Source organism: Shewanella corallii, assembly GCF_023349125.1.
Classification (GTDB): Bacteria; Pseudomonadota; Gammaproteobacteria; order Enterobacterales; family Shewanellaceae; genus Shewanella; species Shewanella corallii.
Genome location: NZ_JAKIKT010000005.1, coordinates 173,015 through 230,685 on the forward strand (window position 1 = coordinate 173,015; position 57,671 = coordinate 230,685).

Sequence of the window (57,671 nt, forward strand, 5' to 3'; positions counted from 1 at the left end):
GGAAGGGAAAATAATATGGCAATCGATAGACGTGTATTTTTGAAGGGTGCTGTTGCCACGTCAGTAGCATCCATGATGCCAATTAACTGGGTATATGCCGCCAACCGTCCTGAAGGTGTTGCGCCATTGGATGTCTCTGCACTGACCTGGAAAAGTGCAGCTGATCTGCCCAGTTACTTTAATATTCTGAACACCAACCCGGTGAATGCTCAGCCTCCAGAGCACATGCTGGATCCGGTGACTACGCCAGCTGATGTGGCTTTTATCCGCTGGAACGGTCAGCTACCTGACTTTGAAAATATCGATCCCAAGAAGTGGACCTTCACCGTAGATGGTGAGTCCTGTAAGACGCCAAAGACTTACTCCATTGATGATCTGAAGAAAAAGTTCAAGACCCATACTCTCAAGCTGACCATTGAGTGTGGTGGTAACAGCCGCAGCGAATTCTTCCCTAACGCCAAAGGTAACCAGTGGACCAATGCTGCCGTATTCTGTGCTGAATGGACTGGTGTACTGGTGCGTGACGTACTGAAAGACTGTGGTGTGAAAGATGATGCTGTGTATACAGGTCACCATGGCGCCGACCTGCACCTGAGTGGTAAAGGTGAGGCGATTTCCCGTGGCGTACCTATCGAAGCAGCACTGAATGATGATGCGCTGATCGCCTGGGCGATGAATGGCGAAGACATTCCATATATGCACGGTTATCCGCTGCGTATCGTGTTTGGTGGTCGTCCGGGTTCTGTATCCCACAAGTCTGCCACAGGTATCAGCATCCGTAACAAGGTCCACGATGGTAAGAAGATGGAATCTCCAGCTTACCGCGTGCCTGAATATCCGGTCGCTCCGGGCGAGAAGGTACCAAACGAAGACTTTAAGATTATCGAAGAAATGATCGTTAAGTCGCTGATCACCTACCCGGAAACCGGTACCGAGCTGAAAGAGGGCAAGACCCTGACTGTCCGTGGTCATGCCTGGGCTGGTATGCGTGATGTGACCGAGATGGAAGTGAGCTATGACTATGGTGCCACCTGGCGCAAAGCCAAGCTGACCAAGCCGGTAAACAAAACCGCATGGCAGCAGTGGGAGATTGACCTGGATCTGCCAATGGCCGGTTACTATGAAATCTGGGCCCGTGCCACCGATGATCAGGGTGTGACTCAGCCTGTGGTTCAGCCTCAGTGGAACCCTAAAGGTTATCTGTTCAATGGCTGTCACCGCATTGCCGTGAGGGTAGTGTGATGGACAAGGCTGCAAAATGGATATTTGCCGGCCTTGCACTGACGCTGTCAGGCATGGCTGCCGCCAAAGAGTATCCGGTCGACCCCAAATCAGGTTTGATTATGGCGCCGGGTTGGGAGCAGGTGAACTACCAGTGTAATGCCTGTCACACCAGCAGCATCATTCCCCAAAACCCTGGCAACCGTAAGGTATGGCGTGAAACTATCCAGTGGATGGTAGACACTCAGGGCCTGTGGGATCTGTCTGATACCTGGGACCCGGTACTGGATTACCTTTCAACCTATTATGGTGAGAACGAGGTGGATATGAGTAAGTTCCGCCGTATGCCACTGCCTGCTGATCAGCAGCCACCTCTGCCGCAGAGCTAAGGACGGATTGATATGATGAAATTGAAACTGTCTTTGGCTGTACTGGCAGCATTGGCGACCAGTAACCTGGCCACTGCGATGGAACACGATGATTTCAACAAGGCACTGAATAAACTCAATGCTGAAATCCCTGCCGCCGTCATGGAGCATAAGGCGGACATCGCCAAGGGCCAAACCATAGCCCAAAGCCGCTGCGTAGCCTGTCATGGTGAAGGCATGTTGAAGGTAATGAAACTCTATCCATCACTGGATGGCCAAAAAGGCGCTTATCTGGTGAAGCAGTTGGTGGAGTTCAAGACAGGAAAACGGGTAAACCCTATTATGCAGGCTCAGGCAATGGGCTTGACTGATGCGGATATCAAAGACGTTTCTCTGTATTACAGTCAGCAGGCACTTAAGCCATTGAACTGATAATGAAAGCCCGCGATAACGCGGGCTTTTTTTATGGCTTGTAATTTTCTCCTGACGATAGGCTTAACCTAAATAATTCTTTATAAAACATATTGATAGTGTGTTTCTGAGTTTTTATTCCAGACAAAAAGTAAGGGAAATGCCTAACTTTATGATCCAGAAAGACAAATTTTTTTCTAACGAAATTTGACGCCTGATATTTAGCGGTCTAGCTTTGATTTGACCGGTATGCAGTAGAACTGGCTGGAAATTGAGGGTAAGCCAGTGAAATACCACAAAGAAAGGATGCTTTGTTACTCCTGTGTGGCCTGTTGTCACAAGGGGGAAGATCAGGGAGAGATTTTCCATGAAAACCGCTATCCGTTATTTGATAATGTCTGCCATGCTGCTTGGCGCAGTGTCCACCCTGTTAAATGGCTATATTCTGGGCTGCTGGTCCCTGATTTCGCTGGGTATTATCAGTGAAGTCATGTTCAGGCTGGGATTGGTCGAGCCTGAGGCATAAGTTGGCATAATCGGACACGCCTGATACTCTGTCTTTAACCTTGGAAAGGACGGAGGAGAACATGGAATTGTTCGCACACTATCTGATGCTGACCATTTTGCTGATTGGCGCATTACTTTTCTATATGTCCGGCTCAGTTTATGGAACGTGGGGGCTGGTGGCTTTGGGAGTGGTACTGGAGCTTACGTTCTGGATTAAGCTGCTGAGAAAGCCTGGTCAGTTGCCATCCAAGTGATTCTATGGGTAACTGCATCACTAACCACCTTCGGGTGGTTTTTTGTTGCCTGTACGCTGAGTATTAAACTGTTTCATCTATATGCTTGGTGGCGAAGGACTGACTGCGCCGACAACAGGGAGCTCTGCGCTCATACCCCTGCCAGTTGCAGGTTTTAACACGCCTGTCTTTACCACTGCGTTTTTCCACACGGTATGCGCCGCCCGCATACACAGTATCTATTACAGCGCCGTTTGCCATACCTGAACCAAGTTTGTTCCGGGGGCTTTTTAATATCCTCGTACATCCGGCAGCCTGCAAGAACCAGTGGTTTTTAGAGGGGGAAAACTTATTCCCATCAGTTCTAGAAAAATCAAAAATCCCATTAAATCAGCGTGGAAGATCACAGCTTTGTATTCTGCTTTTCAGTGGTTCTGTTTACGGGTCGCCTATGGCTTGGTTGATGGAGCACACAAGAGTGCTTCACGTTTTTCTCTCCACTTTTCACCCCGCTGGTGACTGCTATGAATTCGACGCTGAAAATACCTAGTTGGTTGACCAATCTGTCCCTCAATAAACTCCTGTTGTTACCTGTATTGATAACCTTGTTGCTGTTTGCCTGTGTGGCTGGCGTGATCACCATGGAGCTGAACAAGGTAGAGCAAAACAATGGACTGGTAGACAACACGGCTGCCCGCTCAGAGTTTGCCTCTGAACTGGATCATGATTGGGGAGGTATCCGTATACTGACCCGGGATATTCTTCGGGCCCAGGTGAAGGATATGCCAGTCATGCTGTCCCGGTTGAATAAACTTGCAGATAAGCTTGAGCAGCAGGCGACAGAGAATCTGATTGATAACCCTAATATGACGGAAGCCAGCCGGGGTGAGCTCAGAAAGGTGATTGAGTTGATGCATGACTATGTGGAGACCATGTCTGCCACTGTCAGCTATATCGAGAAATTCGGTCATCGCTGGAGTAATGAAACCCCCTCGCTTTGGTATCCATTGATGCAGATGGAGTCTGAAGTGGCCGCGTATGCTGCGGTTAACACTGACTTAGACCTTAATCTCTGGCACAGGGAAGCTGCTGAGCTCACCTCCCAATTTGACTGGTACTACTCCAATCTGACCCAGATCTACTTTATGCGTGATGCATCAACTTATGCTGAACTTGAGCGCAGATATCGTAATGCCGGTGAGCTCCTGCAAAGGTATATCAGGGTTCCCGCGGTAAAGAGCTTCCACGACAAGGTTTATCTGGAATATGGACAAACCAATGCTGAGTTTCTTCACTTCCACCGCGAGCTTACTCGGTTAGCTAATGAAAGGCAGGAATTGGCGAGCACGATAAGAGGGCATCTGGTCTCTGTTATTGAACGTCATGCAGATGTTCGGGCAGGTTATAACGGGGCGACCGGGGAAAGTATCTCCCAGGTGATTAAGATCCAGTTCGGCGCCTGGTTATTCGCAGCGCTGCTGGCTATTATCTTCTGTATCTATATCGCCCGCCACTTTGTACATATCTTTGGCGTACTGGGACAGACGCTGGAAGCCATGGCTAATCGCGATTTTAGTCAGGGGACAGGGATTGAGGGACGCAATGCGCTGGCGAGGCTTGCTGCCAATGCCGATACCAGCATGGCTGCAATGAAAGCGGTAATGCAGAAGATACTGGACCAAAGCACAGAGGTCTCTTCATCAGCCACCGAGCTGGCGGCTGTGATGGTACAAAGCAGCGCCAACGCAGAAGAGCAAAATTGCCAGGTGGAGCAGATTGCGACGGCGGTGACCCAGATGTCCATCTCTTCTGAGGTGGTGGCTAAGTCTGCCAGAAGCACTGAGTCGCGGGCTAATGCTGCTCTGGATGCCTGTGGTGAGGGGCGTGCTATCGTTGAGCATAATAACCAAAGAGCTGACAGCCTCACTGCCCAGTTGAACGATACCGCTGCGGTAGTTGAGTTGCTTAAAGAGCGTTGCCACAGCATTGCGGAAGTGGTGACGGTTATCAGCAATATCTCGGACCAAACCAATCTGCTGGCGCTGAATGCAGCCATCGAGGCAGCAAGGGCAGGAAACATGGGGCGTGGTTTTGCTGTGGTTGCCGATGAGGTCAGGGCGCTGGCTGCCAAAACTCAATCTTCTACTGAGCATATCAAGCAAATTATCACTGAATTACAGCTGCAATCTGATGATGCACAGACCAAAGTAGTTGGCTGCTTACATCAGGTGGATGAGGTGAGGGATACCTCTCGCCAGGCGGTGGAAAAGCTGGTCAACATTCAGGGCTCTGTGACTGATATCAACCAAAGTGCCACCGAAATGTCTGTGGCCGCTGAGCAGCAGTCCAGGGCATCAGAGGAGATCAGTCAGTCCCTGAATGGCATCCGCGAGGCGATTAATCAAAATGTGTGTGGTATTGAGGAGTCCAGTCAGGCTTCCAACTTCCTGTCTGAACTGGCGGAGCAGCAAAGCGCCATGCTGAAGGAGTTCAGGCTGAACTGATAATATTCCGGCAATAAAAAATCTAGCCCCTGAGACGTCATGAGGCTGGATTTTTACTATCTCAGGCTCGCTTGAAAAGCTTATTTAGCCTGCAACTGAGCCAGAATATTCTGCTCCAAAAAACGCGCAAAATCATGACCGTGTCCCTGAAGCATTTTGGGGAACATGGAGATTGGCGTCATACCCGGGAAGGTGTTGATTTCGTTGAGCAGGATCTCATCATCCTGAGTCAGGAAGAAATCGATACGGGACAGGTGGCGCAGTTTCATTCCTTTGAAGGCTTTGATGGCATAGCTGCGGATCTGCTCTGCAACTTCAGGGGCCAGATCCGGCGCCTGCACATGAGTCACCGCCTGGCTCTTGCTGTCGTATTTCTCTTCAAAGCTGTAGAAGGTATTGCCGGCGCAGACGATCTCACCGGGCAGGGTGGCGATCACTTCACCTTCGTACTCATAAGCCGCGACTTCCAGCTCTCTGGCCACAATGGTTTTTTCCACGATGACATAAGGGCTGTAAGTGAAAGCCTCATTGAGCACAGCAGCAATCTCTTCTGCCTTGTCCACCTTGTAACAGCCCACAGAAGAGCCCTGAGAGGCTGCCTTGATAAACACTGAACCCCACTCTTCGAGGGCGACCTTGGTCTGCGCCTCGGCCAGTTCGCCTGGCTCATCCAGAAACAGGTATGGGGTGTTGGGAATGCCCAGCGCCGAGAACCACATTTTGGCCGTCACCTTGTTAAAACAGTTGACGCTGGCCTCACCGCCGCAACCAAAGTAGGGCAGTTTAATCATATCGAACCAGGATTGAATATCGCCTGTTTCGCCGGGATAACCGTGAATACAGGGCACCACATAGTCCACCGGCCAGGGGGCTTTACTGGCATCGTCAAATACCACTTGTTTGTCGGCGGTCAGACGGGCGAAGTTGCCATCTTCAAGGCGATAACGGCCATCTTCCAGCAGTTCCAGCCACAGCACATCAAAGTTGCTCAGGGATTCCAGGTTGGTTTTCACATAGCCTGCTGACATCAAAGAGATAGCGTGTTCACTACCACCGCCACCGCACAGCAAAAGCAAATTGTATTGGGTCATTCGTTCTCCAGCGTGCCCGTACCCTTTAATTGCCGCCAGTTTATGGGGCTTACGGGACACGGGCAAGTCATGCCTGATGATATTGTCGCCATGCGACTTTGTTTATTGATCTTTTTGCGTCTGTCTCTGCCGATATCCGCTTATGCCTGCCATAAACGCTGGGCCAGACCTGACGCCCTGGTCGTTCTTTGCATACTGGCATCTTCAAATACCCGCTGGCTGCCCAGACAGGTGAAGTATTGTTTGGCCCGGGTAATGGCTGTGTAGACAAGTTCTTTGGTCAAAAGTTGCCTTTGTGCCGGGCTGGGGCTTGGCGGCAACACCAAAGACACAGAGGCAAACTCACTGCCCTGAGACTTGTGTACTGTCATGGCAAAACAGGTTTCATGACCCGGCAGGCGAGCGGGCAGTACCTTGAGGACACTGCCATCGGCCTGAATAAAGTGAGCCATTAAGCGCTTGCTTTCATGGCAGGGCAGAATAATACCAATATCCCCGTTAAACAGCCCCAGGTTGTAATCGTTACTTTGAATAATTACAGGCCTGCCGGGGAAGAACTCCTGAGACGGATTGATTAATCCCGCCTGTTTGAGGGCGGCACTGACATGGGCATTGATCCCTTCCACACCATATTCACCGGCGCGGGTGGCACACAAAATCCGGTAGTTGTTGTATCTGTCGATAATGGACATGGGGTCGAAGTCGGGTCTGTGCATCACTTCCAGATAGTCGCGATACTGTTCACAGGCCAGCTTCAGCAGCTGAGTCAGCCCCTGTTTCTGTGCGCCGTGTTCAATCCAGTGAAGTTCGCTGTATCCTGCCTGCCAGGCTTTCATTATGCCTTGTTTATCGCACTGGTTTACCGCTTTGGCCAGCACGCCAATGCCGGCATCACCCTGGAATCTGTGGCTTCTACGCAGCATACACAGGTTATTGCCAATACCCGGGTGCGCAGTGCCAAAAGGTGTCATGTCATAGCCGGTCAGCAGGCTTAAGTCGCTTGCAAATGGCGCTGTGTAACGCATCTGCCAGCCACCCTCTGAGGTACGCAGCCCGGCACAGATATCGGCCAGTACAGCACCGGCTTCCACCGATGCCAGCTGATCCTGATCCCCCAGCAGAATTAATCTGGCATGCGCTGGCAGGGCATCGAGTAATCTGTCCATCATAGGCAGGTCGACCATTGAGGCCTCATCCACGATCAGCAGATCCAGATGCAGTGGGTTGTCTTTATGGTGACGGAATTGATGGGAGCCGGGGATCACCCCAAGCAGCCGGTGCAGTGTGGCCGCCTCTTCAGGAATGCGGTCAATGGCAGTCAAGTTCAGTTCATCCGCGACTCCGGCCAGCTCTGCCTTGAGTTTTTGTTTTGACGCCTTGATTGATTCAGTCAAACGAGCCGCAGCTTTACCCGTCGGGGCAACCAGCCGGATCACCATCTGGCCACTGAGGCAAAGCAGCATCAAAAGCTTGGTCACCGTGGTGGTTTTACCTGTGCCTGGCCCGCCGGTGATAATCGACAGTTTCTGACTGAAGGCTGTGGCGGTAGCCACCTTCTGCCAGTCAATGTCATCACTGTTGGGAGTGGCTGAGTGCATGGGAAACAGCAGCGAAAGGGCGCCCGTTACTGAATCATCGGCACTAAAGCTGGTTTGTGCCATATCCAGCAGACGCCGGGATACCCGCTGCTCAAAGTCATGATAACGCTTAAGATAGAGGCGATGACCGTCAAGGATAAGCGGACAGTTGTCTCCCGGAGCGCCTACCGCGGCAAAGTCAGCAACTGCCTGGGTCAGGCCATTAACATCCAGCTGGAAAGAGACGCTGGCCTGCCTTTCCAGAAATGGATTGGTCAGCTGGATAGCGTCCAGCGGCAAACAGGCGTGCTGGGCGGACAATTGCTTGCTCAGCAGGGCGCAGATAAGGACAAACAGCTCCGAGTCTTCTTTATGTATCGCCGCCATTTGCAAGGCAAAGTGACGGTCGAGCGGGGTCAACAGGCGGGTTTCCTCCAGCTGTTTTAAAAGTGCAGCCATCGGCATGCCGGAGGTCATCATAGGTCAAACTCCAATTGATCATCCTGCTGAGTCTGGGTCTCGCCCTTCAGCAATTCATCCAGTGCCAGGATCAGGGCTTCATCCGGCTTATCGAAATACACGCCTGTACCGGGATTAGCGGCGGACATACCGCGAAGAAAAAGGTAGAAACAGCCACCAATATGCTTTTGATAGCTGTAATCGGGCAATTTCAATTCCAGGTATCTGTGCAGCGCCAGGGTGTAAAGAATGTACTGCAAATCGTATCTGTGACCGCTGATGGCACCACTCATATTCACCTGTGAATAGGCATCAAAGTCATCACCCAGGTGATTGGATTTATAGTCGGCAATATAGAAGCGTCCCTGATGCTCAAAGGTTAAATCGATAAAGCCTTTGAGCATGCCGCAAAACGCATCGAACTTAAGCTCGCCGCCATAACCGAAGCGGGAAAGCAGTCGTGACAGGGCGATGTCCTGTATCTCTGAATCTTTATCTTGAGTGCCCAGAGGCAGGTAAAACTCCATCTCCACCAGTTTCTGTTCATTCGGCAGTTGAGACAGGGTAAGGCTTTGCTCTTGGGTTAACTGCAGCGGTGAGTGCAACAGATCCAGATACCAGTCGTTAAGCACGGGCTGCCAGACTTCATCTATGCCATATTTGGCCATACAGGTTGGCAGCTTAAGTGGCAAATCGGCTTCGGCGTTGGTGAAATCAATCTCCTCCAATACCAGGTGCATGAAGGAGCCGGCATTGGCGCCACGTTCAAAGGTAAAGCGGCTGGCCTCGGGCTCGGCTTGCTCCTCTTCCACTACCACTTCATCGCTGAGGTCTTCGTCACCTGCGCCCGGCGCTGTGTGTTCGTGGGGCAGGTGCCTTACTAGGCCAGAGTAGCTGCCCACACGCCAGGGCGTCCCCAGCCTTGATGCTGGAGTCAGAGGGGCAAATTGCTGCTCTGAGTCAGTGTCTGTCTGGGTCAGAGGAGTTTGGGGTATCTCATCGTTTATCCATTCGCTACTGATACATTCACTGCTGGTGCCATGACCGCTATCAACACCTGTGAGTCGAAGCACCGCCTGCTCTATCGCCTGAGCATCACAGGACTTGTCGGTAATGCCCAGCAGATAGCCAATGGCCGTGTCCTTCAGGAAGCTGTTTATTCCTGATTTGTTCATACGACAGTGGTTGGCGACAGAAAGATAACAGCGATACACGGGCCGGGTCAGTGCCACATACAGCAGGCGCAGATCTTCCGCCAGGGTTTCCTGTTTAGCTGCTTCCCAGGCGTCGTCTGTAGCATCCAGATCCCAGATCAGTTCTTCGCCTTTGTGGTAAAGCATGGGAGAAGGGCGACGGCTGTTGTCCCGGGCAAGACTGACGAAGGGAATAAAGCAGACCGGGTATTCCAGCCCCTTACTCTTGTGAATGGTGACAATCTGCACCAGATTCTGCTCGCTGGCCAAACGCAGTTGCTGCTCTTCGCCATTGGCCGATTGCGCCATCGCCTGTTCGAACCAATTGATCAGAGCACTCTGTCCATCCAGCTCAGCAGATTGCTGTTGCAGCAGCTCTGCCAGATGTCTGAAATCGGTCAGGCGACGTTCAGCATTCGCTTGTGTGGCAAGTCGCTCAAGCAGCTGATATTTATCGGCCAACATCAGCAGTGCCGGCATAATACCTCGCCGGGCCCAGTGCTCATGCAGCTGCATAAACTGGTCTAGCACTTCACTTCTCAGTGTTTCAGACTGATTAAACTCATGGATACGGTGGCCATCGAAGCCAAGCAGGCGACAGGCCAGGGCAGAGCGAATCGCTCGCTCGTCCCTCGGCGTTGCCAGAGCGCGCAAAATCAGCAGCATCTCTCTGGCTTCATCGGTATTAAGCACACTGTCGCGACTGAGGAATACTGCGCCAATATGGCGTGCCTGCAGGGCGTTTTGCATCACAGCTGCTTCGTTTCTGTCACGAACCAGTACGGCGATATCTTTGGCTTTGAGCGGTCGGTCTTTTTCCGGCTTATCCTTGTTGGCAAGCTGGCATTGACCTTCCTGAGCGGCGTTCAGCAGCCTTGAGATCTCTTCGGCGGCATCTTCTGCCAGTAATTTTCTGGCGTTGGTTTTATTCAGGCCTTTTTCACTGTGCTCGGCCAGCATACGGATTTTCAGTGCCCGGCCATCAGAATTTGGCTCACGCAGCAGCTTGGTACCTCGATCGGCAGCGGCCACAGATTCAAAAGGGATAGCCTCGCTGATAAAGGGATCGTCACTCAGGCTGAATACTGAGTTAACCGCATCGACCATAGCGTGAGCCGAGCGGTAGTTGGTACCCAGGTTATAGTGATGATCTGTTTCTTTTCTGGCACCGATATAGGTGAAGATATCCGCCCCCCGGAAGGCATAAATCGCCTGCTTGGGATCGCCAATCATCAGTAGGGTATTGGATTGATTTTGACCATCAGTGCTTGGTTTAGGTGTGTTGGTATTTGTATCTGTATCTGCCTCTTGTTTACAGGCAGGATAGATGCCCGAAAAGATAGCGTATTGCAGAGGATCCGTATCCTGAAATTCATCAATCAGCGCTACAGGGAAACGTTTGGCGATACTAACTTTAAGCAGAGCTGCCACTTGCTCCATGGCATCCGCATCGACGCCCGAGCTAAAGCCTATCGCCCGTGCCAGGGTAAGCAGCAGATCGTCCGGGCTCATCAGGTTGCGTTCGGCTTTTAGCTCATGAAAGCGGGAGTCCACCAAAGCGCGGGCTTCATAAAGGAATGCCGGCAGCATGTTGGTAATGGCTTCTGCCAGGGACTCAATTTGTGCCAGTACCGGGGCCTCTTCGGCGGTTGGTATCACGCCGCCTTTTTTAAGCTTAAGACCGGATAGTGACAGACTGGTCATCAGTTTGGGATCAGGCAGGCCTGAGTAAAACTTTACCCAGTTGTCCATCTCATCCAGCATTCTGGCAAGCTTGGGGTAGCCATCGGCTTGTTTGCCATAGCTGGTGCCGTTCAGTGGCAGGCTGTGCAGCAGTTTCTCAACCTGCCCCCGCTCTCTGGGCCAGGCCAGTTTCAGCCGGCTGATTTGAGTGGTCAGTTGCTCCTGCAATTTACTGAAGTTCTGGGGCTGCTTGCTGGCTTTCGCCTGACTGGCACCGAGCAAAGGTCGCAGCTGTCTGCCAAGATCATCGGGAGTACTGAATTTGGCGGCGATTGCTGCAGCGAGCGCCTCCGGCAACTGGTAACAGGTGTAACGCCAGAAGTCCCGGACGCTCTGGGCCAGATACTGACTGTCATCCAGCGTGAATTCGGACTCAAACAGGAGTGCCGATTCAAAGGCCATATCCGCCAGAATACGTTGGCAAAAACCGTGAATGGTGAAGATAGCCGCTTCATCCAGCGACTTAAGTGCCAGATCCAGACGTCTGAGGGCGATATGTCGCGCCTCAGGGGCGCAGTCATCAAACAGCTGATTGATAAAGGAATCATCCACCGGCAGGCCGAGGAATCTTTGATAGCACAGCTTAATTCGGCGACGAATTCTGTCTCTGAGTTCCTCTGTGGCGGCATTGGTAAAGGTAACCACCAGGATCTGCTCACAGGTCAGGGGATTAACGCCGCCATGACCCAGCAGCAAACGCAAATAGAGACCTGAAATGGTGTAGGTTTTACCCGTTCCCGCACTGGCTTCAATCAAACGTCTGTCGCACAGGGGCAGGGTCAGTGGGTTTAAAGACTGAACGCTGGTAGCTGTCATCACTGACCTCCTTCAACAAAATTGGCCAGCTCTGAGAGCTTGTCTGTGTGGTGCAGGCTGATAAGGGGCTTAAGGATCGTCATCGCCAGTGGAGCAAAGTCGGTTTGAGCACTGCCCGTAAAATCTTCCGGGAACTGGAACAGTCTGGCGTTGTAGGGATCCGCGCCATCGCCAAAGCCATTGTCATCAACCCAGACACTCTCAAGCGACAGGATTGCCCCTGACATATCTTGCTCTTCCTGCTTATACACTTCCTCAATCAAGGCCCATGAGGTTTTGGCCATAAAGGGCAGGGGCTTGGCCTGTCCTTTGAAAAACAGATCGCACAATTGCTGCAGCAGGCCTTTGGCCTTGTCTGCATCAATGGCGGCGAACGCATGGAAATGGCCCATATCCAGCAGATATGACGCTTTATTATGGCCCTTAGCGTTGAGGCACAGGTGTCTTAAATAAACCCTCAACAGATCTTTGGGTTTAGCCGTTCCCGGGCGGAAATTGATAAGCCCTTTGGGATAAACTTCATCGATGCGACCAATCAGGCTCAGGGTTTGTTCGCCGTTTTGACCAGTGTGCTGCAACTGGATATCGATATCCAGGGGTGAGGGCTCAGGCACGGGCTTTTCATGTTCATACCCTCGCATATAGCGGGTGCGGCCCACTACATAGGAGATATCTCTGCGGTACTGAGACAGCAGCAGATTATCAAAAGGTGCCATAGGCAGATGACCATCGGCTCTAACCCTGTCGATAAGACTGTCGCTGATTTCGCCGGTATCTGACTTGAGTGCATCCTCAATCATCCACAACTGGAGCTGATAGCGCTCAAGGTTATTAAGCTCAAACGGCTCATCATCTTCAGAGGCTTCCAGCTCAAGGCTGAGATCCACTTTCAACGTCCGCTGGCAGAAATACTGGGCCGGGCTGCGATAGAAGCGGATCAGCGCCTGCAGCTCTAGTTCACTGGCTGGCAGCTCGTCCAGGCCTATGCCTTCGGCGTTGTTTAAAGGCTGGCAGACAAAGGCGGTATGGCCTGGCTCTGCTGTGGTGACCACTGGGCACCATTGAGGCGCAAAGCTGCGTGGCAGGTTATCGCCTTTATCGCTGTAAAGGCGCCCATCAAAGGGTTGCAAAGGCAGATGTACCAGCAGTTGCTCAAGCAGGGCATCTGCGGCGTCATTACCCGCTTTGGCCAATTCGCCTGGCCCGGAATTTTCATCGACCTCATTGTCAGGTTGGAAAGCGTCGGTGCGGTAACAGAGCTGGCAATATTCAACCAACTCAGAGACCAGCATAGAGGGGATACGCTCGCTGTTATCCCGCTCACTGTGGCCGATGTAACTGATATACAGCTGACTTCGCGCTGATAACAGGGCTTCCAGGAACAGGTATCTGTCGTCCATACGACGGGAGCGGTCACCTTTACGGGCACCATGGTGGGCCATCAGGTCAAAGCCAACCGGATATTGGACTCTGGGATAGACTCCATCGTTCATTCCAAGCAGGCAGACCAGCTGAAAGGGGATGGAACGCATGGGCATCAGGGTACAGAAGTTGACGCTGCCGGCCAGATATCGCTGACCCACACGACTTTCCGTGAGGGCGGAGTTAAACCACTGATTAATCACGCGCAGTGACACGGGCGCATTAAAGCCGGACTGGGCAACTTCATTGCCAAATTTATCTATGGCAGCACGGATCTCATTCAGATCATCCCGGACCTTGTCCTCCTGAGGCTGGGCCAGGTAAAAGGTATCCAGCAGCTCGACCAATTGCGTGGTGCGTGACAGTGCATCTGCATCCTGGCACAGTGCCTCACGGGCGCTGTCCAGCGCTTCGATAAAGTTAAGCAGCTTACCCAGTGACTGAGCGGCCTGACCTTCAATACCGGGCAGTGGCAGATCGCCATGATAGAGGGCCTCTTCATCCCCCAGCGCATAACCGAGGATCATGCGGCGAATACCAAAGGCCCATGAGTGTTTATCGAAGGCGGGAAGTCCCTGCTGCTCACTGGCTTGCTGATTACGTCCCCAGCGTACGCCGGCATTATTGAGCCACAGCTTAAGCTGCTCAAGCTCATCATCGGCAATATTGAATCTGGCCATCACTGCTGGTACTTCCAGTACAGACAACACCTCAGACAGACCGAAACGACTCTTGTCCAGTCCCAGCAGATTAAGGAAGCTGGAGATTAACGGCGATTCCTGAGCGGCGCCGCGGTCGGCAATGGCGTATGGGATATAGTGATCCCCATGTTTGGCGGAAAACACGGCATCGATATAAGGGGCATAGGCTGCAACATCCGGCAGCATCACCACTATGTCACGGGGATGCAGATCAGGATTGAGCTTAAGCATGTGCAGCAGGTGGTCGTGCAGGGTTTCCACTTCCCGAAGCGGGCTGTGACAGCTGCGCAGGGCAATGGAGTTATCATCCGGGCTCAATATACGGCGTTTATGCAGATTCAGATAAGAGGAGGCGTCCGGTCCCAGAGTTTCCCCAAGGGTTTCCATCTCCAGTATGTCCGACTGCACCCCTCTGAGCAGTGAGCTGTAGTCCGGCTCCTGATAAAACTCATGGAGCTCAAGATTGTCAGGCTCCAGCTCAAGCACCAGATCCAGCATTTCGCGGCCCATCTTGCCATTATTGGCCAGCAGTGGGTTTCCCACCTCGAGGCTGGACTCCCACAGCTCAGGCAGCTGTTTTTTCTCATTGTAGACCAGAGACATTCTGGCTCTGGCTTTGGGATCGACAATATCGCCCCAGTAGTGACGACAGGGACTTAGACTCAGCATAAAGACATCCATTCGCCCGGCCAGTGCATGCAGTACATCCAGGGTTTGTGGCGCCATGGAGCTGATCCCGAATACAAACAGTCTTGGCGGCAGCCCCTTCAGGCTATGGTTGGGATCCTGCAGGGCATCGATCAATGCCTGGTGCAGATTGGCCCTGTGGTAATGACTCTGCCCCAACGCCTGATTGTTATAGTTAACCAGTTCACGCCACAGCTCCGGCTGCCAGTTTTGTTCCGGGCTGAGTTCAATTGGCTGTTCATTGGCTTCCCACCCCAGGATCCAATCAGGTCGATAGACCAGATACTGGTCGAAAATATCGGCGATTCTGGCCGCCAGTTGGAACAACTTAAGCTCATCTGCTTGCTGGTCTGCCGCTTTCCCCTCTGCCCGTTTTCCTTCAGCGGTAGCCAAATAGTGGCGCAGAGGCGCGAAGTTATCCCTGTCGGTCAGGCCGGGCAAAATCGCCATCAGCTTCCAGGTCATGGCTGCTTTGGTAAAGGGGTTCTCTTCGGGGACGCCTTCAAGGAGCCAATAACAGAGCTTCCAGATAAAACTGGAGGGCAGGGGAAACTCCTGCGCGGCTGCAATGCCATTGTGTTTGGCGATCTCCAGTCGAAGCCAGGTAGACATACCCGGGCTTTGTACCAGAATTTGGTCCTGAGTGAGCAGGGAGGCACCGCTGGGAATAGTCAGCAATTGTGCCAGTTTTTCTGACAGCAGTTCCATTTGGTTGGACTGGATATGATGCAGCATGAAAGGCGTGAGTAAAGGGCCAGAAAGCCATTCTATGTGTTTGATTTGTTACGTTCAATAACGGCGGAACGCAAGTGGTGCCTTTGACTTTTATTTGCCCTGTTTCAGCGGCAGTTCTCCCATTAGTGTCGGAGTAGTGCGCTGCAGTGTCACCAGGATCAGCAGTCTCTCTATCTGTTGCAGACAGTGTTTTCTCATCTCCTTCCTCTGCCTGTCGGTCAGGGCGGGATTAAACTCAAGCTGTTCGAACTCATTGGCAAGAGAGGTAATTGACTCTTGCCAGTTGGGATTGAACCGACTGACTTTGTGCGCCACTGTGCGTGGCCCATCCGAGATATTCAGGTTTACACCCAGACGCTTCAGGGCATGCAGCAGCTTGTGGTATTTACGCTGTAGTTTATCCCGTCTTTTGGGCAAACTGAGTAAGCCGGTATACCAGGCAATCAGCATAAGCACGCAAATAATACCGCCCAACATAAACAAGCCAATTCGCTCTGTAGAGGCCTGTCCCAATAGCTCTCTGAACAGTTGTCTCTGCTTGTTGGCGTTGAATCCCAGTACCCACACGCTCCAGTAATAATCCAGACTGGCCAACTGCATTCGAAGTTCGTTCAACAGGGGCCAGTTTTTCAGCCTCAGGCTGGACAGAGGGTTATCCAGCAGGTAACTGTCCTCTGGCTTAAATACAGCGTCAAATCCATCCAGCACGCGCTCAGGGGCGACCATGGCAGTGGGGTCGAAAGTGACCCACCCCTCTGAAGGGATCCACACCTCGACCCAGGCATGAGCCATATACTGGTAAACACTCATGTAACCTGCTGCAGCGTTATATTCGCCCCCCTGATAACCGTTAACCATGCGGGCGGGCAGACCGGATGCCCGCGCCACCACCACCATGGCAGAGGCGTAATGGACGCAAAAACCACTGCGGTTATCAAACAGAAAGTCATCTACCTGGTTGCTGCCGATGCGCGGTGGCTTAAGGGTGTAGTAGAAAGGCTCCTGAGCGAACCTTTCCATCACAGCTTGCATGCGCTGCGCAGGGTCGGGAAAAGCCTCCCTCAGCTGCTGACCGTAGGCTCTGGCTCTGGGGTTAATGTCCGGCGGCAGAGTCAAATTGGTATGTCTTTCCAATGCGGACAACATGGGGTCCCTAATGGCATTGGGATAGGAGGTGACATCATAGCCGAATTGCTGCTCAATACGGCGCAGCGCAAACAGCCGGGAGTTGCTCATATTCACCACGCCACGGCTTTCGCTATAACCCAGATCCAGACTGAACAGCCAATGGGTTCCGCTGGGTTCAGCAATGACCTGATAGCCGTATGAGCCGCCCATGGGTCTGGGTCTTTGGTTGGGAATATTGGGCGCATTGTTCTGCAATGCCTTAACCCTGGGATTCTGACGCCACTCTTTACCATCGTAGGAGTCCATCACCAGAGCGCGCCAATAGAGGCGGTCATTGCTGGGCACAGGTCCCTGAAAGGTCACTCTGAATGCCAACTCGGCACTGCGGGTCAGGTTGCTGATATCCCCGGGGCGAACACTGTCAGAGAGGCCCGTCGTTGCAGAGTCGGTATCCGGCACCATCCACAGAGGAGAAAACCTGGGAAGCACCAGAAACAACAAACCAGCCAAAGGTAAGCTGAGCAGCGTGATACTGGCTGAGCCCAACAAAGGGTCAAGAGGGCGGGTTTTACCCTGATACAGGCTGACCAGGCCGCCAGTGTTGATTATGGTGACAACCGCAAGGAGCAGGGTATTGAGAATGGACTGGTTATCGATAAAGGCCAGTGCCACCAAAAAATAACCAACCAATATGATGGTTTTTACGTCTCTGCGTTGCCGCATTTCGATGTACTTCAGGGCGTAACCAAGAATCAACAGGTTGATCAGGGCGCTCAGGGTGCCAAGTTGGCCCGTGATGAGCAGCAGGGTAGCAGCAGAAGCCATGGCCAGAATGCTTACCAACAACCTTGGTGGCTTGGCGACTTTGCCGAGGAAAATACCGATTCGCCACACAAAGCAGATGGCACAGATAGCCAGGGTCCAGGGGGTTAACTCGTCGTAAAGGGGGGTCAAGACTGCGACGTTGATGATGAGCAGCCAAAATGACGTAATACGGGGGATCAGCGCCTGGGGAGATTTATCTACCGGGGTCCTGTCTTTATTTTTCCAGGGCAGAGAAAAGGGAAGCATCAGGCGTTTTCTCCATACAGGGCGATAGCCTCCTGACAGGCAAGTCTGTGGGATTCATCTGCACCGGGCGCAACCTGCTCGCCGTTCAATTCCAACCCAAACAGGTGTTGGTCACGACTGAAATACTCCACCAGGTAACTGAGCGCACTGAGACGCTTCTCCAGCTCTGTATCAGCTCCTGGCAGCACCAGCCAAATCGCCTCGCCCTGAGGCTGCTCAAACTGTTTGGTCAACATGCCCCGTCCCTGAGCCAGTTGCTTCCAGGCCACCTGTTTCAAAGACTCACCGCGGATGTAATCTCTCAGGCCGCTGAATTCATCCACACCATTAAGCTGATTACCGCCGTTGACGTCATCATTGCCATGAAAGTCCATGTAGCTGCGCTTATCATCAGGTTTTTCAGGTTTGGCGAACACCAATGGCGACATAGCCATATCCAGATGTGACCATGCACGGCACAGTCCCATGGGGTAACAGGAGGAGATTCTCACTCTGCCCGGGTTCATCCGGCCTCTTTGGGTATGGCGCACAGGGACCAGCACCTCCACGGCAGAATCTGTAATCCGGGTGATCTCAGCAATTCGGTTTTTGGGGTAGTTGAGTCCTACCTGCCAGCTGGCATGTGACGACTCCAGTTGAATAGGCATCGCCAGTGTTTCCCCTGCATAAACCTGAGCTGGCCAGTGCCCCTTGATTGTCAGTCCCGCCAGATTGCGATAGCCAAAGATAAGACAGGTGTTAAAGATACTGGCCATCAACATGGCCAGGCCTATGACCAGATTATTCTGATAATTGGTACCGAATAAAAACAGCAGCAGCACCAAGAGCAACCAAAATACGCCGAACCCGGTAGGCAGAATAAAGATGCCTTTGTGGGTCAGAGTGTGTTCCCGGGCCGCAGGCAGGCGCCTGGCCAGCCATCGCTGCCAGAATCCTGAGTGGGCAGTTCGGGTGCTCACTGTCATTGGATCGGGTTAACCTCAGACAGTATACGGTTGCATATGGTTTCCCCCTGAGCCTGACTGCTTGAACGCATTCTGTGTTGGGCTACCGGGGTAAACACCGCCTGAACATCTTCCGGGATCAGATAGTTTCGCCCCTGAATAAGTGCCCAGGCTTTGGCGGCCTGCAGCAGTGCCTTACTGGCCCGGGGAGAAAGGCCATAACCTTCGTTTTGTTGCCTTGATGCTTCCACCAGAGACAGTAAGTACCTGAGCAGCGCATCGGAGACTGAGATGTTGTCCGTCTGCTCCTGCAGCTTAAGCAGGTCTGCCGGTGACATACATTGGGGCAGGGTGTCATTATAGCTGCTCAGTCCCTCTCCCTTGAGCATAGCCAGTTCGGCGTCCAGGGAGGGGTAGCCAATGGAGAGGCGCATCAGGAATCGGTCAAGCTGAGACTCAGGAAGGGGAAAAGTACCGGATTGCTCAGTGGGGTTCTGGGTGGCAATCACGAAAAATGGCGTTGGCAGCCTGTGTGTGGTGCCGTCAACCGTGATTTGATGCTCCGCCATCGCTTCCAGCAGCGCGCTTTGGGTTTTGGGGCTGGCACGGTTAATCTCATCGGCCAGAACCATCTGTTTGAAGATGGGCCCGGGGTGAAACACAAACTGACTTTCATGTTTGTCGAATATGGTGACGCCGAGAATATCGGCAGGCAGGAGGTCACTGGTGAACTGAATACGTTGGTAACTGAAACCCAGACTTTGGGCCATTGCTTGAGAGAGACTGGTTTTGCCCATACCTGGGAGATCTTCGATGAGGAGATGGCCTCTGGCCAGAATGCAGGCCACAGCGAGCTTGATATGCTCGGTTTTACCGAGCAGTACCTGATCCAGCTGAGTGATGAGTTGTTTGATCTGTTCGGACATGTCTCCTCCTGAGACTTTTCAGTATTCTTCCCAAAGAAGGCATGTTGCCCCGGTATTTGTTATTTTTTACGAGGTTACTGCTAGAGATTCTGACTCAGTAGCGGTGTTTTTTCAAAATTTGTGACGTTTTTAGTTGGCCCTTTTTGATTAAACAACACAACAAGCCTCGTGAGTGAGGCTTGTTCTACTTGTATCAATAACTGGCGGATTGTTCTGCATCGGATAACAGAGGTGTGGTGGTTTTACCTGCCAGTTCCTCATATATCAGGCGATAGCTGAACACTGCTTGCACATACTCACGGGTTTCCCTGAAGGGGATGGACTCAATAAAGGAGACCGCATCCAGCTTGCCGTCAGTCCGTTTTAACCAGGCGGTTACCCTGTGGGGACCGGCATTATAAGCCGCGGTTGCCAGAATGCGGTTCTGGTCGAACTGCTTCAGCAGACCTGCGTAATAGGCGCTGCCCAGTTTTACATTCAGGCCCACATCATAGAGATCACTCTGGCGACGGTATTTAAGCTTGTGCTTCCTTGCGGTTTCTTTGGCAGTAGCAGGCATGAGTTGCATCAGGCCTCTGGCACCAACACCGGACCTGGCTCTTGGGTAAAAGGCACTTTCCCGCCGGGCGATGGCTCTGAGTTCATCACCATTGACCTTGTGTCGTGTTGCTGCCGCATTGAATTCCCCTTCGTGGGCGAGAGGGAATCTCTGTGATACATGGTTCCACAGTTTGCCCTGAATTGTGCCCTGAACCCCCATAGCCGGCCAGTTATTGTCACCGGCCATCAGGGTGTACTGAGTTCTCTCCTCTTGGTTGACCCGGGCCAGCAACTGGCGCCATTCAACTCTGGCATCATAGTGTTTATCCAACGCCTGCAGTTCAACAACTCTGAGCCAGGCGGCGTCTTTTGCCAGTTTTTGCTGAGCAGCCTGATCTTCCGCTGGTGTGACCTGGTTGAGGTTGATCGGTAACCCCTGACTGTTGGCGGCCATAAAGCCATAGAAGTTTCTTTGGGTTGCCAGCTTAGCCAGGCTGTCGGAACGCCTGGCGGGATCTTTCATCATTCTTGCCTGCCAGAATTGCCAACGGGCGCTGGCGGCGGCAGTGTCACTGAGCAGGGGCAAAGTCTTTTCGATAACCTGATTGTCACCGTTGCGTATTGCCCAGCGCAGGCGCATTTCTGTCAGGTCGTCAGAGCCCAGCAGTGGCAGCATGGTATCAACGTGATCTGACAGTGATTCTTCCTGCCTGATAAGCGCGCGCCTCACCAGATAGCGGTTGAGCTTTCGGGACTCATGTTCGGTAAAGCGATCCGCTTTCTGATATTTCAAATAGAGTCTTACCGCCTGTTCCAGATCCTTTCTGGCCAAACGTTTGAGACCGGCGGCGACGATATCTTCCTTATACTCACCTGAGCCCATATATCGGTTGATATGACGCAGGCGTCTTGGGTCCCTGTATACCTGAACCAGGGCTTCTGCATCTTGTTTATGGCCGGTAACCTTGCGGGATAACCAGCTCATCAGACTGTATTGGCCCGAATCAAATGCCAGCATCATACGTTGCCAGACCAAATCCTGAGAGCGCTTACCCGCCTTGGTCCATTCGCTGAACAGCACATCACAGGCGTCAGGTTGGGAGTAGCCATGGAGCCAAAGGTTTTTGGCACCGACCCAGGCTAAATTGGGATCACCGTTTTGCAGTTTTGCTCGGTAGTAATAGCACTGGAGTTCGGTATCTCTGGGGAGCTTGGGGCTAATCGCCAGAAAGTCTTTCCAGCGTTTTTGTTTACCGGCCCTTTGCAGGTATCGGTGTTTTAACGTGTTGTACAGAGGTGTTTGCGCGAAAGCAGCGAGAGAGATAGCCGCCTTTGGGCCTGACTGACGCAAAATATCATCCTGTTTATCGTGATAATCCAGATAGACAGTCAGAGGGTAATCGCCCAGTTGCTTTCTGAGGATTTGATATCTGGCTGAGTTTCCCTGTTCCTGAGCTTCTCTTGCGTCAAGATAAGCCTGTTGCTGCGCCGTCAGCCCTGCGGCAGCAGAAGTGGTGGTCAATCCCATACTGAAAGAGACCAATCCCAATATGCCAAGTAACTGCTTCAGCATGATTTATATCCTTTTATTCCCCGTCTGAGTTCTCCGGGGCCTGCTCATCATCTTTGAGGGCTGTCTCCAGCAGGTTTTTATCCAGTTGTTTACTGGTGATGGCGCCAAGTTGCTTCATCTGTTGCGCCTGTCGTATCAGGTTGCCTTTACCGCTAGACAGTTTGCCAAGGGCGCTTTGATAGCTGCGTTGAGCGGTATCCAGGCTGCGGCCCAGTTTATCCATCTCCTCTACATAACCACACAGTTTGTCGTATATGCGGCCGGCCTGTTTGGCGATCATCTGAGCATTCTGACTTTGATGCTCATAGCGCCATATATTGTGTATGGTTCGCAAAGCCACCAACAGATTGGTTGGACTCACCAACATGATATTTTGTTCCAGCGCGTAGTTAACCAGTTGGGGGTCTTCCTCTATCGCCAACAAAAAAGCAGGTTCGATAGGGATAAACATAAGCACATAGTCCAGACTCTTCAGACCGTGCAACTGTTGGTAATCTTTCTGTCCCAGCCCACGAATATGACTGCGCACTGAAATTACATGATCGCGCAGAGCCTGGGATTTTTCCACTTCATCCTGACTGTTGTAGTAACGCTCATAGGCAAGCAAGGACATTTTGGCGTCGATCACCACATCCTTACCTTCGGGAAGATGGACAATCACATCCGGTTTGTAGCGTTTACCCTGATCATTTTTCAGGTCCATTTGTGTGTGGTATTCATGACCTTCACGCAGGCCGCTTTCCTGCAGCACCCGCTCAAGAATCACTTCGCCCCAGTTGCCCAACTGTTTGTTGTCACCTTTGAGTGCTTTGGTCAGGTTAATGGCATCCTCACTCATCTGACGATTCATGGTTTTCAGTTGTTCCAGCTGAAACTTCAGTGAGCTGCGCTCCGTTTGGGCCTGATTATTGGATTCATTTATTTGCTGACGGAAACCCTCAAGCTGCTGCTTGAGCGGGCCAAGTACGCCATCCAGTTGATGAACATTCTGCTGGCGGAAGTTTTCACTGCGCTCTTCGAAGATCCTCTGAGCCAGGTGTTCGAATTGAGTTTTGAGCCTGGCTTCGGCAGATTCAAGCAGCGCTATCTTGTCCTCTAGTGCCTGTTCTCTGGCTTCAAATTTTACTTCCAGTTGTTTGGCATTGGCCTGTTCATTGGACAGTGCCAGTCTGGCTTCATTGAAGGCGTTGGTTTTGGCTTCCAGCAGGGTCTCCAGATTATCTGTGCGATCTGCTTTTACGCTGGCTTTACCCAGCTCTATTGATTGTTTTTCAAGCTTTTGGCGACAAAAGTGCAATTCATCTGTGAGCTGATCCTGCTGCAGCTGCGTATGTTCCAGTTCCTGCTGCAGTTTATTGATTTCCGTCAGGTGACTGGTCTCCATCTGTTCACGAAATTGTTGCCAGCGTGCGCGGGTGAACTTTTGATTGAGCAAAGCGCCCAACATCAGAAAAAGGATACCCACGGCCAGCAGGATAATGATATTGGCGATGGAGAATTGAGTGAAATCGATTGGCATCCCTGAAGCTCGAAACTGTTTGAATTTAGTATGGATGCGCCAAGATTGGCATGGCGGACGGGGTAGCTTCAAGTATTGTGGGGCTATTTGACCAAGTTATCCTCAGATAACCATTGTTTTGCCAGAATTTTGCCAAACTGAAGAAAGAAATATTGGATTTATACTGTCTTATCAGTAACTGAAGTGGACTCTGGAAGTAGCTATGAGCACAAAATTTACACGCGGGATACTGAAACAAGCGTCCTGGCAGATGAAAGAAAGTGAGGTGACGCCTCAGGAAGTCTTTAAAAGTCGTCGCCAGATTATCAAAGCCATGGGGCTGGGTGCCATTGGAGCCAGTTTGCCAGGCCATGTGCAAGCGGGCTTATTTGATCTGTTTGGTGAAGATAATAAAGAGGTGTTTGCCACCAGTCCGCTGACCTATACCCAGCCAGCAGCATTCTCTGCAGGCGGTCAGGAGCTGACGCCTTTTGATAAGGTTTCAGGTCATAACAACTTTTATGAGTTTGGCACGGACAAAGCTGATCCCGCAGCCAATGCACAGGGCTTTAAAGTTGAACCCTGGGTGCTCAGGGTTGAAGGTGAGGTGGATACCCCTTTAACTCTTGGTTATGACGACCTGTATAAATTTGCGCTGGAAGAACGGATTTACCGACTTCGCTGCGTGGAAGCCTGGTCTATGGTGATCCCCTGGGTGGGTTTTCCCCTGGCAACGATTCTTAACAAGGCAGGTATCAAACCTGAGGGCAAATATGTGGCATTTGAAACCCTGTTTGACAGGAGTCAGATGCCAGGGCAGCGTAACCGTTTAATGGGCGGTGGAATCCACTACCCCTACGTCGAAGGCCTGACTCTGGGTGAGGCAATGAATGAGCTGAGCTTTCTGGCGGTAGGGCTATACGGTAAGACACTGCCACCACAGAACGGTGCGCCTATCAGGCTGGTGGTACCCTGGAAGTACGGCTTCAAAAGCATTAAGTCCATCGTCACCATTAAAGTGACTCAAAGACAGCCCCCTACCAGCTGGAATCAATTGGCTCCCCATGAGTATGGATTTCTGGCCAATGTTAACCCACAGGTAGATCACCCCAGATGGTCTCAGGCGAGCGAGCGGCGCATAGGCCCGGGGGGACTGTTTTCAGCAACCCGAATACCGACAGAGATGTTTAACGGCTATGGAGAACAGGTCGCCGGACTTTATCAGGGAGTGGATTTGAGGAAGTACTATTGATGCGAGTGGGTAAAAGAGGTCTGTTTACCATTAAGCTGATGATGCACATGGCTGCGTTGGGAGCCTTGGTGTGGTTGATTCTGGCAGTTCTTTCCGGACAACTGGGTGCTGAACCTGTTGAGCGGATTATCCATTTCACCGGCATGGGCGCGTTAAATCTGTTGGTAATAACCCTGGTTGTCTCGCCTTTGGCCAAATACGGAAAAATGGGCTTTTTACTTCAAACCAGAAGACTGCTGGGACTTTACTGTTTCTTCTATGCGAGTTTACATATCCTGGCCTATCTTTCTTTTGATTTGTTATTTGACTTTGGATTGCTGGCAAAAGAGATTATCGAACGTCCATATATTGTCGTTGGTGCGATCGGCTTTACTATTTTATTGGCGCTGGCGGTCACCTCAATTAATTATCTCAGAAGAAAAATGGGAAGAAATTGGCAGAAGTTGCATAACCTGATTTATCTATGTGCCTTGCTGATTCCGTTACATTTCTATTGGTCGGTAAAATCAGGTTGGATTGAGCCAGCATTGTATGCGTCGACATTAAGCCTGTTACTGCTGACGAGAAAATTTAAACCCGGGCGTGCCCGCAGGCGTGCGGGGAAGGGCCAGCATAGTTCGAACTCTGAGATGCCAGATACTACTGAAGCCAAGGCTTAGCGCCACTGTGTCGCCGGAAAATAAAAAGCCCCCGAAGTCGGGGGCTTTTTGTTGCATCAAATAATTACTTTTGATTTTCAACCCGGGCCATTAAGTCGATAACGTCCTGATAAGACATATTCCACTCGCGGGAAAGATTGATGATCTTGGTCTTATAAGTTTGAATATTTTCTCTTTGGGCCAACATCTCTTTTTTGGCTTGAACAGCTTCGTTAACGACTTCCTGAAGTATTTCCAATCTACGAAGACTGAAATCCAGTGAGTCGATATATTTGGCCATTTGAGTTTTATTTCTGGCTTGCTCTAAATCCGATGAGTGCTTTTTTTCGTATCCGTACTGATCCAGCGCAGCCAGGGCGCTTTGCAAATCAAGTTCTTTTGTCATGGGGTCTTCACTTTACAGACATGGTGCGACTAATCGCTGCCAGCATTATTATCACGCTGTTATACAGGGCATAGCTGGCGCAAATTATAATCGGTTACGGAAACTAAACAACCGGTTTTGTGGGATATTTCGCACAAACGCCCGCTTGTTCGTTGACCGCCCAGAGGATAGGCTAAAAATAACACAAGGAGGATAGGATGCTGGATTTAACACCTGATATTTGTGACCGCTGGCCGGACGATTGTATTTTGCTGCCTGTTAACTTTAATCAATATGGCGGCCGTAAGATATTTCATGGGGAAGTGGTTACCGTAAAGTGTTTTGAGGATAACTCCAGAGTGAAGGAGTTACTGGCAGGCCCTGGCGATGGCAAAGTGCTGGTGGTCGATGGCGGCGGGGCTTGTCGGCGTGCGTTGCTGGGCGATTTAATTGGAGAGTCAGCAGTCAAATACCGCTGGGCTGGAGTGGTAATTTTCGGTGCAATCAGAGATGCGGGCACGCTGGCGACCCTGGAACTCGGCGTGCAGGCATTGGGCACAGTGCCTTTTAAAACAGACAGAAAAGGATTGGGGGAAATTAATGTGCCGATAGATATCGGAGGCGTTACAGTTTCTCCCGGAATGTACCTCTATGCTGACAGTAATGGCATACTGGTATCCAATTGTGAGCTGGATCTCAGCGAATTGAGCTGAGTTTGCTTCGATTTACGCTGAAAACCAGAGGGTGGCTGTCATCTCTGGTTCAGGCTGGACGTAATATAGACTCGGTAATCAGATTTATTTCCATACCAACATAAGGATCCGTTATGAAAGTGCTCAAGTGGCTGGTGCTGGCGTTCGTCGGTTTGATATTGGCGCTGGTGCTGTATTTGACTCTTCTTTTTAACCCCAACGACTTCAAGCCGGAAATTATTGAGCAGGTGAAGACGCAGACGGGAAGGACGCTGGAAATTAAGGATGACCTGAGCTGGACCTTTTTCCCAACTCTGGGTATTCAACTCGGCGGTATCAGCTTTTCCAACCCTCAGGGAATGAAGCCTGAGCAGATGATGTCAGTTGATGGCATAGTGGCTGAGGTAGCGCTGATGCCATTACTGAGTAAGGAAGTAGAGATTGAAGCGCTGAAGCTGGATGGCCTGACGGTAAACCTGGTGACAGATAAAAGTGGTAAAACCAGCTTCGACGGTCTGGGTCAGTCAGAAGGTGACCCCAAGTCCACCGAGCCAACAGACGCCGGAACAACATCTGGCGGTGAAGGGCTGGCTGCCTTATCTGTGGGTGGCGTAGAGATAAGTAACGCTACTGTCAATATCATCAACCAACAGACAGATACCACTCAGCAGTTCAGTTTGGACAGTTTTACCCTTGGTCAGTTTTCTTTGGGTAAGGCGGCTGAATTGGCATTTAAAGCCAGTGCCAAAATGCCGGATCTTAACCTGCAGACCTCGGGTAAAGGCAGTCTGATGGTGAGTAAGGATTTTGGCGCGCTGAGCCTCAAAGGCCTGAGTGTTGAAACCCAGGTGGAAGGTAAAGCGATCCCGAATGGCGAACTGGATGCCAACCTCAATTCCGATATTGAGGTTGACCTTAAAGGTCAGCAGGCCAAAGTGACACTGGCCAGCGTCAAGGTGGGCAATATTGAAGGTGAAGGTAGCCTTAGCGCCGCCTATGGCCGTAAGGTACCGTCTGTGGATCTGGTGCTGTCTTTGGGTGATATTAATCTTAACGATTGGATCCCAGCCTCTGAAGGCGACGCCAAGGGGGATGATAGCTCAGCTGACAAGCCAGCCGCTGCAGCTGTTGAACCCGACCTTTCTGCCCTTAAATCTGTGGACATGACTGCAGATATCAAGGTGAAGTCCATCAACATGGACAAGCTTAAGACCACTGATTGGAAACTGGCCGTTGCGCTGAAAAATGGGGTGCTGGATGTGAAAAATCTGGCAGGCAAGATGTATGACGGTGAGTTGAATGTGACAGCGAGCCTGGATGGCCGCAAACCGGTCGCCAGCTATCGTTTTGAGCAAACCTTATCAGGTGTGCAGATCCGTCCTTTGTTGACCGACGCCGCCGAAGTTGATTTCCTGTCAGGTGACGCCAATTTCTCAGTGACGGGTTCCGGCTATAGCCTTATCCCGGACAACCTCAAAAAGAACCTGCAGGCCAGGGGTAACTTCGCCATTAATGATGGTTCACTCTATGGTGTCAACATTCCGCAGATGATCCGTAGTGCTGAAGCCAAACTCAAAGGTGACCTGAGTGCAGGGGACAACGAAGAGCAGAAGACTGACTTTACCAGCCTGACCGGTAATTTCACTATGGCCAAGGGGGTAGTGAATAACCCTGATCTGGATATGCAGTCGCCACTGATCCGTTTAACGGGTAAAGGTGACGCCAATATCCTCAGCCAAACTATCGATTATCAATTGTCTACCAAGCTGGTGGCCTCGTTGGAAGGTCAGGGTGGTGGTGATGCGCTCAAGGGCGTGGATATTCCCCTGGCAATTACCGGTACTTTTGCAGAGCCCAAGTTTGCTTTGGACACTGAAGCCCTGTTGAACAACAAGGTGAAAGATGAAATTAAAAAGCAGGAAGATAAGCTTAAGAATAAGCTGCTGGAAAAACTGGGAGGTTTTTAAATGAGAGCCGGTTTGGCATTAACTGTATTGATAGGTTTAGTTTCAGGCTGCCATGCGCAGCCTGAGGCCTCTCCCGCTGAAAAACCTCAAATTAAAGTGGTTGCCGGCGGTGCAGAAATCAAACCTGTATCTCAGCAGGATTATGGAAGGCATCCGGGGGACAAGTCTATGGCGAAAGAGACCTTGTTGAAGGGAGAACTGGCGCTGGCTGATAAGCCTTCCGCCCGCGGAAATCAAGTGATGCAACTGCGGGTTTTTAATCCCCAGAGCTATGGTGTGCCCATACAATTTAATTCAGGCATGTCTGCTGATCTGTGGTTGTTGGATGCCAAAGGGAAAAGAGTTTGGGCCTGGTCCAACGATATGATGTTTACCCAGGCCATCCGGGACACTTCTTTGGCCCCAGGTAAAACCATGACTGTGAGTTTTGAGGTGCCTGATATTGTGATGGCACAGGTCAAGCCGGGTTTTGAATGGCAGGCAAGATTTATGGGACGAAGTACTGAGTCCCCAACGCCATTGCTGAATACCATTTCTATGCAAGCTAACTAATCTTAATTGGTTACAACAAAAAGCCCCCGATAGTCGGGGGCTTTTTTATGGCATATTGCAAATGGGCTATACGCTCATCTTGGTGACATCCACATACAGCTTCAGCATCTGTCCAGGCTGCAGGTACTTTTTGCTGTCAAGACTGTTCCAGCGCAGCAAATCTTTAATGGTCACATTAAATTTGTTGGCGATGCGAGCCAGAGAGTCCCCTGAGCGAACCTTATAGTTGATGGTACGCATCACGGAAGATTGAGTCTGATTCTCGCTGACCTTATTGGTCCAGATCACCAGCTTCTGGCCAACACGTAAAGGATCTTTGGGGGCCATGCTGTTCCAGGCCGCCAACTGAGAAACCTTAACCTTGTTGGCGCGGGCGATTTTCCACAGAGAATCACCGCTCTTCACCTGATAATCCACCTTGTAATCGGCACGTTTGACACCCTGCTTACGGGCCAGACGTTGATCTGAAGACAAGGAGTACAGCTCAGGGTCTTTGGCTGCAACCGGAATCAGCAGATGTTTGCCCGCAACAATAGTGTTGCCCTTGATACCGTTAACTGAGCGAATCACATCTATGGTGGTGTGATACTTGTTGGCGATCAGGCCCAGGCTGTCGCCGGACTTGATTTCATATCTCAGCCAGTGCAAACGCTGTGAAGAATCTGTATCGGCCAGCGCCAGCTTAAAGCCATCGGCTTTGCCCACTGGAACCACCAGCTTATGAGGGCCATCTGGGGCAGTGGACCAGCGGTTATAACCGGGGTTCAGCTTATGCAGTGAAGAAAGTGGCATATCCGCTAGATCGGCAGCAAATGAGAGGTCAATCTGGCTACCGACATCAATCACTTCAATGGCGGGTTTATTGGCAATAGGTGCCAATTGGATGCCGTACTTGTCAGCATTTTTTATTACATCTGCCAGTGCCAGCAATTGAGGCACATAGCGCTCGGTTTCCCGGGGTAGATCCAGAGCAAAGAAATCAGTACTGCGACCTTTACGTTTGTTGCGTTTAACCGCATTGAGTACCCGGCCTTCACCTGTGTTATATGCGGCGATGGCATACAACCAGTTTCCATGGGTCTTGCCATGCAGATATTGCATCATATCCAGTGCAGCGTGGGTGGCAGCAGGGACGTCACGACGACCGTCATACCACCAGTTCATCTTCAGGCCAAAGTGTTTGGCCATAGGGGAGGTGAACTGCCACAAACCAGAGGCGGCACCGTGAGAGTAGGCAAAGGGATCGAAGGCACTTTCGACGATAGGCAGCAGGGCCAATTCAATCGGCATATTGCGCTTTTCCAACTCTTCCACGATCAAATACATGAAAGGCTCGGCACGCTCGGAAACCCGTGCCAGATGGTTGGGGTGACGTATGTACCAGTCGCGGTATTGATTGACCAGTTTCTCGTCAGGAATCGACATCTGCATATTCAGACGAATACGCTCCCATACATCGGTAATGATAATAGGAGCCGGCAGGGGGTTTTCCGGGATAACAGGGGGTTTAACCACAGGAGCTGGAACAGGTTGTTGTACCTGCTCAGTGTCTAAGCTCTGACAGCCAGTCAGCAGGGCAATACCCCCCGCTACAAATAGGGATGAAAGACGCATGTACTGGAGCTATCCTTTATTAGTATTAGAGTATCTGTTTGTTTTTGGACTGGAAAACTCCAATCGGGCAGCGAGCCCTGCAAAGCATTACTCACACAAAGTCGGATATTTTACCTCATAACTCAGGCATTGTCTTTCCAGCGCCTCAGCAGCGCGAACGCTTCCACATTATCTGCTGGATTTTGCTGCCAGTGCTGGTTGATCTGTTGGCAGACCTGCTTCTGATCAACCCGTAAGAATGGATTAACAGCCAGCTCTTTGCCGATGGAAGATGGCAGAGTAGGTATTCCTTTGGCGCGCAGCGCTTCACACTCCTGTTGATAAGCTTTTAGTTCGGTATTGTCCGGGTCTGCCATCAGGGCAAATTTCAGGTTACTGAGTGTATATTCGTGGGCACAGTACACCCGTGTATTGGCCGGAAGTGCCGCCAGCCGGGAAAGTGAGTGATGGAATTGCGCGGGCTCTCCTTCAAACATGCGGCCACAGCCGCCGGAAAACAGGGTATCGCCGCAAAAGAGTCTGTCATCACACACATAGGCAATATGGTCCAGAGTGTGGCCCGGCACAGTAAGCACTCTGGCCTGAATATCCAGTCCTTTAAGGTTGACCATTTGTCCATCTTTCAGCTCTTGCGTCAGGCCATTGATCTCTGGATTGGCTGGACCATAAACCTCGATATCGGGATAACGCGCGCTAAGGTCATTAATCCCACTGGTATGATCCCAGTGATGATGGGTGATTAGTATGCCCGACAGGGTCAGTTGCTCCTGCTCCAGATAGGCAATTACCGGCTTTGCCTGTCCGGGGTCAACGACCCAGGCCTGGGGTGAGCCGGATTGAGTCAAACACCAGATATAGTTGTCATCGAAGGCAGGAATAGCTGTAACATTGAGCAACATCTCAGTCATCCTTAAAAAACATGAGCATTGGCGGCAGTTTACCGCTCTCAGGGCTTGCCTGTATACGCTTTTCGTTTTATAGGTATAAACCATATATACGGCTTTTTTATAAGAGCCTGCACCCCGTTTACGGAGTTACTTTTGTCACATACTCCCTATCGACATCCCGCTTTAGGCCCCGCCGGTTGGCAGGACTTTCCCAATGGTGAACAGCTGCAGTCCTGCGTGCAGCAGGGGCTTGCTCCCTGGTGGCCCAGATTGTTTGGTTATCACCTGTTAAAGCTGGGACCGCTCAGCAGCGCCATGGATGCCAGTCATTGCAGTATCTCTCATCAGGTCAGCTTGTATGACGAAGAGGGCGCCTCTGTGGTCGGCGAGGTGAGTCAGTTGCCTTTGCGTCATGCCAGTGTCGATGTGGTGCTGGCCAATTTCCTGCTGGAGTTTGAGCGAAACCCCTATCAGCTGCTCAGAGAAATTGACCGAGTGCTTATCTCCGGCGGCACGCTGATCATCTCTGGTTTTAACCCCTTAAGTCCCGCCATGCTGGGTAAGTTGTTGCCCAAATATCAGCAGCAATTTCCCTGGCGAGGACACTTTTACCTGCCGTCCCGTATTAAAGATTGGCTGGCACTGCTTGGCTATCAGGTGATCTGTGATGAGCGCCTGCTGTATCACCCTCTGTTTGGCCACTTCGACAAAGGAGTATTCTGGCAGCAGAGTCTAGAGTCCTGGTTGCCGGGCAGTGGCAGCGTGTATCTCTTGATTGCCCGTAAGCTGGACAGTCCGTTGACGCCTATCCGGGAGAAGCGCAAAGCCCGTAAACCAAACTGGCAGACGGTACCCAGTGCTGGCCGGGTGGGACGTTCCCACTCGGCGGTTAACAACCGAGAGTCCTGACAGTGCGAATTACTCTTAAACAATTAATGGTGTTTGATGCCATTGCCCGTAGTGGTCAGGTAGCCAAAGCGGCTGAATTGGTGTGCCAGTCGGCGCCAGCCACCTCCATGGCCCTTGCGGAACTGGAAAAACAGCTGGATACCCGGCTGTTTGAGCGCAGGGGCAACCGTTTGCACCTCAATGCTCAGGGTGCACTGTTATTGCCCATGGCGGCAGAGGTACTGGACCGGGTTAATCAGATAGAACACGCCTTCAGTGGTCATGGCGATCAGCTGATGGGCAAACTCAGTATCAGTGCCAGCTCTACCATAGGGAATTATCTGTTGGCGCCCTGTGTGGTGGCTTTCAGTGAGCTGTGGCCAAAGGTGGAGGTGGATATGACTATCTGCAACACCCATGAGGCGATCGATGCCGTTGCCGATGGCTGCAGTGAGATGGCCTATATCGAAGGTATTTGCCTGGATCGCCGCCTGACCGTTGAAGATTGGCACAGTGATAGGTTGACCATTTTCTGTGCCCCCTGTCACCCTCTGGCTGGCGCCAATGTCAGTTTGCAGGAACTGGCAAAGGAACGCTGGGTATTGAGGGAGTCAGGTTCAGGTACCCGTGAGGTGTTTCTCAGCGCGGTCATGACCAAAGGGCTGCACCCGGATATCCCCTTTAGTTTCGGCCGACCGGAAGCCGTTAAACAGGCGGCCAGACAGGGATGTTTGCTTGGTGTGCTGTCGTCATTGACACTGCAGCAGGAGTTGGAACGTGGCGAATTGGCGCAGGTGCATGTTGCGGATTTAGCTTTGAGTCGCCCCTTCAGTCGCATCAAACATTCAGGCCGCACCGACTCAGCATTGGGACGGGCATTTCACGAGTTCAGTCTGAAATGGTTGACTGAGCTCTAGTGAATAAAAGCTGCTCTGGCGCCCACTTATAGTAGTAATACCGCTGTACTCGGTTTTTTGTAAAACCCAAAGGGTGCGGCTTCACATAACGAAGCCTTCTTGGGACAGCGTCTGAGGCGCTCAATTGCAATGGCCACCGCATTATCCAGTGGCCTGACAGTCAGTCCTGATCTATCTGGCTGGGATCACGGCCAGATAAACACACAGCCAGTGGCTGAAAGCCCCCATCAGTACGAATAGATGCCAAATGGCATGATTGAATGGAATAGCTTTCACTACATAGAAGATGACGCCAACACTGTAAAACAGCCCACCGGCCAACAGCAGGTTGAACCCAACTTCCGACAGCCCGGCAGTCAACTGTGACATGACAGTCACACACAACCAGCCCATGAGAAGATAAATTCCCACACTGAGGGCTTTGAATTTGTGAATAAAACGGACTTTAAATACCACCCCGGCAATTGCCAGCGACCAGATTGCCGCCAGCACGATATCAGCCTGTATGGTGTGCAAACTGATCAGCATTAATGGCGTGTAGGTACCTGCAATCAACAGGTAAATAGCGCAATGGTCAGCCAGTTTTAGTCTGGGGCGCCATTTGGCTGATGGAATGCTGTGGTAAAGAGTTGAACAGAGAAACAGGGTAATGATACTGGCGTTATAAACCACCACACCGAACAGCTGTACGCCATTTAGGGTGTGGGCGCCTTTTATCACTGATGCAATCATACCCAGAATACCGAGCAAAATCCCCAGTCCATGACTAATGGCATTCGCCAACTCTTCCCTTTTTGAATATGCGGATAGCATCAATACTTCCTGCGGTTGATTCATGGTGTTGGCTGACATTGCGTATCCCTTCTTACTACTGAGACCGCCAGTGTATCAGTGCCAGGTGTAAGCCTCAATGATTAGGCGTACATGTGTACACTATTTTGCGATTTGGCTTTCCATGTTTTAGAAATTGGTGCGGCTTTATCTTGTATCCAAAGGGCGACAGGGGAACTTTGTTGCCCGAGCGATATCCAATCTGCTTGCAACACTATGAAGGGACACAAAGGTGAAAGCAACGCGGGCAGGAGAATTAGCAGATACAGTCCAGGCGCATTGGGACCTCGGGCTGATGGAGCCGTTGGCAGCCACCCTGGCTCAGATACATCAGCAATCTGATGTAGAAGGCGGCCAGATGCTATCCCTTTCCAGGCTTAAATCAGCTGAACAGTCAGTCGCTGCGGTGTGTCCGTTGCGGATAACCTTTGTCATAGGTACGGCAGTGATTATCCTGCACCTTGGCCTGTTTTATCTGCTGTCTATGCCCTGGTTTTTCCAATCGGCTTACCCCAAACCCAGGCAGAATAAATTTGTGGCACTTAAAGCCTATATTGTGTCTGTCCCGGCCAATCGCCCGGTTGTTGAAGCGAGTGAGCCGCCTGTGTTGACCACGCCCAAAGCTGCAGTTTCTCCCAAAGCTGCAGCAAAAAAGCCAGCAAAAGTGGTAAAGAACACTGAGTCAAGCAATGCGGATAACACTAAAAGCAGAGATGAGCCACGTGCTGATAAATCGCCTGCAACTGAGGCGTTGCGCCCGGAGCCAGAAGACAGCGTACCTTTCAAAGCAAACTTTGCGAAGGAATCTGAGGTCAAGAACCAATCAGGTGACCCTGTCACAGATACCCGGTTTATCGGCCGCTCTTATTTACAAAGGCAGCGGGAGCAAGCTTTATCGTCCATGGCAAAAGCTAGTGCCGGCGCCTACACAGCTCGTCGAAGTCTGAGTGAAATGTATGGTGAAATGACCATCTTAGAAGGGGGCTCTGACTATGACATTACCAAAGAGCAGACCCTTGACCATCAATTTGATCCCAATCGTATTGTTCGTATAGGGGATACCTGCTACCGGGTGGTTAAGTTGGGGGATCCGATCAACTCCCATAAGGAGAATCTGGGTTATCCCTTTTTTTGCGGGGAAGATGAGGTACAGCAGAGTATAGATAAAGGGATAGCTGACCACTTATCCAGGATGAACAAGTCGTTTCCCCAGCCCCACAGCAAACAATAAGCTGATTCTCATGACGGATTGGTTGATTAGCTTGTTTTTGATAACTATTCGGTATGTAAAAAGAGTTATTCTGCCTGTACCAAGCGGCCAAATTGTTCGATAATTAAGCTAATGCAGCATCAACAGGAGAGTGTTATGCAAGTCAACTCAGCTATGTCTTCCGGGTTAGCCGGACTCCAGAGTGCGCAGCAGGGCATCAGTCAGGCCACCACTGAAGTGGCAAAACCGACGCAAACAAACCAGGCGGTAGAAGAGGGCAAAGAGCAGCGGGCGCTGCAGTCTGAGTCTGATAAAACATCTGCACTGGTCGCTGCCAAAGAGTCAGAAAATCAAGCCCAGGCTTCAGCCGAAGTGGTAGAAGCCGCTGACGAAACTCTGGGCACAGTCATTGATATCAAGGTTTAACCCTTGCCTGATGTAGTTGCCATACCCCCAGGCAAACTGAGTGTTGCCGGGCGTGGCGCATCTGTTTCAACCCAGGCCACACCCAGTAGCGAAGCGCCATCACGTACTCCGCTCGTTCAGCAAACTGAAACACGACCTTCCAATTCATCCAGCAGTCAATCAACGCAAGCTGTCAGTTCTTCGCACTCCAGTACCGAGCTGTCCGCCAGATCTTCAAATCCGGCCTTGAGCTACAGATTGGGAAGAGGCGCGATGTCAGTCACCGGATTGACCAGTGGACGCCTTCGCTCTGATAACCCTTCACCAGATGTGAGCGCTGTGGCGACAGAGGTCAGAGTGTCCAGCCATATGGATGCCTCAGCATCAGCACAAAACCTGTCTTTGCCCGACAGTGATTATGCGCAGCAAAGCGTGACCTTTAATATTGAAAGCGTTATTGACTCGCCGGTGGGACAGACAGGAGCACGGCTGGGTGATCCGGGCCAGGCCTCTGCTCTGTCCGGGGCTTCTGCCCCCCTTACAGAGGCCAAGCCGGACTATGCATCTGGCTTGAATGTGGCACCGCAGGGGAGTGGAGGCAGTGACATTAAAGAAGGTACAGGGACTCAAGGGGCAAATAATCAGGGTTCGGCCGAGCAGGGGGCAATTCCAAGTGTGGGTGAACAGCCTCAAAACGGTGATGAAACCCAGGCTCAGGGCCGCCCCGGTGATGCCAGTGAAGAGCAGAGCCCCGGCGTCGATACCGAGCCTCGAGAGAACTCGCGACAGGAAGTAGCGGAACAGCAAAAGCTTGAACAGTTAAGGGCGCGGGATCGAGAGGTTAAGTCACACGAGCGGGCTCATGCAGCTGTTGGCGGGCATTATGCCAGTAGTCCAAGTTATCAATTTGAGCGCGGCAGTGACGGCAAGCGATATGCCATCTCTGGTGAGGTACAAATTGATATCTCACCTATCCCTGGGGATCCTCAGGCCACTGTAGTTAAAATGCAGAAGGTGTACGCTGCGGCTATGGCGCCTGTTAATCCCTCTATGGCAGATATCCGGGTGGCTGCGGAAGCGATGGAAAAGCTCAATGTTGCCAAACAGGAGTTGGCGGTGGAGCGGCAGGAGCAGCTTCAGGCGTCACAGCAGACGTTGCTCGGAGCCGACGCTGCCATTGATGAAACCCCTGTTTTGGAGCCCAGACAGTCATCTATTGGACAATCGATAGATGAGCGGGGCAATGTCAGGCAGGAAGAAGCCGCTGACAATGCGTTTGTTATTGCCCAGCCTGACAGCCAGAGAACCAATGAGGTCGGAACCAATCAGAGATTATCACCCGACTCGACTGGAACCGATTTTGCTCAGGGCACTGTTATCGCGCCGCCAAGAGCAACACTTCAGCTTGATGGTGTACAACCCAGACCTGTCACGGTTAATGGGACTGAAAGCTCGGGTATCAGCAGAGAAGGTGATAACCAGCCACTGAATGCCAGTGAGTTGCAGCAGGTTCAAATGGCCATTGAGAAACGTTATGGTATCGCGCCAAAAAACAAACGTGTTGCCTGAGACCAATCCGACAAACCTCTCCACTGAACCTTCTATGACTTGGGGCCTAAGCATCAGTGATTATCTGGCTGTCATCCTCTGACGCCTTTGCACTGCATATCCTGTCTCTTCCCGATTGTTTGGCGGTATACATAAGGTGATCAACTCTGGAAAGTAAGCCGCTGATATCTTCGCCCCTGGCTCGTTGAGTAACGCCGAAACTTGCGGTAGTGGGACTTCCATCGGGAAGATGAAATTTGGCCAACTCCTGCCTTACCCTGGCCGCAATTGCCGAGGCCTGTGACAGGCTGTGGTCAGGTAGCATAACCAAAAACTCTTCGCCCCCCCATCTGGCGCAGACTGCCGGATCAGGCAGCTCAAGTTGCAGGAGCCTGGCCAGATGTTTGAGCACCTTATCACCAAACAGGTGTCCATAGGTGTCGTTAACCTGCTTGAAGAAGTCTAGATCCAACAAAATCAAAGAAAACTCTGCATCTTCCCTGTCCAATTCCTGTTGCAGTACTTCATTAATGCGGCGGCGATTATACAGGCCTGTTAATTCATCCGTGATGGATTGAAGTTCCAGAGAACGTGTCTGTTTGCGCTCTTCTGACACATCCTGAACCAGTCCTACGGTTCTGAGGGGCTGACCTATAGTATTGAGAAAGGTTTTGCTGAAATGCTTTAAGTGGATATGGTCGCCATCTGGCCTCACGTAGTCCAGGTAAAGGTAGGGCATTGAAATACCTTCATTTGGTGGGGCGACCAAACGCCCCGTTGCGTCAGACGTATTCATTTTGGCCAGCAGGGCGGTGAAGTCATTCCAATGCCATAGCCTGTGCTCCTGACTTAAGCCGAGAATATCTATCAGTTCGGGCGAAAGCTCTACTTCATAACTCAGGTGGTTGAGTTTCCAATTTCCGGCTTTGGCGAGTTTTTGAATACTTTGCAGCGAAAATTGCTCGTACTCTTGTTCCACAAGTTTTTGCCTTAGCTCGTGGTTCTCCATTTCCAGTGCCAGTATCTGTTCGTGCAGTTTATCCAGTTCGTTCATCCGGTGCTCTGTTGGATCAGATGAAGTTCTTGCTGGGCCAACCGGGTTCCTTCCAGTCGGGCTGTGATTTTGCGATACACAGTTTCTCTTGAGGTTGAGGTGTCATCAGCAAAGGGGGAGAAGCCGCAATCATCAGTGGTTCCCAGTTGACTGACGGGGATGTACCTGGCTGCTTCGAGTATCAGTTCACAAACTTGCTCAGGAGTTTCCACCTCTGGTGTGATTGGATTGGTGACACCGATAAAGACTCTTTGAAAGGGTTTAATTATTTTGCCAATCAACCTCAGTGCTTTAGCCGGATCCTGTTCACCACGCATAGCCACATAAAAATTACCGACGTTAATATCAAACAGGGTCGGCAGCAGGTGTTTATAGTCCACATTGGCACTGTGAGTTGAGTCTATATCTGCGCCCGGACAGGTATGAACCCCGATTCGTTGAATTTCTTCATCGTTGAAACGTGACAAACATCTGTTTATCAGTGCCACAAATGAGCGCAGTAATTGACCAGAGGGATCTATCTTGAGTGACAGTCTCGCCTCGGTAAAATCAATTTGCACCTTGTGGGCGCCCAGCGCCAAACAGGCTTTGACCTCACTGACATGTTGCTCAACCAGATCTTCGATGAAAGCCTGATGTTCATAATCTGTCATACCCTGAGCTGGATAAACGAGACTTAACATGGCAGGTGATATTACGGCCTGCTTAACTGGCACACTGGCATGTTGTAATGCAAATTTGAGGAATTGATCCGCTGTTTGCTCATACTTAAACGGCGCTTGTTTAAGGTGAGGGGCAAAGGTGCGGGTATGGCCATCTGAAAAATCAACCTGAAGCCCCTGCTCATGATAATTGGGCGAATTATGTAAACAGTAGTGGGCAAATCCATCGAATTTTCTCTGTTCACCATCACTGATAACCGGACATCCCAGAGCTTCCAGCTCTTTAATGACCTTTGCCGTTTCCTGCTCGGCTAATCGGGTCAGTTCACCATAATTGAGCTGACCTGATTTGTACTTTGAGTAAGCTTCAACCAAATGTCTGGGGCGGGGAATCGAACCTATTTGCTCTGTTGGAATTATCCATGTTTCCATCGTATCTCTCCTTTCGGAGTCCTGGCGTAACCAGGCCCTTTAAATCAGCGCAACTTACAGTGTAGTTGTGCCCTGAGGACAGTGCCAAAAGGGAAGCAAGATAATCGGAACACCTTGAGTATGATGTTGGCTGCCGGACAGTTAGACCCTTTGTGCTATTGATTCAGTGGTTGCCGGGAGGCAGATTAACGATTTTGAACCTGAGGAGAGGAGTGTGAAAGCTGACGATTTTACTGCCATCAATTGGTTGGCAGGTGCAAACCATATAGACGTCGTACTGCGAAGTGAATATGCATGGCGATGGTTACCATCCTCCAGAGATGAAGAGGATCCTTTGGGCGGAGGCAACGGCAGGGTTCAACTGACGCTTTCTCAGTCTGAGTGGGTGCGCCAGCGATATAAGGGCTTATTGGTGTCGTTGCGGCAAATTGATCATTCCCATCCCAAATTACAATCTGGTCCACATAACTATGTTGAGGCTTTTAAAGGCGCAGCACTCTATGCAGGCCGCAAATCTGCTATCGAAACTGTGTTGAATACAGAGGGCTCCTGGCGGGAAATTTTCAGTCACTACCTTCAGGGACGCTGGCCCTGTGGCATAAAGGATGATGGGATCTGGGTTGTACTCTGATGTGGAGTAAACCAGCGAGAGACTAAGGTATCCGGACACCTGAACAGGTATCCGTGCTGTGATGACAAAAAGCCAGCTTTAGGTAAGAGAGCCGGTACCAGACAGTCACTCTGGCACCGGCTGGATGCTATTTCTTTTCAGCTTCCCCGTCAGTCTTGGGTTTTACCCCTTTGGGCAGATACTTTTTGGTGGCTTTCAGCTCCGCCAGATAAGGCCCTTTATGAAGTGTTTCGGGCCAGTTGATCAGCATCATGGCCAGTACATTTCTGTGCTCACCCAGTGCCAGATCCGGATTGCCCCTGGGGGATGGAATAATATTTTCTTTGGCGTTAAACGCTTTCACCATGGCGTCACGGGTTTTGGCAACAACCTTGTGATCCTCTTTACCCGCCAGCAGAAAACTTATCCCGACTTCGGCAATAATATCCGGAGTAGCATCAGTCAGGATCCGCTCGATATTGGCGTCGAAATAATCCAAAATCCAGGCAAACTCTTTTGCGCTGACCTGATGTTGATAATATTCACTGGCGGCGAATACAAAGTGAGTCATCCCGTACAGTTTGTTACGGAACTGGGCTTTAGTCAGCTTATCGTCCTCACTGTGGGGATAGGTCGTCAGAAACGCCTCTTTATATTCCTGTCGATAGTCACCAACACCTAACTGTTTCGCCCAGTAAACATAATTGATGAGCTGTGCCGCCCAGGACTCAATCATGGCGGGATCTGTCAGGCCGGTTTTTAAATCCTTTGATTTAAGCATGGCTATCATCTTGTTATGACAGGGTCCGGTCAGCCCAAACTCATCAATACGGCTGGCAAATCGCAGCAGCACATCTGTATAGAAGATAAATTCCGGGAAAGGCTTAAGCGCTTTTTTTCTGGCCTTGGCTCTAGGCCCTTTACCCAGTTTACTGATGGCTGTCAGTGATGCCTGTTTTACAAACTCTTTGTCATCTAACTGGCAGGCATACCAGGCCTGAGAATTGGTCACTGCATAAAGGTCCACCAGGGCGCTGTTGGCATATTTATCATAACCTGTCATGCGATACATTCGAATACCATAGTGTCCCTGGACTCTTGGCGGCAGTTGGTAAAGGTGGTCTTCAAGATTTTGTTGGATCTGATTTGCCACATCCTGCTGCTGCGATGTGGCCGGCTGAGCCATAGTGCCTGGGGAGAGAAGGGCTAACGCCAATGCGCATGCTTTAAGCCTGATTTTCATGGGGTAATCTCCTGATAATATCGGCAGGTTCTGCACTGATATTCAGTAACTCTTCAAGCCGCATCTTCAGCGGCTGTAAATTTGGATTAATAATCAGTGTATTATAAACATCTTTCGGAGATATACAGCACTGAGTTTGAGCCAGTATCAGTCCTCCAAGAGCCTGATTCCAAAGCGGCAGATAGTACTCAGGGCCTGAATCTGCCAGCGCTGAAAATCCGTATAGTGCATCCTGTGCGTTTGGCCATTGATGTCCAAAGCTCTGGGCAAACCAATCAGCAGCATCTTCAGTGTTAATACCAGCGCCCTTAGCCTGAGCCAACGCCAGTTTTCCACGAAAGACCTGTAGCTGGGCTGAATAGGCTTGCATTAGTTGCCAACGGTGATCCTTGGGTTGAGGAAGCTGTTTTGCCAGTTTCATGTTCAACCACTGGGATAACCAGCTTTGGGCAATGGCAAGGGACTGATTTTCATGGTTGAGCAGATAGTATTGCTGGCCACTCCCCAGCGTCACTATCGACTCTGCCAGTGCCGTCAATGCCTGTTCTAACTGTCTGGTGTTGGTGATTTTTTCTGGCATCAACAGTAATACGGTACCAAACTGGCGGCCGATAACCGGCTTGACCAGGGCATAGTCTGCAGGTCGTGACTCGCTGGCCAGATGAATTTCACCCAGCAAACGCCCATCATTCCAGAGCCTGTATATGGTTGGTGCAGGCTGCTCAAGCGTTAAGCCAAGCTCAGTAAGGGCTGGAGTCAGCAAGGAAAAGATGCCGTAAGGTGTTAGCGTATTGAACCTGGCCTTGGGCAGTTGCTTAAGCTTCCGGCCAATATCCCAGGGAGCGACCCCCATATTGTGGGTTTGGCTTTCGAGGAACTGCATCACCAGCTGAGGACTGCTGAGGTAGTGAGAATCCAATGTCAGTTGCGCGTAATCAGCTCTATTGGCATTGTCCGCCAACTGCTGGTTGATCCCGGAGATGATCGTCAGCGGTTCCTGGTTGCGCTGAGCAGCTCTTCTCTGATACGCCTGCCACACTTTGGCACGACAGTCTGAACTTGGCTGAGCCATCAAATATCGGGCGATACTGATGTCGATGGGCTGTTCTGTCGCGGAAGCGTTCAGGCGACATTGGGGGCCGGGGAATTCCAGTTGCATTGATTGCTGGCTCAGACCATGCCGATAAGCAGCCTGTGCGGTATAGAGCCGGGATTTTATCTCGGGTGGCAGCCGGGATTGGCTCAGATTACCGAGGACATGAGCTAGCTGATTGAGTTCGGGACGAGGCGAATGTCTTAAGGTATTAATCAGGGTTTCAGAGGCCGGGTCGGCCAGCAGAGCGTCAAATTCGTCGGCCAGATGGAGCTGACACATAAGTAACTGATTACGCTCTTCTGCACTGGCACCACTTCGGAAGTAGCTGATTTTATCGTTGAAATTAAACAGCTGTAGCAGGTGAGACTCCAATTCGAAGGCCGCGACTTCAGGGCTGAGATCCACAAGGGAACTGCGAGGGAAGGGCGAAAGCGCGCGGCAATCCTGCACCAGCTGAAAAACCGGAGAAACAACGGCGGCCTGAGCCGCCGTCATATTAAGTGTCAGTAGAGCTACTAAAATGGGTTTTCGCATAGGCGACCCGTTCTTCCACTGACATAGGCTTACCTCTGAGGCTTTCCACGTGTTGCAGGCGTGGCAAAATTCCCATTCCATTGGCGATCTGAATTGCCAGTCCAGGACGGGCGTTGAGTTCCAACATCAAAGGCCCCCGGCTTTGATCCAACACCATGTCGGTACCCAGATACCCCAGTTCACACATTTCATAGGCACTGGAGGCAGTGTGCAGCAGGGTATCCCAGTGTGGCACCTGAATATCTGTCAGCTTTAAACCTGTATCCGGGTGAAACTCGATAGGTTGATTGAACTGAACAGCGCGCAGCCCTTTACCTGTCGCCAAATCAATGCCGACACCGACGGCACCCTGGTGCAGGTTGGCTTTACCATCAGACGCCGCAGTGGACAGACGCAGCATTCCCATTACAGGAAAGCCCTTGAACACGATCAGGCGAATATCAGGAACACCTTCATAGCTGTAGCCATCAAATACCGGGTCAAACTCAATCAGACCCTCAATAATGGCTACATCGGGCTTGCCACCGAGAGAGAACAGGCCACTTAATGTGTTGGAGACATGGCGGTCAATCTCACTTGGTGTGACTTCATTGCCACTTGGCTTAAAAAATCGTCCATTTTCCACATGGGTAATGACCAGAATCCCTTTACCGCCTGAGCCCTTTGATGGCTTGATGACAAAGCCACTGCGGCCTTTGATCATTTCAGGCAGCTCAGCCACTTCGTGCTGCTCACGAATAACACCAATCAGATCCGGCACTGCGATATTGTTGGCCAGCGCCAGCTGTTTGGTCGTCAGCTTGTCATCCACCCTTTTGTAGTACTTGCGGGGGTTGTAGCGCGCAATATAGTCAATATTGCGCTTATTCATCGACAACACACCGGCCTGACGCAGTTTCCTTGGAGAGGCAAACAGCATATTAATCCTCCGCCAGCGGTTTGAAGCGCTTCAGTTCCAGCAACTTGTAACCTGTGTACTGCCCCATGAGCAATACCATGGCCAGGATCACCAGGTGAATACCCAGGAAGTTAAATACCCAGTGTTGAACCCAGGTTGCGCTCATGGCCAGATAAGCAAGGGTCGCTACCAGCAGGCTACCGCCACCCTGAACCACAACCTCTTTGGCACCTTCCTCTTCCCACAGGATGGACATACGCTCGATAGTCCAGGCCAGAATAATCATAGGGAAGAAGGTAATGGTCAGGCCTTCGCTTAAGCCAAACTTGTACGACAGAATGGTAAACAGGCCGATTATGCCTATCACCACAATAATGACTGCCGATATTCGTGAAATAAGCAGCAGGTTAAGCCGTGACAGGTAGGAGCGAATCATCAGGCCGAAGGCGACAATCAGCAGGAAACCGACCAAACCTGTGAGCAGAGTGGTTTGAATAAAGGCCAGGGCAATCAAAACAGGCATAAAGGTGCCTGAGGTTTTGATACCGATAATGACGCGCAGGAACACCACCATTAACACGCCGACCGGGATAAGCAGGATGCCCTTGAACAGGCTTTGCTCTTCCAGTGGCAATTGATACAGAGAAAAGTCCCAGGCGTCCTGATTTTTCATCAGGTCGATAGAGGTTGCCAGTGCGCTGCGGGTGTCTTTCAACATCGAGAAAGACACCTGAGAATTAACGCCGCCGACAACATCAAGCACTGAATTACCGTCACGCTCCCACAGCAATACACTGTCAGGACGTCCCTCTTTGCCGTTTACCACGTCAAACAGGTGCCACTGGCCATCGTCATACACTTCTGCCAAAGGCACCAGAGATTGGCGGCGACGCTGATCTTCCAGGTACAAGCCATTCACTTCATGGGCTGCAATACCCTTGTCATGCAGCATGTTTACAAACAACTTGGTGACACTGTTACCGGTCAACAGCAGCTCAACGTTTTGGCTGCGGTCATCCGCGCCCAGAGTTTGCATCAACTGACGGGCAAAGCTGAGGTTATTGGCGCTGCGCGACCAGGCATCGTTAATCACCTGCTCTGCCGCGGTCTTCTCAGTCGCTGGCCAGATAGTGGTCTCGGGAGTAGGTGGAACTTCAGTGGCAGGCAGTTCATTCTTGCCTGAAGGCACCAGAGTCAATTTGTAATAGATATCCTGTTGACCATTGGCCGCCCGGGTAGACCAGATGGCGCGGCGGTTACCGGCTACATCAGTCACACTCAGGCCATAGCCGGAGGAGCTGGCGTTTTCGGTCAGAATATCGAATGCAGGGTCATTGGGCAGAGACAGGGAAACTTCCGCTGGCTCTCCGGTACCGATAAAGCTGACTTTGGCATCAACGGCCCAACTTTGTACCTGTTTGCCCGGCAGGAAGGGAACATTGTGCTCTATACCTCGATAGACACTGGCACCGATACCCAGAATAAACAGGAGTGCAACCAGCAGATAAAAGGGTTTACGGGATTGCATTATTGCTCCTTGTTAGCCGGGGCTGGTTGGGATTTGCCATGGATATAGCTCTGACTCACGTCAACTACAGCGATATCCTTCATAAACTTACGACCCAGCAGCAGAGGGTATTCCAGGTGACTGCGATCGGTCAGGTTAAGGTCAGTTTCAGCAGCATATTTACCGATTTTAAGGTGGGCACGAATAACCGGACGACGGTCGTCTCCGTTTTCAGCATCCTGCTTGATGCGTACAAACCTTTCAACACGGGACTCAAAGGTCTGAGCCGGAGCCTTTTCGCCTTTGGTGAAAATATCGAAGCGCACCCATTGATTACCATCGCGTTCGAACAGAATGATATTTCTGGCGTCGATAGAGGAGGACTCTGCTCCTGTATCTATGCGGGTGTTAAAGCTGGTCTTGAACTCTTCAACAAACACGTATTCCACTTCTCCAAGCAGAAATTTATCACCCAGAGTTTCAGGACACTTGGCTGGGATCTCAATGATCCTGGGTTCAGCTTCCTTTGCCGGCACGGAAATATGCTTTTGAATATTGCTGAGCTGTGATTGGATATCCGCCAAAGTTGCCGAATTGGTTTGGTTAGCTTTGGTCACCTGATCGAGGATCACCTGATTATTGGCGGCCAGAGAAGTTTCCAGCGTTTCAGCATCTACAGGGGCTGGGGTATGCGCCGAATTCTGGGTGGCCGCACATCCTGAAAGGAGAATTGCAGCGAGAACTGCGGTGTATCTTGGCTTCAGCATAGTCTTTACCATGTTATTGTTTAAGAGCGTCTCCCGCTCATTCATTGGTCGGTTTCTTACGTGCAATGATAGTGGCGCGTTTAGGCGCCTGATACCCTTCCACAGTTCGGGTGATATCCTGAGGGTCAAGATAGTCAACCAGAGACTCATTGGGCATCCATTCAGTGGTGCGCTGCTCTGCCAGAGAGGTCACGTCTACGTTGACGCAACGCACATCCACGAAATCACATTTCTCCAGCCAGCGGATTAGCGCAGGCACAGAGGGCAAATACCAAACGTTATTCATTTTGCCGTATCTGTCAGCCGGAACCAGGCAGGTATTTTCGTCACCATCTACGACCAGCGTCTCAAGCACAAGTTCACCATTGTTTTTGAGCTGATCTTTCAGTTGCAGCAGATGGTCGATAGGGGAGCGCCTATGATACAGCACGCCCATAGAAAATACGGTATCGAAGGCGTCCAGTGGTGGCAGTTGCTCAATGCCCAAAGGTAACAGGTGGACCGGCAAGTCTTCACCAATCAGGCGTTTAACGGCTTCAAACTGACACAGAAAGAGAGCGGAAGGGTCGATACCCACCACGCGCTCAGCGCCTTCTCCCAGCATGCGCCACATATGGTAGCCGCTGCCACAGCCTACATCCAGGATGGTGCGATATTTGAGCGGAGAGATATGCGGCAACACCCGATCCCATTTCCAGTCGCTGCGCCACTCCGTATCAATGTGGATACCATGGATATGAAATGGGCCTTTGCGCCATGGTTTGAGAATACCAAGCAGGTTTTTTAGTTTCTCCTGCTCTCCGGGGGTTAACTGATCACCTGTTCCAACAGTCACACTGTTTTTCAGGTCAACATGTTCTGGCTTGGGAAAGTTAAGTTTATTAAGAACTTTTTCCCACTTTGGCAGGTTGCCATGTTTGTTTTCGCGTTGCCAGTCACCAAGAATTGAAGGCATGGTCTCCAGCCAGTGTTGCAGGTTGGAGTCGGCAATCTGTTTATAAAAAGAGCTGAAACTTATCACTTAATGGCCACCATAGAGGCAAAATTAAAACACTGGAACCAGGTGCTGAAATGGCTGAATCCGATATCAGTGAGTCGGGTTTCGTGGGTCTGCATAGAATCTGGCTTCATAACGTTTTCGAGCGCGCTGCGTTTCTGGCTGATTTCCAGTTCGCTGTATCCATTGGCTCTTTTAAAGTCGAGATGTTGGGCATCCAGCAGCTCTTGAATTGCCTGATCTTCAAACCTGAGCTTTTCGGACAATACCAGAATGCCCCCTTTCTTCAGGCCGTTGAAAATGCGCTGCAGCAGCAGGATTCTGTCTTCAGGAGGCAGGAATTGCAGAGTAAAGTTGAGTATCACCATGGAGGCATTCTCAATCTTAATATCGCGGATATCCCCCTGTATCAGGTCGACTTTGGTATCACTGACATAGGCTGACAGGTTCTCCTGGCAGCGTTTAACCATGGATTCACTGTAATCAACCGCGATGATCTCGCAATCACGACCTTCTATCTGGCGTCTGACGCTCAAAGTCGCAGCACCCAATGAGCAACCAAGGTCGTACACCCGGGTTCCGGGTTTAACGGATCTGTGGGCAAAATCGCCAATAGTCGCGATTATCTGGGCATAGCCGGGTACTGAGCGGCGGATCATGTCACCGAACACGCCAGCGACACGGCTGTCGAATTGAAAGTCTGCGATTTGGTCGGCGGGTTGCGCGTAGATGGTGTCTTGGGAAGAGTTCATCTGAAGTTAATCAATGGAATGCAATGTAGCATTTTAGCCAATTGCTAAAGCCAGCAGCAAGTCCAGCTCTGGTAATTGCCCTGATTTTTCTGTCTAATAGCAATCCGGTTACATTATTGAAACATAAGTCGCTTTTCGATTCAGTAGGGATACTCTTTGAAAACACAGTTTTATCGTCGAAAAACCGTGTGGGGCTGCATATGCCTTTGCACCTGGCTTTTTTCTGCGGCGTTAGCCACGGCAGCGACTCAAAATTCTGCCCAAATCAAACCGATAGTCGTGGCTTATTCAGTTAATGATTATCCCTTAAGTTATCGTGATCCTGAGGGTGTCCCCTCTGGGATGTCTGTGACAATATGGCGGCGTTTGTTGGCCAATAAAGAACTCTCACCAGACTGGCAAGCGGTTTCAGATAGCAGTGAGAAAGGGACTGAGCAAGGGGCTTTGGGCCGTAAAACTCCACCGGATCTTATTTTACCGCCGCTGCCTATTCCCACTGATTATACAAAGCTCACCTTGCCTCTGGACCTGCAGGTCTATCTCTATCGTCGTCAATCATTGCAGAATGAATCTGTCACTCCCTACCGGGTAGGTGTGGTAAAGGGCTCACCGGCTTTAGCATTGGTACCCCATGAACTGCTTGGTAACCTGGTTGAATATCCGAGCCGTGACGACATGCTAAAGGATGCTGTCCGGGGGAACCTGATGGTGTTCGTGGACCTTCCAGGTGGTGACAGTTATTGGCGGGCAACAGGGTTATCGACAGCCGGGTGGCATGCCGAAGCGGTTGGGCGGCTGGCGTTAAATGTAGGCTTGAACCCGACTGGCGAGATCTCTCCAGATCAACTGTCATCAATGATAGGTCAGCTCAATAACGAATATATTGAAGAGCTTAAACGCAGTTTTTATGGCCCTGAGGCAGGTGAAAGTAAGCTGATTATCGCAGCACAAACTGGCATTTCGCCCTATGCAGATATTGGCAGCGATGGTCAGTTGCACGGTTTGTATGTGGATATCTGGCAAGCCTGGTCTGCCCAGACAGGTATTCCTGTCTCATTCCTGGCCTCTGACATGCAGCAATCACTCAAAGATGTATTTTTGGGATTGGCAGACGTTCAAATCGGTTATCCCCAAGGGGACACCAGCAAGCAATCTGTATTGGAAAGCGCCTGGCAGATTTACGGCGTAACCAGTCGGGTATTCACCCCTGTAAGTCATGAGTTCAACCCGACTGGGGCAGGAGAGACTTTGGGGGTATTTAAAACCGCCCCCTATATCGCAACGCTTAAAAGTGATTTGCCCAATGCGGAAATCACTGAGTATGAATCTTCAACCCAGATGCTGTCAGCGCTCGAATCCGGGCAGATAACCGCTATGGTTGCAGCCGGGCGCTGGGCCGAGACACTACTGGTGTCCAATGGTACCTGGGATCAATACCGGGTACTTGATGGTTTTGAATACTCAACCCGAATTGAAGCTTTGATTCTCCCTTCAAGACCAGCATTGAAAAAAATCATTGCAGATGGCTTTGCTGCTATTCCCGGAGATGTGCTCGCTGAGGTTGAAGCCAAATGGATTTATGGGCCCAGAGACAGGTATTACGCCCAGCAAGCGAGTCAGGTGCCATTGTCCGCGGCTGAGCGTGGTTATCTTGACCAGTTGGGGGAGCTTAACGTCGGCTATTTAAATGATTGGGCGCCCTTTGAGTTTACCCGCGACACCAGAATGAGCGGAATTAATGCAGAGGTTCTTCAACTTATTGGTACCCGTCTTGGCGTTCCCTTGCGTCCCCGGGCCTATGAAAGCTTTCAACAGTTGCAGCAGGCTCTTCGCGTTGGAGAGGTGCAGATGATAGGCTCGCTGCAGCCCAGCGCAGACAGGTTGCAGGATATCAGTTTTACTGACAGCTACTGGCCTTCACCCTGGGCTGTTGCCAGCACCGATGACAGCCGCATATTTTCGCTGGGTCAGTTGGCCGGTAAGAAAGTGATGGTGGTCGAAGGGTATAGCATGGCCGCAGATTTGATGCTGATGCGACCAAAAATCGAACTCATCATGGTGTCGGATGTGAACGACGGACTCAGTCGGCTGGTGGCAGGGGAAGCAGACCTTCTGATCGGCAAATTGGCAGCGCTTGCCTGGGAAGTGCAGCAGGGGGAATATGACCTGCGCCTGTCCATGTTGACCGATGTTGGCGCCGAGCGCAGTCATATAGGCGTAAACAATCAATACAGCGGCCTGGTACCACTGATTAATCGTGCGCTTCAACATATTGAAGAGCACGAAATGCGTGCGATTTATGAGCATTGGGTGCCGGCGGATCTGAGGCGTCAGGAGATGTCACTGTCTCAGGGCTTTGCATTGCCCTGGCCTATGGCAGTTGGGATTCTTGTTATTTGCCTGGTGAGTGTATTGGGGTATCGCATGTTTGCCCGAAATCGTTCGATCGATTTTCTGCAAACCGACCCACAAACCGGTTTGATAGGCCGCCACCTGTTAGATGACAGGTTGAATCAGGCTGTGCTGTTGCACCATAGACAACAGGCCAGGTTTGCTCTGTTTTTTATTTCCATTGAAGGCATGGAGGCGATAGCGGCTACATCGGGTAAAGATGCAGCAGAGGCCGCCCTGAGCCGAATGGTGGCCAGGTTGGCGGCGGGTATTCGTCGCTCGGATACTCTTGCCCGGTTCAGCCATCAGGAACTGGTCGTTATACTGCCTTTTGTCAGTAACGAGGAGCATCTGGGACAACTTGCCAGAAATATTCAGAGCTTGCTGACAGAGGGTGACCCGGAAATCGAGTCCAGCCTGCTTAAGGTCGGTATAGGTATCGCGCTGTATCCAAAGGATGGGGTGGACCCAATAGCCTTGATGGCGCAGGCTGCAAAATTGACTGAACAGGCACTGGAGTCCGGGGCCGGGATACGTGTGGCCTGACAGCCCAGCGCAGTGGAAAATATGTGACCTGGGCTAACCCTTATCTGTTATTGATTAATTTCTGGCTGATACTTCGCCGACTGGCAGTGATCTGCTTTGGCAATCGGCATTCTTTCTCTATAATGCCCCATTGATTTTTATTCTCCAGTACCGAATTCGGGATTAAAGGAAAAGCGAGATGCGCACTCATTATTGTGGAGACGTCAACAAGTCTCACGTTGGACAAGAAGTTACCCTGGTTGGTTGGGTGAACCGCAGCCGTGATTTAGGTGGCGTGGTGTTTTTGGATCTGCGTGACCGTGAAGGTCTGATCCAGGTAGTTTATGACCCAGACCTGCAGGAAGTGTTTGACGTTGCCAGCAGCCTGCGCAGTGAGTTCTGCGTTCAGGTTAAAGGTGTTGTGCGCGCCCGTCCTGACAGCCAGGTTAACGCCAATATGCGTACCGGCGAAATCGAAATTTTGGGTAAAGAACTGACCATCATCAATGAGTCTGCGCCACTGCCACTGAGCATGGATAACCATCAGAACAATAGCGAAGAGCAGCGTCTGAAGTACCGTTATCTGGATCTGCGTCGTCCTGAAATGGCCCAGCGTTTGATTTTCCGCTCCAAAGTGACCAGCGCAGTACGCCGCTTCCTTGATGGCAATGGCTTCCTGGATATCGAAACCCCAATCCTGACCAAGGCCACTCCGGAAGGCGCCCGTGACTACCTGGTACCGAGCCGTACTTACAAAGGTCAGTTCTTTGCACTGCCTCAGTCTCCACAGCTGTTTAAGCAGCTGCTGATGATGTCTGGTTTCGATCGCTACTATCAAATCGTTAAGTGCTTCCGTGACGAAGACCTGCGTGCTGACCGTCAGCCAGAATTCACTCAGATCGATATCGAAACCTCTTTCATGTCTTCTGAGCAGGTGATGGCCAAGACTGAAGAGATGGTGCGCAGCCTGTTCCTGGAACTGCTGAACGTAGATCTGGGTAACTTCCCACGTATGACCTGGCACGAAGCTATGCGTCGTTTCGGCTCTGATAAGCCTGATCTGCGTAACCCACTGGAACTGTGTGACGTTGCTGACTTGCTGGCCGGTATTGAATTTGCGGTATTCAAAGGCCCATCTGAAGATCCGGAAGGTCGTGTTGCCGCTATCCGTGTACCGGGTGGTGCCACTCTGAGCCGTAAGCAGATTGACGACTACACTAAGTTCGTTGGTATCTACGGTGCCAAAGGTCTGGCCTGGATGAAGATTAACGATCTGGCTGCCGGTATGGAAGGCATCCAGTCTCCAGTACTCAAGTTCCTGTCTGAAGAGATGGTGAACAGCATTATCGAGCGCACCGGTGCCCAGACTGGCGACATCCTGCTGTTCGGTGCTGACAAGGCCAACATCGTGGCTGAAGCCATGGGCGCGCTGCGTCTGAAGCTGGGTGAGGATTTTGACCTGTTGAAAGGCGAGTGGGCTCCTCTGTGGGTGGTTGACTTCCCAATGTTCGAGAAGGCTGATGGCCGTCTGTACGCTGTTCACCATCCATTTACTGCGCCAAGCAGCGTTACTGCTGCTGAGCTGGAAGCCAACCCGGCCGACGCTGTGTCTGATGCCTATGATATGGTTCTGAACGGTTGCGAACTGGGCGGTGGTTCTGTTCGTATTCACAACAGCGAAATGCAGAGCGCGGTATTCCGAATTCTGGGTATCGACGATGAAGAAGCCAAAGAGAAATTCGGCTTCCTGCTGGAAGCACTGCGCTATGGTACTCCACCGCACGCAGGTCTGGCCTTCGGCCTGGACCGTCTGATCATGTTGATGACTGGTGCTCAGTCTATTCGTGACGTGATGGCCTTCCCGAAAACCACCACTGCGGCCTGTCCGCTGACCAACGCGCCGGGACATGCGAATCCGGCTCAGCTGGAAGAGCTTGGCATCGCAGTAGTTGCCAAGAAGACTGAAAGCGAAGATGATGTAACACGCACTTAATAAAGACGAATAAGCGCGCTGTAGCAATGATTTAAGTACCGAGGCTCAGGCCTCGGTCTGTTTTTCAGGGCAACGCAATTGTTGCCCAAGGCAACGGAGAATGAGATATGGCAGGTCACAGTAAATGGGCCAACATCAGACACCGTAAAGCTGCCCAGGATGCCAAACGTGGCAAGCTGTTCACCAAATTTATTCGTGAGCTGACAGTGGCTGCCCGTGAAGGTGGCTCAGATGCGGATTCCAACCCACGTTTGCGTGCGGCTATCGATAAAGCGCTTTCCAACAACATGACCCGTGACACGGTTGAACGTGCCATTAAGCGCGGTGCCGGCGAGATGGATGGTCAGGTACTGGAAACCATCATTTATGAAGGCTATGGTCCGGGCGGTACAGCCGTGATGGTTGAGTGTATGACTGACAACCGTAACCGCACTGTGAGCGGTGTGCGTAACGCCTTCTCCAAATCCGGCGGCAGCCTGGGTACTGATGGCTGTGTAGGTTACATGTTTGCCAAACGCGGCGTGATCTCCTTTGACGACAGTGTCGATGAAGAGTCCATTATGGATGCGGCATTGGAAGCCGGAGCTGAAGATGTGATCACCCATGAAGATGGTGCCATTGACGTATACACCACACCTGAAGAGTTTGGTAGCGTTAAAGATGCGCTGGATGCTGCAGGTTTTACTTCGGTTAACGCTGAAGTGACCATGGTGCCGGACAATAAGTCAGAGCTGGATGCGGATACCGCGCCCAAGTTTCTGCGCTTGATTGATACTTTGGAAGATCACGATGATGTTCAGGAGGTATACCACAATGCGGATATCTCTGATGAAATCATGGAATCGCTGGAATAAGGATAATTGATACTCTATGACAATTATTCTGGGTGTTGACCCTGGCTCAAGGATCACAGGCTATGGTGTGATCCAGTGTCAGGGCAGACACCAACTCTATCTGGGAAGTGGCTGTATTCGCACCTCTTCCGATGAACTTCCCGTCAGACTCAAGCAAATCTATGATGGCATTTCCGAAATTATCCGCCAGTATCAGCCGGATCAATTCGCCATCGAAAAAGTGTTTATGGCCAAGAACGCCGACTCGGCCCTTAAGCTGGGTCAGGCCAGAGGGGCTGCTATTGTTGCAGCCACTGTGGCAGATTTGCCTGTGTCTGAGTACAGTGCGACACAAATTAAAAGCGCGGTGGTTGGTACGGGCAGGGCAGAGAAAGCCCAGATGCAGCATATGATTACCCAACTACTGAAACTGCCGGCAACACCCCAGGCGGATGCGGCCGATGCCTTGAGTGTGGCGGTTTGTCATTACCATACCAGTCAAAGCCTGGTGGCCTTGGCGGGCAGAGCTACGCGCCGCAGCCATGGTCGTTATAAGTAGTCCGGTTTGGGCGAACGTAAAAACTGAATAACAGGAATAACAATGATAGGAAGACTGCAAGGGACTCTGGTTGAAAAGCAGGCACCGGATATCGTATTGGATGTGAACGGCGTAGGCTATGAAGTACAGATGCCGCTGACCAGCTTTTATGAACTGCCTGAGCTTGATCAGCAAGCATTGATCTATACCCATTTTGTGGTGCGTGAAGACGCTCAATTGTTGTATGGTTTTATCAGCAAACAGGAACGTGCACTGTTTCGTTTGTTGATTAAAGCCAATGGTGTTGGGCCAAAATTGGCACTGACCATTTTATCGGGTATGACGTCAGCCGAATTTGTGGGCTGTGTTGAGCGTGACGATATCGCCACTTTGGTAAAACTGCCGGGTGTGGGTAAGAAGACTGCTGAACGTTTACTGGTAGAGATGCGCGATAAGCTTAAGAGTCTGCTGGACGCATCTACCGCCGGTGGCAATGAGTTTAAACTTCAGAGTAACTTTACCCCAGAGCCCGTGGCTAACACTGCCGAAGAAGATGCGATTGCTGCCCTGTTGGCGCTCGGCTATAAACCGGCTCAGGCCAGTCGTGCGGTAAGCGCGGTAATGACAGAAGGAATGGATTCAGAGACCCTGATTAAAGCGGCTCTCAAGTCCATGCTGTAAGGAATCGAAATGATTGAAGCTGACAGGCTGATCCAACCCCAGATGATGGGGCAAGATGAGGTTGTTGACCGCGCCATGCGGCCCAAAATGCTTGATGAGTATACTGGTCAGGATGATGCCAGAGCCCAGCTAAAGGTATTTATCGAGGCTGCCAGACGCCGGGGTGAAGCCCTTGACCATATGCTTATCTATGGCCCTCCCGGCCTGGGTAAAACGACGCTGGCTATGATTGTGGCCAACGAGATGGATGTGAATATCAAATCCACCTCTGGCCCGGTGCTTGAAAAAGCCGGTGATCTGGCGGCATTGCTGACCAACCTGGAAGAGGGTGATGTTCTCTTTATTGATGAGATCCATCGTCTGAGCCCTGTGGTGGAAGAGATCCTGTATCCAGCCATGGAGGATTATCAGCTGGATATCATGATAGGTGAGGGGCCAGCTGCCCGTTCAATCAAGCTGGACTTGCCCCCGTTCACTCTGATTGGCGCGACCACCAAGGCGGGTTCACTCACATCGCCATTGCGTGCCCGATTCGGTATTCCGCTGCGCCTTGAGTTCTATAATGTGCAGGATCTGTCAACCATTGTGGCCCGTTCTGCCAAGGTGATGGAGATCAGCATGGATGACGATGGTGCCAGAGAAATTGCCCGTCGTTCCCGTGGTACGCCCCGTATCGCCAATCGCCTGCTGCGTCGGGTGCGCGACTATGCTGAGGTGAAACACGACGGTGTTATCACCGCAGATGTTGCCGAGCAGGCGTTGGACATGTTGGATGTCGACGGTGAAGGGTTCGACTTTATGGACCGTAAACTGCTGCTGGCAATCATAGATAAGTTTATGGGCGGACCGGTTGGCCTGGATAACCTGGCTGCTGCTATTGGTGAAGAGCGGGATACCATAGAAGATGTGCTGGAACCCTTTTTGATTCAGCAGGGCTTTATTCAACGTACCCCGCGGGGACGTATGGCAACCCACAGAGCCTATCTGCATTTCGGTTTGGATAAGCCGGAATAAATCATTACCGGATGATATTGGTGGATCAGCAAAAAATTCAGTAAATTTTGTATTTTCTACAGGTATTTACCATTTTTTGAAGTGATCCACCTTTAAGCCGTTCTCCAAAATTGGCACTATGCTAATATCCAGTCTCCCTACGAAATAGTTAATAAATTCAGGAACCCGTCACATGATTTTTTCTCAGGTCACTCAGGCGCCCGCCGACCCTATCCTTGGTCTTACCGAAGCATTTAAAGCTGATGCCCGCAGCGGCAAAGTTAACCTTGGCGTGGGTATCTACAAGGACGAGGCCGGTGAAACGCCGGTGCTGCGCAGCGTAAAGCAGGCTGAAGCCCGTTTGCTGGAGCAGGAAAAAACCAAGAACTATCTGGGAATTGACGGTGTTCAGGCATACAACCAGGCCGTACTTGAGCTGCTGTTTGGCAAAGGCAGTGAGCTGATTGCTCAAAACCGCGCGCAGGCATCTCAGGCGCCGGGTGGCACAGGCGCACTGCGTATTGCCAGTGAATTTGTGATGAGTAATACCCAGTCACGCACTATCTGGGTGAGTAACCCAACCTGGGCAAACCATCAGAACGTATTTGAAACCGCTGGCCTGCAGGTTAAAGAGTACACTTACTATCGCGCTGAAGATCATGGTATGGACTTTGACGCCATGATGGCTGATCTGGCCACCGCTGAGCAGGGTGATCTGGTATTGCTGCACGGTTGCTGCCATAACCCGACCGGTATCGACCCAACAATCGAGCAGTGGCAGCAAATCGGCGAACTGTGCCGTGACAAAGGCCTGGTGCCATTGTTCGACTTCGCGTACCAGGGCTTTGGCGCCGGTATTGAGGAAGATGCACAGGGCCTGCGTATTGTCGCCGCCATGGTGCCAGAGATGCTGGTTGCCAGCTCCTTCTCCAAGAACTTTGGTCTCTACAATGAGCGTATCGGTGCAGTGACTGTGGTTGCTGCTGACACTGAGACCAAAGACAAGGCGTTCAGCCAGGTCAAGCGTACTATTCGTGCCAGTTACTCCAACCCGCCAGCCCACGGTGCCTTGATTGTGAGCACCATTCTGGGTGATGAGACTCTGCGCGCTGAGTGGGAAGCTGAACTGACAGAAATGCGTGAGCGTATTGCCGAAATGCGCACTCTGTTTGTTGATAGCCTGGCTGCTGCCGGCGTGACTCAGGACTTCAGCTTTATATCCACTCAGAACGGCATGTTCAGCTTCTCTGGTCTGAATAAAGATCAGGTTGCCCGTCTGAAAGATGAGTTCGGTGTATATATCGTGGGCTCAGGCCGTATCAGCGTCGCTGGCATGACTAAATCCAATATGCCGGTAATCTGTAAGGCGATTGCAGCTGTGTTGTAATCTGAGGCTTCAGATTGGCAAAGCTATGTGGAGGCGACTCTGCATAGCTTTTTGTTTTTCTGGGGACTAAGTTGTTGCTGATTGCGTTCAGTGGTGAGGCTTGCAATAGGCAAGCTGCGCTTACCGGAAAATCGGGGGCTTCGCCCGCGTTTGGGTTGTGTAATCGCCTATAGGCGATAGAAAGTCGTGGGTTCCACCCACACGGGGCAAGAGGGGATCAACAGCAATTCCCTCTTGCATCTCCCTTGCCGCCCCAACCGAAGTTGTGATCCATCGTAAAATGACTTCAATTACGCAATCGCCATCGATTCCACATCCCTGTATCAGCGATGGCTGCTCTGTCATCCATGACAGAGCTTGCTATTGCAGCCATTTCCCTTCGGCAACTTCGGATGGGGACTAGGTGTACTCTTCAGTTCATTTGTTTCCCATTCTGTGAAGGCAACTAGGAAGAAATCCTTCATGGTTGGTAGTACAAACACACTATTAAATTAAGCAACTATGTTGATAGCAGTCACATCGAATCTTAGCGCATGCATAGTAAAATGAAGAATCACCTATTCGAGGTAAGCGCATGTTTAAGAACGTAAAGTCTATAAAAAACTTCGGTATTTTCAAGAATGTCAATACTAACGCTGGTCTGC

The 57,671-nt window shown here is 51.2% G+C and carries 49 protein-coding genes (2 of these 49 running past the window's edge); 26 read left to right on the forward strand and 23 right to left on the reverse strand.

What is annotated here, in order from left to right:
- From L2725_RS13910 to L2725_RS13935, 6 genes are all read left to right on the forward strand, one after another.
- Window positions 1–14, forward strand: partial view of a c-type cytochrome gene (locus tag L2725_RS13910; protein ID WP_249249629.1) — the 3' end only. It extends 262 nt beyond the left edge of the window; 14 of the gene's 276 nt are visible here — the last part of the coding sequence; the start codon falls outside the window, past its left edge; the stop codon is at window positions 12–14.
- Window position 15: 1 nt separating this feature from the next.
- The gene (locus L2725_RS13915) at window positions 16–1,242 is read left to right on the forward strand and encodes a sulfite oxidase (protein ID WP_249249498.1); all 1,227 of its coding nucleotides are present in this window, start codon (window positions 16–18) and stop codon (window positions 1,240–1,242) included.
- Window positions 1,242–1,610: a cytochrome C gene (locus tag L2725_RS13920; protein ID WP_249249499.1), complete on the forward strand. Its 369-nt coding sequence runs from the start codon at window positions 1,242–1,244 to the stop codon at window positions 1,608–1,610. The genes L2725_RS13915 and L2725_RS13920 overlap by 1 nt, the downstream gene beginning before the upstream one ends.
- Before the next feature lie 12 nt (window positions 1,611–1,622).
- A complete protein-coding gene (locus L2725_RS13925) occupies window positions 1,623–2,021 on the forward strand; it encodes a c-type cytochrome (protein ID WP_249249500.1) in 399 nt (132 codons plus the stop codon).
- 346 nt (window positions 2,022–2,367) lie between these two features.
- Entirely contained in the window at window positions 2,368–2,526 is a 159-nt protein-coding gene (locus L2725_RS13930; RefSeq protein ID WP_248937172.1) for a hypothetical protein, read from the forward strand.
- A gap of 61 nt (window positions 2,527–2,587) precedes the next feature.
- Window positions 2,588–2,761 (forward strand): hypothetical protein, encoded by a 174-nt coding sequence (locus tag L2725_RS13935; RefSeq protein WP_249249501.1) that lies wholly within the window; start codon window positions 2,588–2,590, stop codon window positions 2,759–2,761.
- Window positions 2,762–2,824: 63 nt separating this feature from the next.
- Here L2725_RS13935 and L2725_RS13940 read toward each other — a convergent pair whose 3' ends face one another.
- Complete coding sequence (locus L2725_RS13940; protein ID WP_248937174.1) at window positions 2,825–3,001, reverse strand: hypothetical protein; 177 nt, start codon at window positions 2,999–3,001, stop codon at window positions 2,825–2,827.
- A 263-nt stretch (window positions 3,002–3,264) separates the two neighbouring features.
- Between L2725_RS13940 and L2725_RS13945 the strand changes: the two genes are divergently transcribed.
- On the forward strand, window positions 3,265–5,244 hold the full coding sequence (locus tag L2725_RS13945) for a methyl-accepting chemotaxis protein (protein ID WP_249249502.1): 1,980 nt from the start codon (window positions 3,265–3,267) through the stop codon (window positions 5,242–5,244).
- A gap of 80 nt (window positions 5,245–5,324) precedes the next feature.
- On the opposite strand, the gene L2725_RS13950 is transcribed toward L2725_RS13945, so the two are convergent.
- From L2725_RS13950 to rmuC, 9 genes are all read right to left on the reverse strand, one after another.
- A complete protein-coding gene (locus L2725_RS13950) occupies window positions 5,325–6,335 on the reverse strand; it encodes a D-alanine--D-alanine ligase (protein ID WP_249249504.1) in 1,011 nt (336 codons plus the stop codon).
- 140 nt (window positions 6,336–6,475) lie between these two features.
- Complete coding sequence (recD, locus tag L2725_RS13955; protein ID WP_249249505.1) at window positions 6,476–8,392, reverse strand: exodeoxyribonuclease V subunit alpha; 1,917 nt, start codon at window positions 8,390–8,392, stop codon at window positions 6,476–6,478.
- Window positions 8,389–12,123 (reverse strand): exodeoxyribonuclease V subunit beta, encoded by a 3,735-nt coding sequence (gene recB / locus L2725_RS13960; protein ID WP_249249506.1) that lies wholly within the window; start codon window positions 12,121–12,123, stop codon window positions 8,389–8,391. The genes recD and recB overlap by 4 nt, the downstream gene beginning before the upstream one ends.
- Window positions 12,123–15,668, reverse strand: coding sequence for an exodeoxyribonuclease V subunit gamma (gene recC, locus L2725_RS13965; protein WP_249249507.1), 3,546 nt, complete (start codon window positions 15,666–15,668; stop codon window positions 12,123–12,125). The genes recB and recC overlap by 1 nt, the downstream gene beginning before the upstream one ends.
- Window positions 15,669–15,758: 90 nt before the next feature.
- Window positions 15,759–17,867, reverse strand: a complete 2,109-nt coding sequence (locus tag L2725_RS13970) for a transglutaminase TgpA family protein (protein ID WP_249249508.1) — start codon at window positions 17,865–17,867, stop codon at window positions 15,759–15,761.
- Window positions 17,867–18,832, reverse strand: a complete 966-nt coding sequence (locus L2725_RS13975) for a DUF58 domain-containing protein (protein ID WP_249249509.1) — start codon at window positions 18,830–18,832, stop codon at window positions 17,867–17,869. Before L2725_RS13975 ends, L2725_RS13970 begins: the two co-directional genes overlap by 1 nt.
- A complete protein-coding gene (locus L2725_RS13980) occupies window positions 18,829–19,737 on the reverse strand; it encodes an AAA family ATPase (protein WP_115137800.1) in 909 nt (302 codons plus the stop codon). The genes L2725_RS13975 and L2725_RS13980 overlap by 4 nt, the downstream gene beginning before the upstream one ends.
- A 193-nt stretch (window positions 19,738–19,930) precedes the next feature.
- Window positions 19,931–21,850, reverse strand: a complete 1,920-nt coding sequence (locus L2725_RS13985; protein ID WP_249249510.1) for a transglycosylase SLT domain-containing protein — start codon at window positions 21,848–21,850, stop codon at window positions 19,931–19,933.
- Between the two features lie 13 nt (window positions 21,851–21,863).
- Window positions 21,864–23,363 (reverse strand): DNA recombination protein RmuC, encoded by a 1,500-nt coding sequence (gene rmuC / locus L2725_RS13990; RefSeq protein ID WP_249249630.1) that lies wholly within the window; start codon window positions 23,361–23,363, stop codon window positions 21,864–21,866.
- 208 nt (window positions 23,364–23,571) lie between these two features.
- On the opposite strand from rmuC, the gene msrP reads away from it, so the two are divergent.
- Window positions 23,572–24,600 carry a protein-methionine-sulfoxide reductase catalytic subunit MsrP gene (msrP, locus tag L2725_RS13995; RefSeq protein WP_249249511.1) on the forward strand — a complete coding sequence of 343 codons (1,029 nt, stop codon included), beginning with the start codon at window positions 23,572–23,574 and terminating at the stop codon, window positions 24,598–24,600.
- Window positions 24,600–25,259 (forward strand): protein-methionine-sulfoxide reductase heme-binding subunit MsrQ, encoded by a 660-nt coding sequence (gene msrQ / locus L2725_RS14000; protein ID WP_249249512.1) that lies wholly within the window; start codon window positions 24,600–24,602, stop codon window positions 25,257–25,259. The genes msrP and msrQ overlap by 1 nt, the downstream gene beginning before the upstream one ends.
- A gap of 64 nt (window positions 25,260–25,323) precedes the next feature.
- Here the strand turns inward: msrQ and L2725_RS14005 are convergent, their stop codons facing one another.
- Window positions 25,324–25,644 (reverse strand): hypothetical protein, encoded by a 321-nt coding sequence (locus tag L2725_RS14005; protein WP_249249513.1) that lies wholly within the window; start codon window positions 25,642–25,644, stop codon window positions 25,324–25,326.
- Between the two features lie 197 nt (window positions 25,645–25,841).
- Here L2725_RS14005 and L2725_RS14010 point away from each other — a divergent pair, with 197 nt between their 5' ends.
- The 3 genes from L2725_RS14010 (at window position 25,842) to L2725_RS14020 (ending at window position 28,834) form a co-directional block, all read left to right on the forward strand.
- On the forward strand, window positions 25,842–26,336 hold the full coding sequence (locus L2725_RS14010; protein ID WP_249249514.1) for a putative 4-hydroxy-4-methyl-2-oxoglutarate aldolase: 495 nt from the start codon (window positions 25,842–25,844) through the stop codon (window positions 26,334–26,336).
- A 113-nt stretch (window positions 26,337–26,449) separates the two neighbouring features.
- On the forward strand, window positions 26,450–28,282 hold the full coding sequence (locus tag L2725_RS14015; RefSeq protein ID WP_249249515.1) for an AsmA family protein: 1,833 nt from the start codon (window positions 26,450–26,452) through the stop codon (window positions 28,280–28,282).
- Entirely contained in the window at window positions 28,283–28,834 is a 552-nt protein-coding gene (locus L2725_RS14020; protein WP_249249516.1) for a BsuPI-related putative proteinase inhibitor, read from the forward strand.
- 66 nt (window positions 28,835–28,900) lie between these two features.
- On the opposite strand, the gene L2725_RS14025 is transcribed toward L2725_RS14020, so the two are convergent.
- Window positions 28,901–30,448: a lytic transglycosylase gene (locus L2725_RS14025; protein ID WP_249249517.1), complete on the reverse strand. Its 1,548-nt coding sequence runs from the start codon at window positions 30,446–30,448 to the stop codon at window positions 28,901–28,903.
- A gap of 122 nt (window positions 30,449–30,570) precedes the next feature.
- On the reverse strand, window positions 30,571–31,347 hold the full coding sequence (gene gloB / locus L2725_RS14030) for a hydroxyacylglutathione hydrolase (protein WP_249249518.1): 777 nt from the start codon (window positions 31,345–31,347) through the stop codon (window positions 30,571–30,573).
- A gap of 141 nt (window positions 31,348–31,488) precedes the next feature.
- Here gloB and L2725_RS14035 point away from each other — a divergent pair, with 141 nt between their 5' ends.
- Both L2725_RS14035 and L2725_RS14040 read left to right on the forward strand, forming a co-directional pair.
- Window positions 31,489–32,244 (forward strand): class I SAM-dependent methyltransferase, encoded by a 756-nt coding sequence (locus L2725_RS14035; protein ID WP_249249519.1) that lies wholly within the window; start codon window positions 31,489–31,491, stop codon window positions 32,242–32,244.
- A gap of 2 nt (window positions 32,245–32,246) precedes the next feature.
- Window positions 32,247–33,140 carry a LysR substrate-binding domain-containing protein gene (locus L2725_RS14040; RefSeq protein WP_249249520.1) on the forward strand — a complete coding sequence of 298 codons (894 nt, stop codon included), beginning with the start codon at window positions 32,247–32,249 and terminating at the stop codon, window positions 33,138–33,140.
- Between the two features lie 171 nt (window positions 33,141–33,311).
- On the opposite strand, the gene trhA is transcribed toward L2725_RS14040, so the two are convergent.
- The gene (trhA, locus tag L2725_RS14045) at window positions 33,312–33,992 is read right to left on the reverse strand and encodes a PAQR family membrane homeostasis protein TrhA (RefSeq protein WP_249249521.1); all 681 of its coding nucleotides are present in this window, start codon (window positions 33,990–33,992) and stop codon (window positions 33,312–33,314) included.
- A 211-nt stretch (window positions 33,993–34,203) separates the two neighbouring features.
- On the opposite strand from trhA, the gene L2725_RS14050 reads away from it, so the two are divergent.
- The 3 genes from L2725_RS14050 to L2725_RS14060 all read left to right on the forward strand — a co-directional run bounded on the left by L2725_RS14050 (window position 34,204) and on the right by L2725_RS14060 (window position 37,155).
- On the forward strand, window positions 34,204–35,202 hold the full coding sequence (locus tag L2725_RS14050) for a hypothetical protein (protein WP_249249522.1): 999 nt from the start codon (window positions 34,204–34,206) through the stop codon (window positions 35,200–35,202).
- Window positions 35,203–35,337: 135 nt separating this feature from the next.
- Window positions 35,338–35,607, forward strand: coding sequence for a chemotaxis protein (locus L2725_RS14055; protein ID WP_249249523.1), 270 nt, complete (start codon window positions 35,338–35,340; stop codon window positions 35,605–35,607).
- Window positions 35,608–35,859: 252 nt separating this feature from the next.
- The gene (locus L2725_RS14060) at window positions 35,860–37,155 is read left to right on the forward strand and encodes a putative metalloprotease CJM1_0395 family protein (RefSeq protein WP_249249524.1); all 1,296 of its coding nucleotides are present in this window, start codon (window positions 35,860–35,862) and stop codon (window positions 37,153–37,155) included.
- Between the two features lie 46 nt (window positions 37,156–37,201).
- On the opposite strand, the gene L2725_RS14065 is transcribed toward L2725_RS14060, so the two are convergent.
- Together L2725_RS14065 and L2725_RS14070 are read right to left on the reverse strand one after the other, a co-directional pair.
- Window positions 37,202–38,188 carry a GGDEF domain-containing protein gene (locus tag L2725_RS14065; protein ID WP_249249525.1) on the reverse strand — a complete coding sequence of 329 codons (987 nt, stop codon included), beginning with the start codon at window positions 38,186–38,188 and terminating at the stop codon, window positions 37,202–37,204.
- Window positions 38,185–39,282 carry a uroporphyrinogen decarboxylase/cobalamine-independent methonine synthase family protein gene (locus L2725_RS14070; protein ID WP_249249527.1) on the reverse strand — a complete coding sequence of 366 codons (1,098 nt, stop codon included), beginning with the start codon at window positions 39,280–39,282 and terminating at the stop codon, window positions 38,185–38,187. The genes L2725_RS14065 and L2725_RS14070 overlap by 4 nt, the downstream gene beginning before the upstream one ends.
- Window positions 39,283–39,496: 214 nt before the next feature.
- Between L2725_RS14070 and L2725_RS14075 the strand changes: the two genes are divergently transcribed.
- The gene (locus L2725_RS14075) at window positions 39,497–39,913 is read left to right on the forward strand and encodes a hypothetical protein (RefSeq protein ID WP_249249528.1); all 417 of its coding nucleotides are present in this window, start codon (window positions 39,497–39,499) and stop codon (window positions 39,911–39,913) included.
- Window positions 39,914–40,040: 127 nt separating this feature from the next.
- Here the strand turns inward: L2725_RS14075 and L2725_RS14080 are convergent, their stop codons facing one another.
- Genes L2725_RS14080 through cmoA form a run of 7 tightly spaced genes read right to left on the reverse strand, consistent with a single transcriptional unit; the run spans window position 40,041 to window position 47,686 of the window.
- Complete coding sequence (locus tag L2725_RS14080) at window positions 40,041–41,078, reverse strand: DUF3541 domain-containing protein (RefSeq protein WP_249249631.1); 1,038 nt, start codon at window positions 41,076–41,078, stop codon at window positions 40,041–40,043.
- Window positions 41,079–41,118: 40 nt separating this feature from the next.
- On the reverse strand, window positions 41,119–42,765 hold the full coding sequence (locus tag L2725_RS14085) for a gluzincin family metallopeptidase (protein ID WP_249249529.1): 1,647 nt from the start codon (window positions 42,763–42,765) through the stop codon (window positions 41,119–41,121).
- The gene (locus tag L2725_RS14090; protein ID WP_249249530.1) at window positions 42,728–43,684 is read right to left on the reverse strand and encodes an alpha-L-glutamate ligase-like protein; all 957 of its coding nucleotides are present in this window, start codon (window positions 43,682–43,684) and stop codon (window positions 42,728–42,730) included. Before L2725_RS14090 ends, L2725_RS14085 begins: the two co-directional genes overlap by 38 nt.
- 1 nt (window position 43,685) lies before the next feature.
- A complete protein-coding gene (locus tag L2725_RS14095; RefSeq protein WP_249249531.1) occupies window positions 43,686–45,191 on the reverse strand; it encodes an inactive transglutaminase family protein in 1,506 nt (501 codons plus the stop codon).
- On the reverse strand, window positions 45,191–45,937 hold the full coding sequence (locus tag L2725_RS14100; RefSeq protein ID WP_249249532.1) for an ATP-dependent zinc protease family protein: 747 nt from the start codon (window positions 45,935–45,937) through the stop codon (window positions 45,191–45,193). Before L2725_RS14100 ends, L2725_RS14095 begins: the two co-directional genes overlap by 1 nt.
- A gap of 37 nt (window positions 45,938–45,974) precedes the next feature.
- On the reverse strand, window positions 45,975–46,958 hold the full coding sequence (gene cmoB / locus L2725_RS14105) for a tRNA 5-methoxyuridine(34)/uridine 5-oxyacetic acid(34) synthase CmoB (RefSeq protein WP_249249533.1): 984 nt from the start codon (window positions 46,956–46,958) through the stop codon (window positions 45,975–45,977).
- On the reverse strand, window positions 46,955–47,686 hold the full coding sequence (gene cmoA / locus L2725_RS14110; protein WP_249249534.1) for a carboxy-S-adenosyl-L-methionine synthase CmoA: 732 nt from the start codon (window positions 47,684–47,686) through the stop codon (window positions 46,955–46,957). The genes cmoB and cmoA overlap by 4 nt, the downstream gene beginning before the upstream one ends.
- A gap of 342 nt (window positions 47,687–48,028) precedes the next feature.
- Here cmoA and L2725_RS14115 point away from each other — a divergent pair, with 342 nt between their 5' ends.
- The 8 genes from L2725_RS14115 to L2725_RS14150 all read left to right on the forward strand — a co-directional run.
- Window positions 48,029–50,623, forward strand: a complete 2,595-nt coding sequence (locus L2725_RS14115) for a transporter substrate-binding domain-containing diguanylate cyclase (RefSeq protein ID WP_249249535.1) — start codon at window positions 48,029–48,031, stop codon at window positions 50,621–50,623.
- A 178-nt stretch (window positions 50,624–50,801) separates the two neighbouring features.
- Window positions 50,802–52,595, forward strand: coding sequence for an aspartate--tRNA ligase (gene aspS, locus L2725_RS14120; RefSeq protein WP_249249536.1), 1,794 nt, complete (start codon window positions 50,802–50,804; stop codon window positions 52,593–52,595).
- Window positions 52,596–52,702: 107 nt separating this feature from the next.
- Window positions 52,703–53,449 (forward strand): YebC/PmpR family DNA-binding transcriptional regulator, encoded by a 747-nt coding sequence (locus L2725_RS14125; protein ID WP_249249537.1) that lies wholly within the window; start codon window positions 52,703–52,705, stop codon window positions 53,447–53,449.
- A gap of 16 nt (window positions 53,450–53,465) precedes the next feature.
- Window positions 53,466–53,987, forward strand: coding sequence for a crossover junction endodeoxyribonuclease RuvC (gene ruvC / locus L2725_RS14130; RefSeq protein WP_115138783.1), 522 nt, complete (start codon window positions 53,466–53,468; stop codon window positions 53,985–53,987).
- 42 nt (window positions 53,988–54,029) lie between these two features.
- Window positions 54,030–54,647, forward strand: coding sequence for a Holliday junction branch migration protein RuvA (gene ruvA, locus L2725_RS14135; protein WP_249249538.1), 618 nt, complete (start codon window positions 54,030–54,032; stop codon window positions 54,645–54,647).
- 9 nt (window positions 54,648–54,656) lie between these two features.
- Window positions 54,657–55,661, forward strand: a complete 1,005-nt coding sequence (gene ruvB, locus L2725_RS14140; RefSeq protein WP_115138785.1) for a Holliday junction branch migration DNA helicase RuvB — start codon at window positions 54,657–54,659, stop codon at window positions 55,659–55,661.
- 172 nt (window positions 55,662–55,833) lie between these two features.
- Window positions 55,834–57,027 carry an amino acid aminotransferase gene (locus tag L2725_RS14145; protein WP_249249539.1) on the forward strand — a complete coding sequence of 398 codons (1,194 nt, stop codon included), beginning with the start codon at window positions 55,834–55,836 and terminating at the stop codon, window positions 57,025–57,027.
- A gap of 574 nt (window positions 57,028–57,601) precedes the next feature.
- Window positions 57,602–57,671: the 5' portion of an AAA family ATPase gene (locus L2725_RS14150; RefSeq protein ID WP_249249540.1), read on the forward strand. The gene runs 2,147 nt beyond the window's last position; 70 of the gene's 2,217 nt are visible here — the first part of the coding sequence; its start codon is at window positions 57,602–57,604; its stop codon lies beyond the right edge, outside the window.

Excerpts from the sequence above, each read along its gene's own strand:
- L2725_RS13915 (WP_249249498.1), top strand. The coding sequence starts at position 16 with ATGGCAATCGATAGACGTGTATTTTTGAAGGGTGCTGTTGCCACGTCA.
- L2725_RS13920 (WP_249249499.1), top strand. The coding sequence starts at position 1,242 with ATGGACAAGGCTGCAAAATGGATATTTGCCGGCCTTGCACTGACGCTG.
- L2725_RS13925 (WP_249249500.1), top strand. The coding sequence starts at position 1,623 with ATGATGAAATTGAAACTGTCTTTGGCTGTACTGGCAGCATTGGCGACC.
- L2725_RS13930 (WP_248937172.1), top strand. The coding sequence starts at position 2,368 with ATGAAAACCGCTATCCGTTATTTGATAATGTCTGCCATGCTGCTTGGC.
- L2725_RS13935 (WP_249249501.1), top strand. The coding sequence starts at position 2,588 with ATGGAATTGTTCGCACACTATCTGATGCTGACCATTTTGCTGATTGGC.
- L2725_RS13940 (WP_248937174.1), bottom strand. The coding sequence starts at position 3,001 with ATGGCAAACGGCGCTGTAATAGATACTGTGTATGCGGGCGGCGCATAC.
- L2725_RS13945 (WP_249249502.1), top strand. The coding sequence starts at position 3,265 with ATGAATTCGACGCTGAAAATACCTAGTTGGTTGACCAATCTGTCCCTC.
- L2725_RS13950 (WP_249249504.1), bottom strand. The coding sequence starts at position 6,335 with ATGACCCAATACAATTTGCTTTTGCTGTGCGGTGGCGGTGGTAGTGAA.
- recD (WP_249249505.1), bottom strand. The coding sequence starts at position 8,392 with ATGATGACCTCCGGCATGCCGATGGCTGCACTTTTAAAACAGCTGGAG.
- recB (WP_249249506.1), bottom strand. The coding sequence starts at position 12,123 with ATGACAGCTACCAGCGTTCAGTCTTTAAACCCACTGACCCTGCCCCTG.
- recC (WP_249249507.1), bottom strand. The coding sequence starts at position 15,668 with ATGCTGCATCATATCCAGTCCAACCAAATGGAACTGCTGTCAGAAAAA.
- L2725_RS13970 (WP_249249508.1), bottom strand. The coding sequence starts at position 17,867 with ATGCTTCCCTTTTCTCTGCCCTGGAAAAATAAAGACAGGACCCCGGTA.
- L2725_RS13975 (WP_249249509.1), bottom strand. The coding sequence starts at position 18,832 with ATGACAGTGAGCACCCGAACTGCCCACTCAGGATTCTGGCAGCGATGG.
- L2725_RS13980 (WP_115137800.1), bottom strand. The coding sequence starts at position 19,737 with ATGTCCGAACAGATCAAACAACTCATCACTCAGCTGGATCAGGTACTG.
- L2725_RS13985 (WP_249249510.1), bottom strand. The coding sequence starts at position 21,850 with ATGCTGAAGCAGTTACTTGGCATATTGGGATTGGTCTCTTTCAGTATG.
- msrP (WP_249249511.1), top strand. The coding sequence starts at position 23,572 with ATGAGCACAAAATTTACACGCGGGATACTGAAACAAGCGTCCTGGCAG.
- msrQ (WP_249249512.1), top strand. The coding sequence starts at position 24,600 with ATGCGAGTGGGTAAAAGAGGTCTGTTTACCATTAAGCTGATGATGCAC.
- L2725_RS14005 (WP_249249513.1), bottom strand. The coding sequence starts at position 25,644 with ATGACAAAAGAACTTGATTTGCAAAGCGCCCTGGCTGCGCTGGATCAG.
- L2725_RS14010 (WP_249249514.1), top strand. The coding sequence starts at position 25,842 with ATGCTGGATTTAACACCTGATATTTGTGACCGCTGGCCGGACGATTGT.
- L2725_RS14015 (WP_249249515.1), top strand. The coding sequence starts at position 26,450 with ATGAAAGTGCTCAAGTGGCTGGTGCTGGCGTTCGTCGGTTTGATATTG.
- L2725_RS14020 (WP_249249516.1), top strand. The coding sequence starts at position 28,283 with ATGAGAGCCGGTTTGGCATTAACTGTATTGATAGGTTTAGTTTCAGGC.
- L2725_RS14025 (WP_249249517.1), bottom strand. The coding sequence starts at position 30,448 with ATGCGTCTTTCATCCCTATTTGTAGCGGGGGGTATTGCCCTGCTGACT.
- gloB (WP_249249518.1), bottom strand. The coding sequence starts at position 31,347 with ATGTTGCTCAATGTTACAGCTATTCCTGCCTTCGATGACAACTATATC.
- trhA (WP_249249521.1), bottom strand. The coding sequence starts at position 33,992 with ATGTCAGCCAACACCATGAATCAACCGCAGGAAGTATTGATGCTATCC.
- L2725_RS14055 (WP_249249523.1), top strand. The coding sequence starts at position 35,338 with ATGCAAGTCAACTCAGCTATGTCTTCCGGGTTAGCCGGACTCCAGAGT.
- L2725_RS14060 (WP_249249524.1), top strand. The coding sequence starts at position 35,860 with ATGTCAGTCACCGGATTGACCAGTGGACGCCTTCGCTCTGATAACCCT.
- L2725_RS14065 (WP_249249525.1), bottom strand. The coding sequence starts at position 38,188 with ATGAACGAACTGGATAAACTGCACGAACAGATACTGGCACTGGAAATG.
- L2725_RS14070 (WP_249249527.1), bottom strand. The coding sequence starts at position 39,282 with ATGGAAACATGGATAATTCCAACAGAGCAAATAGGTTCGATTCCCCGC.
- L2725_RS14080 (WP_249249631.1), bottom strand. The coding sequence starts at position 41,078 with ATGGCTCAGCCGGCCACATCGCAGCAGCAGGATGTGGCAAATCAGATC.
- L2725_RS14085 (WP_249249529.1), bottom strand. The coding sequence starts at position 42,765 with ATGCGAAAACCCATTTTAGTAGCTCTACTGACACTTAATATGACGGCG.
- L2725_RS14090 (WP_249249530.1), bottom strand. The coding sequence starts at position 43,684 with ATGCTGTTTGCCTCTCCAAGGAAACTGCGTCAGGCCGGTGTGTTGTCG.
- L2725_RS14095 (WP_249249531.1), bottom strand. The coding sequence starts at position 45,191 with ATGCAATCCCGTAAACCCTTTTATCTGCTGGTTGCACTCCTGTTTATT.
- L2725_RS14100 (WP_249249532.1), bottom strand. The coding sequence starts at position 45,937 with ATGCTGAAGCCAAGATACACCGCAGTTCTCGCTGCAATTCTCCTTTCA.
- cmoA (WP_249249534.1), bottom strand. The coding sequence starts at position 47,686 with ATGAACTCTTCCCAAGACACCATCTACGCGCAACCCGCCGACCAAATC.
- L2725_RS14115 (WP_249249535.1), top strand. The coding sequence starts at position 48,029 with ATGTCTGTGACAATATGGCGGCGTTTGTTGGCCAATAAAGAACTCTCA.
- aspS (WP_249249536.1), top strand. The coding sequence starts at position 50,802 with ATGCGCACTCATTATTGTGGAGACGTCAACAAGTCTCACGTTGGACAA.
- L2725_RS14125 (WP_249249537.1), top strand. The coding sequence starts at position 52,703 with ATGGCAGGTCACAGTAAATGGGCCAACATCAGACACCGTAAAGCTGCC.
- ruvC (WP_115138783.1), top strand. The coding sequence starts at position 53,466 with ATGACAATTATTCTGGGTGTTGACCCTGGCTCAAGGATCACAGGCTAT.
- ruvA (WP_249249538.1), top strand. The coding sequence starts at position 54,030 with ATGATAGGAAGACTGCAAGGGACTCTGGTTGAAAAGCAGGCACCGGAT.
- ruvB (WP_115138785.1), top strand. The coding sequence starts at position 54,657 with ATGATTGAAGCTGACAGGCTGATCCAACCCCAGATGATGGGGCAAGAT.
- L2725_RS14145 (WP_249249539.1), top strand. The coding sequence starts at position 55,834 with ATGATTTTTTCTCAGGTCACTCAGGCGCCCGCCGACCCTATCCTTGGT.